The sequence below is a fragment of the Mesorhizobium sp. LNHC252B00 genome (genome assembly GCF_000502955.1).
Lineage (GTDB): Bacteria > Pseudomonadota > Alphaproteobacteria > Rhizobiales > Rhizobiaceae > Mesorhizobium.
In genome coordinates this window covers 1-55,648 of sequence record NZ_AYWO01000024.1, presented here as the reverse complement: position 1 = coordinate 55,648, position 55,648 = coordinate 1, and the positions used below count along the sequence as shown (strand labels likewise).

Below are 55,648 nucleotides of genomic sequence, written 5' to 3'. Positions count from 1 at the left end.
TATGATAGGGCAGGAAGGCCGGGCTGACGGCACCTATGTCTTCAGCAGGCCCGGTGCGATTCGACCAGATGACCAGCGGCGTTTCGTGATGTTCGAGGGCGGCCCCGGGCGACGCCTCCTTGCGCGGCGCGACATTGTCCTTGAGGAATCCGGTTTCGACGTAGACCGGCCCCAGCGGCGGCAGATGGTCGCCGAAGAAGGCGATCACGGTCGGGCGGGAGCGCTTCTTCGCCCATTCGACGAGGCGTTCAAGACCACGATCGGCGTCGGCTGAGCCCTCGGCGTAGCTGAGCAGCGATTCGCGCGCCCATTGGCTGATCGGCGCCTGCACCGTATGCGTCGGATTGTAGTAGCGGTTCGGCTCATAGGGGCCGTGGTTTTGCAGGCTGACGGCAAAGAAGAACACCGGCTCGTCGCTGGCGTCCGCCTCGCTGATGATCTCGTCGGTCATCGCTGCGTCCGATGCCAGCGGCCCGCGCTTTTGCATTGGCGGCAGCGTCTCTTCCGACTTGAAGTCGTTGAAACCGAAATCAGCATAGACCGCGCCACGGTTCCAGAACCAGTTCGTGCCGGGGTGGATGGCGCGCGCCCGGTAACCCTGGCTCTTGAGGAAAGTTGCCAGCGAAGGCGTCGGCGTGCGCACGTACTGCTGATAGGGGATGCTTCCGGCAGGCAGGAACGCATTCGAGAAGCCGGTCAACGCCTCGAACTCGATGTTGGCGGTCATGCCGCCGAATTCCGGCGAGAACATAGAGCCCGAGCGCAGTGCCCGTACGTTGGGGATCGGATCTGGCTTGATGCTGACTCCGGGCAGCTTGGTCGGATCCCAGAAGGATTCGCTCATGACGATGATGATGTCGGGCTTCTCGGCCGGTACCGAGGCGCTTACATCAGGCCTGCCGATCGCGGCAATTGCCTTGTCGGAATAACCCGGTGGCGCCGAGACATGCGCCATCGGCACGTTGAGGGCAAAGGCCAGCGCAAAACCGTTGGAGGCATAGTTCTCCTTCTGGTCCCACATGATCGGTATGATCTGCAGCCGATCCCTGGTCCAGGAGAAGGTGGCGTAATCCATGATCGAAACGAAGAAGGCGAGCAGCGGCACTGCCAGCGTCAGCCGGGCAAGGCGCCCCTTGCGGCTGAGCGCCGGTACCTTGCGGCGCCACAGCCGCCAGCCGTAGACGAGCAGCGACAGGCCGGCGACGATGCCGACGACCATGGCGAGCGCGGTCATCGGCCGGTCGCGCACCAGCAGCGGCAAAAGCGCGAAGATCTGGCGGGCATAGAGGAAATCGGTCGGATAGAGCGGATCGCCGAGATAGTGAGACTTCTGGTGACCGACGAAAGCAAGGGAAAGCGTCAGCGGCGCGACAATCATCAGGCTCTGGTGGCTGCGCCCAAGCACCGCATCGAGGCCAACCAGGATCAGCGCAAACACGACAATGGTAGTCCAGCCCGGCTTGAGCGGCTGCAGGAAGAAGGAGACCGTGCCGGCAAAGTCGCCGCGCACGATCAGTTCGATGGAAAACACCAGGATGGCAGCGATGGCCAGGCTGACCAGACCATAGCGCACGACCGGCCATCTCCTGCCCGGCAGGTAGCCGGTGGAGGGGTCGTCTTCCAGGAACTGTGGCGCGGCCTTACCGGCGCGTTTTGAACTCTTTGCCACTTTTGATTTCCCCACCCAGCGACAACACGTCACTCGATTGTCATGGATTTGTCACGCAATGCTAGCGCCTGTAAGCAAAATAAGAAGAGCCAGCAAACGAATCGTGAGCGGTTTTCATCAGGTGTGATCGCCAAAAAGCTTTTCGGAACAGGCACTCGGCGGGTGACACTGCCGTCAGGAAGGGTTGAAGTGGCTTGACTTGGCAGCCTGCCTTGCGTCACAGGCGAGCAAAACTCGTCTACCAGGCAAGCAAAACCAACCCTTGGGAGCTCTCGCATGGCCGTTGCATTCACCTTTCCTGGACAAGGCAGCCAGGCTGTCGGCATGGGCAAGGATCTCGCCGACGCCTTTCCGGAGGCGCGCAGGATTTTCCAGGAGGTCGATGACGCGCTCGGCGAAAACCTGACGAAACTGATCTGGGAAGGACCGGAAGAGACGTTGACGCTGACCGCCAATGCGCAACCGGCGCTGATGGCGGTGTCGCTGGCCGCGATCCGGGCGCTGGAATCGCGTGGTTTGTCGCTGAAAGGCAAAGTCGCCTATGTCGCCGGCCATTCGCTGGGCGAATATTCGGCGCTCGCGGCGGCAGGCTTCGTTTCGGTTGCCGATGCCGCCCGGCTCTTGCGCATCCGTGGCAACGCCATGCAGGCGGCGGTGCCGGCCGGCGAGGGCGCTATGGCGGCGATCATCGGACTGGAGCAGGCCGATGTCGAAGCTGCCTGCGCCGAGGCCGCCCAAGCGTCCGGGAAGGGCTCTGTCTGCCAGGTGGCGAACGACAATGGCGGTGGCCAGTTGGTCATTTCCGGTGCAAGAGCCGCGGTGGAACTGGCGGCAAAACTGTGCACTGAAAAGGGAGCCAAGCGCGCGCTGATGCTGCAGGTGTCTGCGCCCTTCCACTCCGCGCTGATGACGCCCGCGGCCGAAATCATGCGCGAGGCACTGGCCAGCGTGACGATGGCCGCGCCGGTGGTGCCCATCGTCTCCAACGTCACCGTCACCCCGACCAATGACCCCGACGAGATCGCGCGGCGTCTGGTCGAGCAGGTGGTCGCCCGCGTGCGCTGGCGCGAGACGGTGGAATGGCTTGGGGCAAACGGTGTCACCACGCTTTATGAGATCGGCTCTGGCAAGGTGCTTTCAGGATTGGCGCGGCGCATCAACCGCGACATCGCCACCGCGTCGGTCGGCTCCGCGGCCGAGGTCGAGGCAGTGCTGGCCGCGTTGAGTTGACCAACGCACACCAGGCTTGAAATCCTGACGTCATGACGATACACGAATACATGTATTCACATGGAGAGTGGTATGCCGACCTCGATCCGACTTGCTCCCGAAATCGAAGAACGCTTGGATTTCCTCGCGACCAAGACCGGCCGGAGCAAAGCTTACTATCTACGTGAGCTTATCGAACGCGGTCTTGAGGACATAGAGGACTATTATCTCGCGGCGGAGGTCCTGGAACGGATCAGACGCGGTGACGAGGATGTCATGAAGCCAGAGGACTTCTGGCGTGGCCTGGACGCTTGAATATGCCCGCTCGGCGCGCAAATTCGTCGAAAAGCTGGATCCGCAGACACGAAACCGAATTCGCGACTTCATCGAGAACAGTATCGCCGCTCTCGACAATCCACGGAAGGCTGGCAAACCGCTGAAGGGTCCGCTTGCGACCTTTTGGAGGTATCGGGTTGGGGATTATCGAATTATCTGTGATGTGCAGGACAGCCGGCTCGTAATTCTGGTGGTGACGATAGGCCATCGCGGCGACGTTTACAGATAGCCAATTCGCGGGCTGTCCGATTGAGAAGAGGATTGAGACATGTTCGAATTGACTGATCGCAAGGCGCTCGTAACCGGTGCATCCGGGGGCATCGGCGAGGCCATCGCCAGGGTGCTGCATGCGCAAGGCGCGATCGTCGGCCTGCATGGCACCCGCGTCGAGAAACTCGAAGCGCTGGCTACCGAGCTTGGCGACCGGGTCAAGCTGTTCCCAGCCAATTTGTCGAACCGTGACGAGGTCAAGGCGCTCGGCCAGAAAGCCGAGGCCGATCTGGAAGGCGTCGACATCCTCGTCAACAACGCCGGCATCACCAAGGACGGGCTGTTCGTGCGCATGTCGGACGCCGACTGGGACACTGTGCTCGAGGTCAATCTGACCGCCGTGTTCAGGCTGACCCGCGAACTCACCCATCCAATGATGCGCCGCCGTCATGGGCGCATCATCAACATCACCTCGGTCGTCGGCGTCACCGGCAATCCCGGCCAGACCAACTACTGCGCCTCCAAGGCCGGCATGATCGGCTTTTCCAAATCACTGGCGCAGGAGATCGCCACCCGCAACATCACCGTCAACTGCGTCGCCCCGGGCTTCATCGAATCGGCGATGACCGGCAAGCTCAACGACAAGCAGAAAGAGGCGATCATGGCGGCGATCCCGACGCGCCGCATGGGCACCAGCGCTGAAGTCGCGTTCGCCGTCGCCTATCTCGCCTCCAACGAAGCCGCCTACGTCACGGGCCAGACCATCCATGTAAATGGTGGCATGGCGATGATCTGACCGGACTGTGGCTTCCCCGCGCATCCGCTTTGTTCGGGATGAGTCTTCGAACAATGACTAGGCGGAGAGGCTCAGCTTGAATTTTCCTGCGCTTCTCGTCCTGCCGCGCCGGGCAATCATATGATTTGTCAGCACGGTTTCTTCGATGGGCTTCGACATGAAGAACCCTTGAGCGCGGTGGCATTGTTCGGCGATCAGAAAATCTAGCTGCGCTTCGTTTTCCACCCCCTCGGCAACGACTGTCAGGCTGAGCGAATTGGCCAGCGCTATGATCCCTCGCACGACATTCTGCTTTTTCGGGGACGACGCCAAATCGCTCAAGAAGGACCGGTCGATCTTCAACTGATCCAGGTTGAAATCGGCGAGATAGCCGAAACTCGCATAGCCGGAGCCAAAATCGTCGAGTGCCAAACTGACTCCGATGTTTCGAATTTCGGTCAGGATATGCAAAGCGCTTCGGCTGTTCTGGACAAACACCCCTTCAGTGATTTCCAGCTGCAGACGTGACGCCGGCAGTCCCGTTTGTCGCAACACTTCAACCAGGTGGGTGAAGTAGACGTCGTTCTGAAGACTCTTGCCTGAAACATTTGCCGAGCAGACAAAGTCCTCCGGGCAAATAGGCAGCCACTGTGCTGCCTGCCGGCAAGCCTTGCTCAAGACCAATTTGTCGAGTTCCAGTATCAGGTCACTTCGTTCGGCTGTTGGAATAAACGATATCGGTGGCCGAATCGCCCCTGAGATCGGGTCGCGCCAGCGGACCAGGGCCTCGGCACCGGTCATGCGGCCGGTTGCCAACTCGAATTGCGGTTGCCAGACCAGGAAAAATTCGTCGCAATTAAGCGCTCGCTTGATTGCGGCTTCTTCGCCAAGTTGCACATCGATTTGGCTGAGGATTGCAGGAGAAAATGTCACGAGATCAGCTCGCCCCTGGGCTTTTGCGGCGTAGAGAGCGCTGTCCGCATTGCGCATCAAGGTTGAAATGTCCGCACCATGCTCCGGAAAACTGGCCATGCCGATGCTTGCGCCAACTCGAACTTGATGGCCTTCCAATTCGGCAAACCCATTCAATTGCTCCCGAAGACGATTGCCGAGAGCTTTTTCGGCCGAATGCGCCACTCCAACCTCGATGATGGCGAACTCATCTCCACCCAGTCGAACAGCAAATACATCGCCGGGGTGTTCGATCAACTGCAGGATTTCGGCGACGGCTTTCAGCAGGAGATCGCCAACGTGATGGCCGAACGTATCGTTCACATTCTTGAAATGATCGAGGTCGATCAGGTAAAGATGGAGTTGCTTGCCAGCTAGCTTTGCCTGATCCAGCAAATCGTCTCTATTGGCCGACATCCAGGCACGGTTCTTCAGGCCAGTAGTCGCATCACGCCAAGCCAGAAATTCCAGTTTCTTTATGGTCTCACGGCGGCCGATAAGCAACACGGCCGTTCCGATTGCAAGTAGTGACAAGATCGCCAATGCGAAGGCTATCTGATAATTAAATCTATTCAGGCTGATTTCCGAGCCGTAGAGATCGGCGTTTACCTGTTCGCCAAATTTATAATACTCATCATTCATTCGGGCTACGATCTGATCGAGTTCAAGCCCCATTTCCTTCAATCTGTCTGCATCGAGAGGTAGCCCGGCCGCGATCAGCGCATCAATCCGCGTTACCGAGTCGTTGACGCGCGGCACTATCGCCGCATAGGCAGGAATTTCGCGACTCGTTCCACTGCCGTCGACCCGTTCGAAGCGGACATAGACCAGATCGTTTGCCGCCAATAGCTGGTCGAGGCTTGCTGCGGACGTGGGCGCGGCTTGAGCGAGCGAAACCATATCCCGCAAGTGCGTCACGTCGCGTATGGCGATGTGGAATTCGCGGATGGCGAAAAACCCGAACCGGGGCAGCGAGGACTCTATCTTGCTGATGCTGAGAAACAACACCGTGATCAAGATGCCCGAACAGGCCACTGCCGCAGCGATGGCTGTCCCGTATGTAACCGGAACTCGCCAGCCCGTCTTTCCAAACCTTGCCATCAAGGTCACGCGGGCTCTAGTTGCCGGATTCGATCGCCTTGATCAGCCAGACCCATCGTGGTTTGCGAATCGGCGTATCGAAGCTAGGATAGTCATTGAGGGGGTATACGAGCCGGGTGGGACCCTGGGTGCGTCGGGTCAGTAACTTTCCGTCCTGTCGCGTGGCAAGCAGGAGAGGACCGTCGGTCCAGTCCTCTCTTGGAATTATCTGCACATAATCGTCGACGGCTCGCAGAACAACAGAATCCTTGCCCTCCAATCCAATCAACTTGAGTACATCGCTGAACAGGACGCCTTCAAACGTAAGCTGGCCGCTTTCGAAAGGGCTTGGGGTGGTGATCCTATAGAGGCCGAGCTTCTCCAGCTGCCTCAACGTGATCGGAGTCGATTCACCGTTCTTCTGGATATTGAAAGCAACTGTGTCCGGCGGTTCTGGGAGCTTTATGGATTCCAATGCCCGCGCAGGCAGAATGCCAAGAACGAAAACCGCCAGTATGACTAGGCAGCGCTTGATCGTCAGGCGTCTCTTGTTGAGCAAGGATGACATGCGTCCACTCCTTTTCTTATTATCGCAAGCCGGCGCCACCGTCGCCGAGGCGCCATTTCTTGACGGAATCATTAAGGCTACCATGGCCGAGTAACTTTTTAGTTAGCGGCCTATCTCCAATGTTGATTTTCGTCTGGGTGGTCGGCATGCCCAGGAAGCCCGTTTTGATATGCGACGGATGGGATGGAGCAGGGTCGCGTCGGAACCCGTTCAAAGTCATCGGAGAAGGCCCATTTCGGCTTGGACCTCAGCCGATTTTCGTGTAATGCGGCCCGCAACCCGGCGGTTCGGGCAAAAACCGGTCCGTAGCCGTTGCGTTTCCGGCAGGACCATCTTTCAGCTTGATTAGCGGCATTCTGCCCGCTAACGAAGACAGACAAACAAAAGACGAGGATGCCCAAATGAGTGACACCGCAGAGCGCGTCAAGAAGATCGTCATCGAGCACCTTGGCGTCGATGCCGACAAAGTGACGGATCAGGCGAGCTTCATCGATGATCTGGGCGCCGACAGCCTTGACACGGTCGAACTCGTCATGGCGTTCGAAGAAGAATTCGGCGTCGAGATTCCCGACGACGCAGCCGAGACCATCCTGACCGTCGGCGATGCGGTGAAATACATCGACAAGGCTTCGGCCTGACACTTTCCGCAGTCATCACCGGGGAGGACCTGCGATGAGGCGTGTCGTCGTCACGGGCCTTGGATTGCTGTCGCCGTTCGGCATGGGCTTCGAGCACGGCTGGAAGGAATTGCTGACCGGCCGCAGCGCTGCCAAGCGCATCACCGAGTTCGAGGTGGAAGATCTTGCCTGCAAGATCGCCCACGTCATTCCGCGTGGCGACGGCAGCAATGCCACCTTCAATCCCGAGGCCGTGCTCGAGCCGAAGGAATTGCGCAAGATCGGCGACTTCATCCTGTACGGGATTGCCGCCGCCGACGAAGCGCTGAAGGATTCTGGCTGGAAGCCGAAGACGCACGCCGAGCAATGCGCCACCGGCGTCCTGATCGGCTCCGGCATTGGCGGCATCGAGGGCATCGCAGAGAACGCGATGATCCTCAAGGAACGCGGCCCCCGCCGCATCAGCCCTTTCTTCATCCCGGGCCAGATCATCAATCTTGTCTCCGGGCAGGTTTCGATCCGTCACGGGCTGAAAGGCCCTAACCATGCCGTGGTCACGGCCTGCTCCACCGGCGCCCACGCCATTGGCGATGCCGCACGGTTGATCATGTGGGGCGATGCCGACGTGATGCTCGCAGGCGGCGCCGAAGCGCCGGTGACGCGGCTGTCGATCGCCGGCTTCGCCGCGTGCCGGGCGCTGTCGACGGAACGCAATGATTCGCCGGAAACGGCGTCGCGCCCCTATGATCGCGACCGTGACGGCTTCGTCATGGGCGAGGGGGCTGGCGTTGTCGTGCTCGAGGAGCTCGATCATGCCAAGGCGCGCGGCGCCAAGATCTATGCCGAGGTCACGGGCTATGGTCTCACGGGCGACGCGCATCACATCACCGCGCCCGCCGAGGATGGCGATGGTGCCTTCCGTTGCATGACGGCGGCGTTGAACCGGGCCAAGCTGGCCCCTGCCGATGTCGATTACATCAACGCGCACGGCACCTCGACCATGGCCGACACGATTGAGCTCGGCGCTGTCGAGCGGCTCGTCGGCAATGCTGCGTCGAAGATTTCGATGTCGTCGACCAAGTCTTCGATCGGCCATCTGCTTGGGGCGGCGGGTGCCGCCGAAGCGATCTTTTCGATCCTTGCCATCAGAGACAATGTCGCCCCGCCGACTATCAACCTCGACAATCCGGAACGCGAAACCGCGATCGACCTGGTGCCGAACAAGCCGCGGGCCCGCCAGATCGACGTGGCACTGTCCAATTCCTTCGGCTTTGGCGGAACCAACGCGTCGCTGGTCTTCCAGCGCTACAATGGCTGATCGTCCGGCTGGCGGGCGCCGCTTTGGCGTGCCGTCAATTTTGCCATATTCGCCCCTACTCTACCGCTGGGGATTCGTTGGGCGATCAAACGGTAGGGCGAAATGAACACAAATCCGGCAAGCAACGGAGAATTGGGGCAGCGGCCCGCGACATCCAGTCCGATCGTGCCGAAAACGGCCAGCGAGGCGTTGCGGCCGGAGGCCGGCACGCCGCCGCCGAAGCGCTCGCGAGCATCACGCAGCCAACTCGTCGTGTTCATGAACTTCGTCATTTCCTCGGTGATGCTGATGGTTCTGGCGGCCGGCGTCGCGGTCTATTTCGGCAAGCAGGAATTCACCGAACCCGGCCCCTCGGCCAATGGCGACACCTTCCTCGTCAAGCCGAACACCGGTGTCCAGGACATCGCCGACCAACTCGAACGCCGCGGACTGGTCAGCGACGCTCGAATCTTCCGCCTTGGCGTGCGCGCCTTCGGCAATGATTCCGCGCTGAAGGCCGGCGAGTACGAGATCAAGCCCAGGGCCTCCATGCGCGACATCATGGAGCTTTTGAAGAGCGGCAAGTCGGTGATGTATTCGCTAACCGTTCCAGAGGGGCTGACGGTCGAGCAGGCGCTGCAACGCATCGCGGACGAGACTGCCTTGAGTGGCGATATGCCGGCGACCATTCCTTCGGAGGGCAGCCTCGCCACCGACACGCTGCGATTCACGCGCGGCGCGACACGCCAGCAGATGATCGATAAGCTGCTGGCCGATCAAAAGAAGCTGGTTGATGATGTCTGGCAGCGGCGCGCGCCGGACCTGCCGCTGGCCAACGTCGAAGAGTTTGTCACGCTGGCGTCGATCGTCGAGAAGGAAACGGGCAAGAGTGACGAGCGTTCACGGGTTGCCGCCGTCTTCCTGAACCGGCTTGCCAAGGGCATGCGCCTGCAATCCGATCCAACCATCATCTACGGTCTGTTCGGCGGCAAGGGCAAGCCGGCGGACCGGCCGATCTACCAGTCGGACATCCAGAAGCAGACGCCCTACAACACCTATTTGATCAGCGGCTTGCCGCCGACGCCGATCGCCAATCCAGGTCGCGCGGCGCTGGAGGCGGTAGCCAATCCCTCGAAAACGGACGACCTCTATTTCGTCGCCGATGGTAACGGTGGGCACGTCTTTGCCGCGACGCTGGAAGAGCACAATGAGAATGTCGCCCGCTATCGCGCCTTGCAGAAGAAGCAGGCAGATGAGGCTGCCAAGACCATCAACACCAGTGGCGCCGGGGACGGCAATGTCGACAAGCCCGCTGACGCTGGGGCCGCTGGGCCGGCTGACGGTGGCGACGACAACGGCGGTGACGCGGGCGCTGCCCAGTAGAATAAAGAAGGGCCTTGCCCACCAGGCGATGCCCTGACATTTGCAAAAGCGCCGCGCGTCCTATTTCGACACGCCTGCGGCGCAGTCATTTTCAAGCCGCACTTGCTCCTCGCCGTAAAGCCGGTTTCGGGGTGTGCGCCAGGGACGTGTGGGCGATATGAATTTGCAGAGCATGACCGGTTTTGCACGTGCCGTCGCCGAGCATGAAGGCACCTCGATTGCCTGGGAGGTCAAGTCCGTCAACGGCAAGAGCGTCGAGATACGGCTGCGATTGCCGCCAGGCTTCGAGCGGCTGGAACCAGCCGTCAGGCAGACACTTCAGAAGCGTTTTGCACGCGGCAATTTCCAGGCGACGCTGACCATCGGTCGTGCCGCCGGCGCGCTGGCGCAACCGGTCGTCAATGAAGCCTTCCTGAAGGATCTGGCAGGGCTCGCCAAGCGGCTGCAGGAGCAATTCGGCCTTGCTCCCGCGACATCAGACGGATTGCTTTCGCTGCGCGGCGTCCTCGACATTCCCGAAACCGTCGAAACCGAAGAGGCGAAGGCTGTGCTCGATGCAGCAATCATGGCCGCGCTCGAGGTGGCCCTGAAAGGGCTCGAACAGGCACGACAAAGCGAGGGTGCCGCGCTGGCTTTTCTGTTGTCGGGCCATATCGACATAATCGAGGTGCTGACGCTGCGGGCCGAGGCGGATCCGTCGCGCGAGACGGCGGTGATCCGCGAACGCATTGCCGAGCAGGTCAGGCTGCTGATGGACGCTTCCGCCAATCTGGACGCGACCCGGCTGTACATGGAGGCGGCGTTCCTCGCCACCAAAGCCGATATTCGCGAAGAGATCGACCGGCTGAAGACGCATATCGCATCAGGTCGGGCACTGCTCGAAGGCGGCGGCGCAATCGGCCGCAAGCTCGATTTTCTGGCACAGGAATTTAACCGCGAATCGAATACGCTATGTTCGAAGTCGAATGCCGCTGCCGTTACCGCGATCGGGTTGGAGCTGAAGGCGGTGGTCGACCAGTTTCGTGAACAGATCCAGAATCTGGAGTAGCCGATGGTTGCCAAGGATTTGGGGTCCCGCATTCGCCGCCGGGGCCTGATGCTCGTCCTGTCGTCGCCGTCTGGCGCCGGCAAGTCGACGATCGCGCGCAATCTTCTGGAAAGCGATTCCAGTCTCGAACTGTCGGTCTCCGTCACCACCAGACCGCGCCGCGGCAGCGAGATCGAGGGCGTCCACTATCATTTCCGGACGATGCGCGAGTTCGAGCGGCTGCGCGATTCCGACGCGCTGCTGGAATGGGCCGAGGTTCACGGCAATTGCTACGCGACCCCGCGTGAGCCAGCCGAACTGGCGCTGTCTGAAGGACGCGACATGCTGTTCGACATCGACTGGCAAGGTGCCCAGCAACTCAAGGAGAAGATGCGCGCCGACATTGTCTCGATCTTCATCCTGCCGCCATCGATGAAGGAATTGAAGGCGCGGCTGAAGCGCCGCGCCGAAGACCAGGAGGCGGTGATCGAGACGCGGTTGAAAAACGCCCGCAACGAAATCGAGCACTGGAAGGAATATGATTTCGTCATCGTCAATGACGACCTCGACCGCGCCTTCGCCGAAGTGCGCGGCATCGTCGTCGCCGAGCGGCTAAGGCGCGATCGCCGGCCAGGCCTGTTCGACTTCGTCTCGGGACTGTTGGACGAGAAGACGGGCTGACCGGCTTCAGGGCGCTATGCCATCGACCAGGATCAGGTTGCGGCTGAGCGCTGCATCGCGCACGTCCAGTGCCGACGCGTACTCGGCGGAGGCGTACCAACGCCTGGCCCGTTCCATGTCGGGAAATTCGACGACGATCAGCGGTCCGGGATGCCACATGCCTTCCAGTGTCTCTACCCGTCCGCCACGCACCAGATAGCGCCCGCCATGCTGGGCGATAGAGGTCGCCGCGCGGGATCGGTAGGTCTCGATGGCCTCTTCGTCGCGGATCGTGACATCGGAAATGACATAGGCGGGCATTTTGGTCCTCCGGCGTGTCCGCCAGATTATCTATGCCTCGAGCAAAACGCTTCCAGACCCGCCGGCACTACACCGCGTTGGTCAGCCGCACGAATTCCTCGACGCTGAGCGTCTCGGCACGGCGTGTCGGATCGATGCCGGCACGGGTGAGCAGCGCCTCGCCCCCCAAGCTTTTCACGCTCTGCCGCAGCATCTTGCGGCGTTGGCCGAAGGCGGCTTCGGTGACGCGGCCGAGTTTTTTCACCTCGGCGGCCAGCGGAGCCAGGCGCGGCACCAGATGCACCACCGAGGAGGTGACCTTCGGCGGCGGCGTGAATGCCTGTGGCGGCACGTCGAAGGCGATCCTCGCCTCCGTCCGCCAGCCGGCAAGAACCCCGAGCCGGCCATAGCTGTCGCTGCCGGCGGGCGCGACGATGCGTTCGGCGACCTCACGCTGGAACATCAACGTCATCGAGGTGTAGAAGGGCGGCCAATCGCTGACGGTCAACCAGCGCACCAGCAGCTCGGTGCCGATATTGTAGGGCAGGTTGGCCACAATCTTTACCGGGCCACCGCCCCCGGCCGCGCGACTGGCTAGTGCCGCGAAATCGGTCTTCAGCGCATCGCCGGACACAATCTCAAGCCGGTCGGGATAATGGTCGGCCACTTCGGCAAGCGCTGCCAGGCAGCGTTCGTCACGCTCGATGGCAATGACGTGGCGCGCTCCGTTGGAGAGCAAGGCGCGGGTCAACCCGCCAGGACCGGGACCGACCTCGATCACGGTTGCATCGGACAAGTCGCCGGCGGTGCGTGCGATCTTGCCCGTGAGGTTCAGGTCGAGCAGGAAATTCTGGCCGAGCGCCTTCCTTGCCTGCAGCCCATGACGCTCGATCACCTCGCGCAGCGGCGGCAGCCCGTCGACGCTCATGCCTTCGATCTCATGCGGCAACCGGTCCCGTGTTCGTGTCGGCCAATTGCCGGGCAAGCTTCAATGCCGCCATCAGGCTGTCGGGCCGCGCCACGCCCTTGCCGGCGATGTCGAAGGCGGTGCCGTGGTCGGGCGAGGTGCGGATGAAGGGCAGGCCGAGCGTGACATTGACCGCCTCGTCGAAGGCCAGCGCCTTGGCCGGGATCAGGGCCTGGTCGTGATACATGCAAAGGGCGACGTCGTAGCCGGCCCGTGCCCGGGCATGGAACAACGTATCGGCGGGCAGGGGACCGAAAGCATCGATGCCCTCGGCACGCAGGATTTCGATTGCCGGACGCACGATCTGCTCGTCCTCGAGGCCCATGGCGCCGCCTTCACCGGCATGCGGATTGAGCCCGGCAACGGCCAGCCGTGGCTTTGCGATGCCGAAGCGGCGAGCGAGGTCGGCAGCGGTGATGCGCGCGGTGGCGACGATCAGTTCGGTGGTCAGCGCCTTAGGTACTTCGGCCAGCGCAATGTGGATGGTAACGGGGACGGTGCGCAGGTCAGGGCCTGCCAGCATCATCACCGGCATCGCTTCGACGCCGCTGTGCCGGGCTGCCAGATGCGCCAGATATTCGGTGTGGCCGGGGAAGCGGAAGCCGGCATCGTAGAGCGGCTTCTTGGCGATGGGGCAGGTGACGACAGCCAAAGCTTCGCCGGCAAGGCAGTCGGCGACGGCACGGTCGATGGCCTCGATGGTTGCGGCGGCATTGGCCGGGTCCGGCCGGCCAGGGCTGTCGATACTGTGGGCAGTCAGCGGCACGATCGGCAGGGCGCGGGCAAAGACTTGCGCCGCTTGTGATGGTGTCGTTTCGTCGATCGGCAGCGAAATGCCGAGGAGGCGCGCCCGCGACGCGATCAGCGCCGGATCTGCCAGCAGATAGAAGGGAGGCAGGGCTGCAGCTTCGCGTGCCATGAAAGCAGCGATGGCGATCTCCGGCCCGATGCCGGACGGATCGCCGGCGCTCAACGCGAGCGCAATCATTGGGCTGCCCACGTCAGCGCTTGACGATGCGGGCTTTCGCCTTCAGCTCGTCGACATATTTCTTGCTGAGTTCGTCGGCGTTCTTGTCGCCAGAGCCTTCGTTCTCAAACACCATCTGGGCGACCTTGTCGTCTGACACTTCGCGCGACGAGCAGATACCGATGAATTCGACGCCGCGTTCGGTCGCGCGTGTGACGGTGGCGCCACCGACCTTGGTAGCCTTGATCTGCTCGGCCCAGTCCGGCGGCAGTTGCGGCGCCAGCACCCGGCCCAGATCGCGAACCGTAACGTCGATCAGACCCTTGGCGAATTCGCGCGTCGTGTTGCAGCCGCTGAAGCGGGCACGCATTGCGTCGGCCTCGCGCTTGCGCTTGGCCAGCGTTGCGCTGCGTTCGGCCGCCGGCACCACGAAGATGACCTGCTGCAGCATGTACTCGGTAGCGCTCGGCTTGGCGCCGCCTTTTTCGAGCATCTTCCTGACAAGGTCCTGTTCGCTGACGGCACCGGTACCATCGCCGGAACGGTAGCGCGCGCTCAAGGCCTGGTTCCAGGCCATTTGGGCGCGGATGAATTCCTTGAAGTGGCTCTTGCCGACGCCTGACTTCTCCATGACGCCGTCGAGCTGGCTGAGCTGCATCTTGTTGCTCGAAGCAAAGCGTTGATATGCCGCCTCGACCTGCGCGTCGCTGATGCGGATACCAAGCCGCTTTGCTTCGGCCATGCGCAGCGTCTGGTCGATCATTTCCTGGCCGGCGTCGCCCTTCTTGCGCTGCAGCTTCAGAAAAGCGGCGCGATGGGCGATGTCGCCGGTGGTGACCGGAATGTCGTTGACGACGTATTTGATCTCGCTGGCGAAAGCAGGTAGCGTCATCACGGTGAGCGACAGGGACGTCGCTGCCACCAGCAACGCGAAACCTGCTGAAAAGAGGTATTTCCTCATCGTTGGTATCCCAATTCTATCCCAGCCTCCGCCCAATTTCAGCTTTTCCAGATGCGCGAAATCCGTGCCAGCCCTATGCGGCGAAACGATGTCGCCGCGTGTTACTGGATCGTGTCGACGCCGTTGGTCGACGAGCCGAAATCGCCCAGGGTGCGGAATGACAGATTGAAGCCGATGCTCTGCGAGACTTCCCTGGTGTTCAGGTCTCGCGACTGCGAGTAGGTCATCAGATAGGTGAAGCAGGAATCGTTGTAGGCGAAGCCGACACCATCCCTGACCAACAGGTTTTCCTGCAGATCGTAGGTTCCGGTGCCGAAGACGCGCCAGTTCTCGGCAAGATGCGTCGATGCGCCAAGCGTGACCTCGTGACGATCGGTCGTGAAACCGTACAGGGGCTGGGCCTGGATGAAGGCGTATTTGGCGCTCAGTGACACGGGCAGGCCGGAATAGGCGGCTTTCACCTCGGTGCGGCGGTTCTCGAAGGTCTGTTCGTCGAAACGGCCGCTGATCGAGGCAGCGAATCCGTTGGGACTGCTGATGCCGAACAGACCGACATAGTCGGACTTGGTCGTGTCGAGGCCGGAATTGGCGCCGACATTGACCAGATCCGGCGCGGCGAAGGAGTTCTCGCCGCCGATCTGATAGGATTGGCCGAAAATGGCATTGGTGCCCCAGCCATTATTGTAGGAGCCGGAATAGCGGAAGCCGACATTGGCGCGCGAACCGCCTTCGACGCGGTCATAACCGGAGAACTTGTCGCGTTCGAACAAGGTTGTCGCGTCGAAGACCATGCTTTGGGCGTCTTCGTTGGGAACGGCGAGACCGCCTACATACTGTTCGTTCGGGCGCACGAAGACCTGCGCCATCGGCTCGATCACGTGACTGGACCCGCTGGCCATGGAAAACAGCACCGGCCAGCGCATCTCGAGGCCTGCGGTTGCCATGAAGCGGGCAAACGACGAGCGCATGTCGTCCTGCTGGCCCAAATTTGTTGCCATGTTGTTGATGGCGTCGAGCGATGCCGACGACGCTTTGAGGTAGTCCACGTCGCCCTGCAGCGCCAGCAACGGCGTCAGCACCAGTCCGTCATCGGTGACGAAGCTCCGCTTCCACTCGGCTTCGGCGGTGAGGCGTCCGGATTCGCCTTCAATACCGGGCACGCGCTGCGTGGGGACGAAGAAGGTCTTGTCGAGATCGTCNAGACGTGTGCTCTTCCGATCTGGTGAGGCGTCCGGATTCGCCTTCAATACCGGGCACGCGCTGCGTGGGGACGAAGAAGGTCTTGTCGAGATCGTCGCGGCTGATGACCCGTGTGTTGGCATTGAGCGACAGCTGGCCGCCGGCCATCGACACGTCGGGAATGTAGGCGTAGTCGAGCGACGGCAGCACCCAGGGCTGCTGGCCGCTTCGCGCCGCGGCATTGCTGCTAAGCGTATCCTCCTGCACATCGAAATGCATGGCGCGCACGTCGAAATAGTTGCGGCCGTTGAGACCCGTCAAGTAGACCGACGACTGGTGGACGGAGGCATTGTACTTGTCGATGTTATAGGTATGCGAGAAGTTCTTGTCGGTCTGCAGCAGCACGTCCCAGCCGAAATTCCAGCGCTGATTGATAGCGAACTGGCCCTGCGTGCCCATCATGCCACCGAATTTGTTGGGATCGCCCGCCGCACCCGTATCGACATTGTGCCCGGCGGTGCTGGGGAAGGCAGCCGTGTCGAGGAAGGCGTTGGGATCCTGCTGATGGATTCCGGCGATCTTCAAGCTGTACTGGCCATTGTTGAAGCGCTGGCGCCACTCAGCCTCACCGAGGAAGCCTTGCTTGGTGTAGCCGGTGCCTGTGACGGTCAGGTCATAGGTCGGCGACAATGCAAAGTAATAGGGAATCTTTACGCCGACGCCGAGATCGTTTTTGTAGACGATGCCGGGTATCAGGAAGCCGCTCTTGCGCTTCACCGTCGGGTCGGCAATCTCGAATGCAGGCAGATAGGCGAGCGGAAAGCCGAAGAACTCGAAATTCGCGTTCTCGAAGCGAACCGTCTTCTTCTCGCCGTTCCAGATGATCTTCCGCGCCTTGACCCGCCAGGTCGGCGCTTTGTCGGGCTTGTCCTCGCACGGTTCGCAGGCGGTGTAGACGCCATTGTGGAACGTGGTCAGGACGCCGCCCATGCGCTCGGCACTTTCGGCGGCGAAATACGCCTTGTCGATGGTTTCGACGCGCAACGCGTTGACGAAGCCGTCGGCGAAGTCATCGGTGATGTCGATATGTTCCGAATTGATCTTGGTGCCGTCGCTGTTGACGACCTCGACATTGCCGCTCGCGACCATCCGCTTGGTGTTGCGGTTGTATTCGACCCGCTGGGCGACAAGGCGATTGCCACCGTAGTCGATCTGCACGCCACCGACGGCGGTCACCGTCTGATTGTCGTTGTTGTAGACCAGCGTATCGGCCGCCAGCAACATCTGCGAGCCGGACGGAACCGTTGTCGCCATGTCGCCAACATCCTGCGCGAAGGCCGGCATCGGGACGGCGCAGGTAAGCAGGCACGCCAAGGCGGTCGCCGCATAGAGGCGCGCCAACCGGGCCTGCCTGTTGCTGGGCAAAAACGCCTCTCTCACTAGCCGTCTTCCTTGTATAACAGGAAAGTCACCCCGAAGAACATAGCCACCACGACGGGCACCCAGGCGGCTACGACAGTCGGCACGAATCCCGCCACGCCGAATGCCTTTACCAGCACCGAAACGACATAAAGCAGAAAGCCAGCGATGATGCCACCCAGAATCATCGTCGCCGACTGCCCCATCCTAGCAAATCGCATTGAAACCGTTGCCGCAATCAGCGTCATGGCGACGAGAAGGAACGGCAACGCCACCAGAGAATCAAACTGCATGGCAAAGGCATTTGCCTTGAGCCCGAAGGAACGGGCAATTTCGATCTTTCCCGGCAGATCATAGAACGGGATGGTTTCGGGCCGCGCCAGCCGTTCCTGCACGAATTCGGGCTTCAGATTGGTCGGCACGCGATCGCTTGCCGATGCCTGGATCGTGCCGTTCTGCAATGTCTTGACGTCCTGCAATTCCCAATAGCCGTCGCGCAGGAAGGCGCGGGCGGCGTCCTTGCGCTCGACGATGTTGCCTTGCGGGTCGAGAACGAAAAAGACGACATCCGCCATCTCCAGGCCCTGGTTCAAGATGGCTCGCGCGCCGATGATAGTGTCCCCCGAACCGGTTTTCTGCCGGATCCAGGGTGCGGCATCGGCCGAAACCTTGTTCGATTTTCCGGAACGCAGCTGGGTTTCGATCTGCTCGGACCAGGAGAATGCATGCGCGGCGAGCGGATTGATGACGCCAACCGACAGGACGCCGAACAGCAAGGCTCCGATGCAGCATGGCAAGAGGAATTGCCAGGCGGAAACGCCTGCGGAACGCGCGATGACCAATTCGTAGCGCCGGTTGAGCGACACCAGCGTCGCCATCGCCGAGAAGAGACCGACGAACGGCACGGTCTGCAGCATGATCATCGGCATTCGGAGGCCTGAGATAGCCACTGCCGTCCCGTAGGTGAAGCCGGGCAGGCCGGTGGTGCGGCCGGAGAGCTCGGTGAAATCGATCAGGAACACCAGCGCCAGAAGCCCGATGAAGAACCAGATAGTGATCGTCACATAGCGGAAGAAGAAATAGCGGCCCAGCGTCCAGCCCATCAGCCGACCCCTTGCCCTGAAGTGCCGCGCCCGGACAGCCGCAGTTTGAGAGCGTTCCAGCTGTCACCCATGCGGGAAGCGAAGTTTGTCATCCAGTCCGCCCAGGCCACCGGCAGCTCCATGGTCCGGTTGGAGACGATGAACCAGATCGCCACCGCGGAAGCCACGACCGGTATGCCATAAACCATATAGGCATATTGCGGGATATCGTCGGCCTTGCTGGCGGCAAAAAAGCCCAGCCAGCGCACGAACAGCGATATCCCGATGGCTGTAATCAGCGGATTGACGCGCGCCTCGCGGTGCGAACGCGCATCTCCGGCGACCGCGAGCGCGATGAGCGCGAAGACCATGGAATACATCCATTCCGAAAATCGCTGGTTGACCTCAGCCAAGTATTCATAGGGGTTCTGCTGATAACTTTTGTCGTTGGCGCTTGGGTTGAGCAGATACTGGGTCGTCTGGTCCTTCGGCAAGAGCGTCACCGTCGAAGCTGACGCCATGAACGCCGACATGTCGAAGGCATAGGAGGTGAACCGGATGACTGAGAGATCGCCGGTCAGCGTTTTGCGATGGATGACACCGTCATTCATCATCAGCACCTTTTCGCCGCCGCGTTCGACGATGCTGCCGGTCTTGGCGTAGTAGACGAGGTTCACGCCTTCTTCGCGTGAATCGGCGACGAAGATGCCGCCCAGTCGATTGTCGGGAAGTCGCTCGCCGACCTGGAGGAACAGCCCGTCTTCGATCTTGCGGAAGGTGCCTTCCTGGATGATCAGCGACAACAGATCCGCGCGCGACGATGCCACCAGGGCCCGGTTTTTCTGCCGTGCATAGGGGTCGATGCCGTTGTCGACCGCAAAGGAAAAGACGGCTGCCGCGAGCGCCAAAAGCATGATTGGCCGCACGATCGTCCAGCGCGAGGCGCCTGCGGCGTTGACGACGGCGAGCTCGGAATCCGAATTCATGACGCTGAGCGTCTGTGCGACCGCCACCACCAGCGCGAAAGGCACCACGACCGGGATGATGGACGGAAGAATGAGGGCGGCGACCTCGAAGAAGGTCAGGGCCGACTGGCCGCTGTCGGTGACCAGGTCGATCTTTGCCAGCACTTGCGTCGTCCACACGATGGCCAGCGTCCAGACAAGCGCGGCCATGAAGACCACGAAAGTGCGGCGCATGATGTAGCGTTCAACGACCTTCATGAAGGCTTTTCTCGATCTTTTCGAACGGCATCATGCCACCACACAAAGGTAGCCGTCCGGCAGCGCCTGCACAACTGGCTCCATCAGAGGGTCGATCCGGTTCCCGTCCCAAGTCACCCGCCCCGGCGGGCCGGAGTGTCGGCGGGAATGGATAAGAAAGGGAGAACATCGATGGTTAACAACAGGTTGCGGCGAAAAGCGGTGCCGTGCCGCGAAGAATCACCATCGATTCCGTAGGTCATATGGGATGCGAATTCGGCAAAGTCTTGCCAAATGCCAGAAAACGACCAAATGTCGCGCATCGTCTCGAACCCTTCCCCAAAAGCTGCGCATTCCCTGAAAGCAGGACATTATGAGCCAAAGACCGTCGATCGCCTTCGCCAAATTCTCCTCACCTCAGACCGCGTCGAGCAAAAAAGGCACAGCCTTCGTGCTCTCGGCGGATGAGGGCGGTCTGAGCGATGCAGCGAAGGCTTGCGATCCCGGCAAGACGCTGGAGCGGGCTTTTCCGGTGGCCGAGTTCACAGGCAAGTTCGCCAGCGTGGTGGAAGTTCTGGCGCCGCAGGGGGCCTCGCTCGACAGGCTGGTGGCGATAGGCGCCGGCAAGGTGTCGGGACTGGACGATTATGCGTGGCTGAAGCTTGGCGGCACCATTGCCGCGTCGCTGCGCAAGGCGGCCGAGGTGGCAGTGGTGCTCGATCTCGCCGGCGCGTCGCCAAGTGGCAAGGATGCGGCAAGCCTTGCGGCGGGCATTCTCCTGCGCAGCTATTCCTTCGACAAATACAAGACCAGGAAGGACAAGGACGACGGCAAGGCCGAGCCGAAAAAGCCGGTCAAGGTGATCATCCACACCGCCGATCCGGCTGCGGCAAAAAAAGCCTTCACCGATGCCGAGGCGGTGATCGACGGCGTCCTGCTGGCGCGCGACCTCGTCAACGAACCCGCAAACGTGCTCGGGCCGGTCGAGTTCGCCGCTCGCGCCACGGAACTCGAGGCGCTCGGCGTCAAGGTTGAGATCCTGGCCGAGAAAGAGATGAAGAAGCTCGGCATGGGCGCGCTGCTCGGCGTCGCGCAGGGCTCGCCGCGCGGCGCTCGCATGGCGGTCATGCAGTGGAACGGCGGCAAGCCAAAGGACAATCCGATTGCCTTCATCGGCAAGGGCGTCACCTTCGACACCGGCGGCAATTCGATAAAGCCGGCGTCCGGCATGGAGGACATGAAGGGCGATATGGGCGGTGCCGCCGCTGTTACCGGCCTGATGCATGCGCTGGCCGCGCGCAAGGCGAAGGCCAACGTGGTCTGCGTCATAGGCCTGGTCGAAAACTCCGTCGACGGCCATGCTCAGCGTCCCGGCGACATCGTCACCTCGATGTCGGGCCAGACCATCGAGGTGCTCAACACCGACGCGGAGGGCCGCCTCGTGTTGGCCGATGCGATGTGGTACTGCAACGACCGCTTTCAGCCGAAATTCATGGTCAACCTGGCGACGCTGACCGGCGCCGTCATGGTCGCGCTCGGCCAGCACTATGCCGGGCTGTTTTCCAACAATGACCAACTGTCCGAAAGGCTGACGGCCGCGGGGCACGCTACACAGGAGCGGCTGTGGCGCATGCCGCTCGGCGCCGAATACGACAAGCTGATCGATTCCAAGAACGCCGACATGAAGAACATCGGCGGCCGCTATGGCGGCGCCATCATCGCTGCGCAGTTCCTGCAGCGCTTCGTCAAGGACACCCCATGGGCGCATCTCGACATTGCCGGCACGGCGATGGGCTCGCCGTCGAACGAGATCAACCAGTCTTGGGGGTCTGGCTTCGGCGTCCGGTTGCTGGATCGGTTGGTGCGCGACAATTATGAGCAGTGATCCGATTCAATCACTATAGAACGAAGCGATGGCCGACGTCCTGTTCTACCACCTGACCGAATCGACGCTGGAGGATGCGCTGCCGGGCCTCCTGGAGCGCAGCGTCGATCGTGGCTGGCGCGCCGTGGTGCAGACCGGCACCGAGGAACGCCGTGATGCGCTCGACCAGCATCTTTGGACCTTCCGCGACGATTCGTTCCTCGCCCACGCGACCGATCGTGAGGCATATCCCGGCGAACAGCCGATCCTGCTGACCACCGGAGACGGCAATCCCAACCAGGCCAAGATAAGGTTCCTCGTTGACGGCGCGGTGCCGCCTGACCTTGGTGGCTACGAGCGCGCGGTGTTCTTGTTCGACGGCCACGATGCCGCCCAGGTCGAAGCGGCGCGGGCACACTGGAAGGTGATGAAGGACGCCGGCCATGCCGTCACTTACTGGCAACAGACGCCAGACCGTCGCTGGGAGCGCAAGGCTTGATGCATGTCGCCCAAAGGTTTTGGGAGAGCGGCAGGCATAAAAATAGCGACCTAACCTAAGCAGGTCGCCTGAACCGTTCAGCCGATCTGCTTTAGACCTGTGGCTCGACGCAGAAGACAGTATCTACTGCTTTGCCTTGATCAGGTTCATTTTCTTGGTGACGTAGTCGCCGTATTTCAATTTCATCGATTCGTCCGACCGGTTGCGATGCGAACTCCTGAAAACATACCACTCGCCATCAGGTGATTTACGCTTGTAGATTACCTTGCCTGCCTGGCGATGCTCGAAGCAGGTCATCGAGCCCTTCACACCCCAGGAGCCATGCCATTGCGCACGGTAGCACAACTTGCCGCCGCCGGGGATGAACCACATGCCGTCGCCATAGCCCGGATTGCCTTTGTCGTAGGTCCAGGCGTCGAATTGCCGTTGCTTGACGGCAAAGAACCCGGCCCCCTTCTTGGCCCACAGCCACGAATGGTTCTGGTAGATCCGGTAGACGCCATCGTCAGGAATAACGGTGGCCTTTTGCGCCTGCTCGGCGATTGTCGTCGCCGCGTCGGCTGTCGAAGGGATATGGAAGGCAAGAACCACAACGGAGCAGGCGAATGCCGCTCCGCGACAATTTCCCAGTATTCGTTTCATCAAACTCCCCCACGGACTGATTTATGCCATGCCTCAACCATCTTCCCGAACCGCTGGTTCTGGAAGGAGATGGATCGGCATGATGCGCTTACGGCAGGACGTGCTGCGTCACTCTCCAGTCCGGCAGCCCGTAGCCATCCAACCACGGCCACACTTCCTTCTGGTTGAAGTAGACGACCGAAGTCAGCGCCGGGAACTCCGCATAGGATTTACGGGTATCTTCCTGCCACTTCGAGACATAGTCCTGCTTTCCGACATAGCCGAGTTCCGCCACCACGACCGGTTTGTTGAACCTTGCCACGCGGTCATAGCCGGGCTTCAGCATCTCGGCGAACGTACGGTCATGACCGGCCTCGTTAATGTCCTTCTTCTGCAGACCGAACACCGACAGGCCGATGACATCGACATAATCATCGCCAGGGTAATATTTTTCCAAGCCCTCTTCGCCTTTGGGCGACCACATATACTTGGCGGCGGGGGCAGCCTTGCGGCAAAGATCGACTTCGCGCTTGTAAGCGGAGATCCAATCCTTGGGAGCCCAGTTGGCCCAGGTGAAGCGGCCGTTCGTGTCCTCCATTTCCTGCGCCCAGCGAATGGTCACCGGGCTCTTCATTTGTCCCACAAGGTCGCAGATAGCCTGCATGTTGGCGTCATATTTGCCGCCCAATATGCCGTCGCGCAATTCGGGTGGGGTGATGCGCCAGTCCTTCGACCAGGTCCACGGCTCAATCGTGATAAGCAGCGAACGGCCGCGTTGCAGCGCATACGTATCGGCCAGTGGCAGCGTCGCCAGATCGACGTCCTCCCAGGGCAGGAACAGCTCTTCGATGCTGGCGCTCTTGTCGGCGCTGAAGTCGCCATAGGGATCATAGGATCCGAATGCCGAAGCGGCGCTGCTCGTCTGAACGGGGTCTGTCCCGGCGACGGAGCCGGCGCCTCCTGCAGTGGGGAATGCGGCGCTCCCGCCCAATGCAAGCGCGATTGCAAGTGCATTTGCTGCAGAACGTTTCATGCCTGACCTCCATAGCTTTAACTTCCCGCGGAAGTTAAAGCTTCGCCCATGCGTATCGATGATTGATCGACACGACTGTCCAAAACCAATCGGTCCAATTGGCTGAATCTGCGGGATTTCGGAGCGACCATTGGCGGGCGTGCGAGCCTTCGCACCGAGCCACCCAAAAAATATCTCTCGCTGCACCAACACCGAGGAGCTACAGAGAGAAGTTCGCCGCGATACTCACAAATTCGCGTCAATATCCCGATATATCATCCCTAGCTAATTTAAGAGCCGGTCAGGGCCAAGAGTCAAGCACAATTAATGGTTGCTTAACCATGTCATTGGCACTGCGGGTGACGCCGCCCTCTGGCCGGATCCTTCCGAACGGCCTTGATCCTGTCGGTGGATTTCCAACGCCGAAGAGTTTGCCGGCCCATCCGCTACAAGCCGCTCGATGGCGGCTATTCCTCTCCCAAGGCCTTCCAAGCGTAGCTCACCAGATCTCAGGAAAAATACTTAACGAATATCTAATTTAGTTGACACTAAGAAAGTGTGGGCCGATTCTGTTGCCCGGGTTTTGCGAGCTTCAGCCACTTGTCGGCGGAAGCCCAAAGTGGCGGCGGGTAACTGTATGGGTGCTTCCGTACAAGCTGGCATCATCGGCCGTGCGACCAGACGGGCAGCGCATCGCTCTAAGACGGCTCTGGCCGCCACTGCGCGCAAAGGGCCTTTTTTGGTGCCCGTGCTGTCGGTCACTCAGCAATGGACCCTGAGACTGGCGCTGGCTTTCTGGTTCGTCACGCTCGGATTTTTCTGGATCTGGTGGCTAAAGCCCGAGCATGTCGAGCATGCTGGGCCATACGCATTCGCGACACTCGTTCTGGTGTGGCTCACGCTCATGCCTTTGTACTTTCTCCTGAACGTGCATGCGTCGAAAAAGCCGTCCAAGCTTCACACGATCCCGAAGCGCTCGCGGGTCGCCATGGTCGTGACCAAGGCGCCATCCGAACCCTTTGCCGTGGTTGCCCGCACGTTGGAGGCAATGCTTGCGCAGGACTATCCACATGACACTTGGCTGGCGGATGAGGATCCTTCCGAGGAGACGGAGCGCTGGTGCAAGGCTCGCGGCGTGCTGATTTCGACGCGGCGCGGCAGGGAAGACTATCACCGTACGACATGGCCGCGCCGCACCCGCTGCAAGGAAGGCAACCTGGCGTTCTTCTACGACCATTATGGCTATGAGTATTACGATTTCGTCGCTCAGATGGACGCCGACCATGTGCCGACGCCGACCTATCTCAGGGAAGTCCTCTATCCCTTCGCCGATCCCGCGGTCGGTTATGTGTCGGCGCCGAGCATCTGCGACAACAATGCCGCCGAAAGTTGGGCGGCGCGCGGCAGGCTGTTTCCGGAAGGGATGTTTCACGGACCTCTGCAGTCCGGGCATACGGGCGGGGGAGCTCCGCTCTGCATTGGCTCGCACTATGCCGTGCGGACCAAGGCGCTGAAGCAGGCTGGCGGTCTCGGTCCGGAACTGGCGGAGGATCACTCCACTTCGATGCTGATCAATGCGGCCGGATGGCGCGGGGTGCACGCGCTCGACGCCATCGCCCATGGCGACGGCCCACAGACCTTCGCCGACCTCGTTACCCAGGAGTTCCAGTGGTCGCGCAGCCTGATGACGATCCTGCTCGAATATTCGCCGAGCTATCTCCCTAAGCTGTCACCGCGGATGCGGTTCCAGTTCCTCTTTTGCCAACTCTGGTATCCGCTGTTCGCCGTCTTTGCGTTGCTGATGTACGTCATGCCGATCTATGCGCTGTCGACCGGACGCAACTTTGCCAATGTCATGTATGTCGACTTCCTCTTCTATTATCTGCCGAACGCCGTCGCTCTGGTTGGCTTGGTTATGATGCTGAAGGCGTTCGGCCTCTCGCGCCCGATGACGGCCAAGACGATCAGTTGGGAAGGCACGCTGTTCCTCTTCTTCGCGCGCTGGCCCTGGGTGCTCGCCGGCACGCTGTCGTCGATCCGCGACTATCTGACCAAATCGTTCGTCGATTTTCGGGTCACGCCAAAGGGCAGCGGCCCAAAAAGCCTTCTGCCGGCCCGCGCCCTCGCTCCCTATGTGGCGCTGGCGATCGGCGCGGCGCTGCCCGTGCTGCTCGTGGATCACCCCTTCGACGCCACCGGCTTCTACTGGTTCGCCGCCTTCAACGCCTTCCTCTATGGGCTTCTGGTGGTGGTCATCGTCGCAAGACACGTCATCGAGAACAGGATCCCGTTGCGTGCCAATGCCGCGAAATTCGCCTTGCAGGCGTCGCTTGCCACGCTGGCGCTCGCCGTTCCGGCCGTGGGCTTCTACGATCGCGGTCTGGAAGGCGTCTATGGCCTGCAGCAGGGCGCCGGCGGCCTCCGCATCGTACGCATCGCCTATGTGGTTTCCGGCGCCGGCCAGGGCAACATCGGTGCCCGCAATTTTTACTTCGATCCCGGCTGGGTATCACCGCGCTGACGCCGTGAGGCGTACGCGCGCAAACAGTTCCCTGAACTGCATTTGGCTTGATAGCAGGCCGGCGACCGCAGCAGCGGCGGCGCGCTCAAAAGATCAAATTTTAATAGAATCTTATTGAGCGCCGAAAGACCGCGCTCATCATGTCGTTTGCCCGAATCTTAATAAGCGTCCTCTAATATGTGGCCACGATGTGGGTGGCGCTAGGCTGCTCACGTGGCGCGGAGAGATAATAATAAGAGAGATAAGATCTCCGCGCTCCAACGACTTGTATTTGTGGCAGGGGATGCGATGAAAAATTTTATGGTAAACGGGGCAAGGATCGGCAAGAAATACGCCTGTGCATTTGCCACTGTTGCATTGATCTCGATGGCGTCCGGTTGCCAGAGTATGGATGCGAACAAGACCAGCTCGATCGGCGCCAAGCCCGTGGTTTATACGCTCGGCAAGAAGCAGCACTCCGTCGAGAACAAGCCGCTGCATCTGATCAATCGCAAACCGCTGACACGGATGACGACCGTGACGCGTACGAGGCAGGAGATCTATGCGGCCCTCGTGCGGCCGCAGCGGGTCGGCGGGCCGGCGCCGGTGAAGGTTTCCTATAGTCCAGGCAATGGCGGCCCGTTCCTGGGTCATTCGCCCTGGATTTGCAGCCCGAGCGGCTTCGGCCAACGCGCCAGTTGCCGTTCGCGTTACTGATTTAGTTTAGAACATCAGACGCAAAAGCGGCGGCGCGGTTTGAGTGAAGAGCCGGCCGCTCTGGTCTTCGCCGGGGGGCGAGAGTCAAGGGCAAGAGGTTGGCGCAGGCGTTGCGCCTTACCTCTTGCCCTTCGATCATCATTCTGGCGACACGGTTCGGCAAACCAGTCCTTGCTCGATCCGCACCTTCCTGGCGGCAAGCCGGCTGCGCCTTGCCACCTTCAGTGCCGGATTGCACCAGGCGTTCATGTTGCCGACGACTTCGTCGATCCGCAAGCCGCCGGCAGACATGCCCGCCGCTCCGGTCACCACGATCGGCATGGAACCTCTAGGGTGTTCCAATCGGGTCACGATGACCGGCCAGGGCGGTGCCAACCGTCATTGTTGTCGGAAGCCGGCTGCGGCCGCGCGACATAGGCCGATGCTCCGTTCGCCTCGTGATAGACGCGTGCCAGCATCTCGGCCAGCACGCCCGACGTCACCATCTGCACCCCCGCGATAAGCAGGAAGAAGCCGGTGAACAGCATCGGGCGTGTTCCGATGTCCTGCGCGAAAAACAACTTCAGGCAAAGCAGGTAGGCAAGGATCAACGATCCCAGCGCGCCAAGCACGATGCCGATGCCGCCGAAGAAATGTCCGGGACGTGTGCGATAGCGCATGAAGAAATACATGAACACCAGATCGAGAACGACCCTGAAGGTGCGCGAAATGCCATATTTGGACTCGCCGTGGATGCGGGCATGATGCGTCACCACCTCCTGTGCGATGCGTCTGGGGGTCGTCACCGTGGCCAGCCAAGCCGGGATGAAGCGGTGCATCTCGCCATAGAGCTTGACGCTGCGGATGACATTGCCGCGATAGACCTTGAGGCTGCAGCCATAGTCCTTGAGACGAACGCCGGTGACACGCGCGATCAGTGCGTTGGCGATACGCGAGGGGAGTCTGCGCATGAAAAAGCCTTCCTGGCGGTCCTTGCGCCAGCCGACCACCAGGTCGAGATCCTCGCTCAGCAGGCGGTAAACCATGCGCGGAATGTCGAAGGGATCATTTTGCAGGTCGCCGTCGATCGTGGCGATGACGTCGCCGCGTGCTGCGTCGATGCCGGCCTGCATCGCGGCGGTCTGCTTGTAGTTGCGCACCAGCTCGACCGCGTGAACATGCGGGCCGTAATGCGCTGCCAGGCGCCTGATCTCGCTCACCGTCGCGTCGGTGCTGCCGTCATCGACCAGCACGACCTCCCACGGCCGGCCGTAGCCTTCCATCGCCTGGTGAATTCGTGCCAGCAGTGGCTCGACGTTCTCGGCCTCGTTGTACATGGGTACGACGATGGACAGCGTATGGTCCGGCATCACTGCGCCGTCAGGCAGTCCCGAAGCAGGGATGGGCAATATGTTCATTGTGATGGCTTCCTTGCAGGTCCGACAGCCGGGTTCCCCGGCAGCGTCGATTTCGAGGGAAACAGCCAGGCGATCGCGCCCGTGACGATAGCCGAGCAGAAGATGAATAGGTGCAGCGCCAGCGCCGCCTGCAGGCCGCTCTTCATCGCGATTCCGGAGGTGAGCAGCGCCGCCGCCGCACCCGCCTCATAGGTACCGAAGCCGGCGACGCCTTGCACTGGCAGTATGGCGGCGCCTTCGGCTCCGACGACGCCGGGAAAGGCGGTGGTGAACGATGTCCCCAATATCAGCGCCAGCAGCCATCCCTGCACGGTGAGCTTCAGCGACCAGTTGGCGATTGTCCACCACCAGCCGTAGCGGGAGCGACCGGTCGCCTCGGTGAAGGTGTCGCGAAGTAGGCCGAGCTTGGCAACGATCCTGCTGCGCCCAGCCCAGTCATGCGGAGCGCTCGCCCAGCGCGGCAGGTACCAGGCGGCGGCGATCAGGGCGGTCACGCCGGCGATCCTTATCGCCGGATGCAGACCCGGCCAAACCGCCAGGGCCAGCACGCCGACGACGAAAGCGTCCTGCAGCCTGAACCACAGCAGCGAGGCGCTGGCGCGCATGATCGGTACGCCGAAGACCTGGCGCAGCAGCAGCGGGAAGGCCGTCTCGCCGCCACGGAAGGGGATGACGTTGATCATCGCATTGTGGATCAGGATAATGCGCAGGCAGGCGCCGAAACGGCCATTCACCTCGTCGCGGAACTCGTCGCAGACGCGCAGCGCACGCAAGACATAGGTGACGAAAAACGCGATCGTCGCCACAGCGAACGTGCCGGGCGTAATGCGCTCGAAGGCGTCGCCGACCATGCGCCAGCGCGAGTCGCTGGCCAGCCAGGCCAGCAGGGCCAGCGTCACGACTATCGAGATTGCTCTTTTCAACCAATTCTCCGCCGGTTTTCTCCGCCGAGTTCCAGCGGCAGCGTCGGTGCGCCCGAATATCCCTGGCGTCATCAGGGATCGCTTCGCCTGGTCCGCCGCGTTGCCTTCCGCAGGCGAATGCGGGGCCGCTGAACCGTCGGACCATTTCTTGTCGATGGTCTACAGCCCCGGACCGTCGCAGCTCTCATGGACGGGTGATCCTATAGACCAGCAAATCATCCGAATCCACAAGCTTGGTTCCGGTCTTGTCCAGATAGTCGATGACCCCGTCATGATGCTCGACGAACAACCGATCCTGCTTGTCGGCGGCGTTCTTGGCCGTGCCGAACAGGTCCGCGCCCTGCGCGCGCAACTCCTCGAGCTGCGCGATCGCAGTGGCATCGTCCGCGACGAATTTCGACCATTCGACATCGCCTCCGCCAGGCGGGAACACCCAGCCGCGCGCCCTGCTGTAATAGACTGCGACGGGATCGCCGGCCTCGGGCGCGATAGCGACGACGAGGTCGCCCGGGCGCGCCAACCGCGCCAATTCCTCGCCGAGCAGTTTGCCGTTCATGGCGATCGGCGCCTTCATCGTCCTGACGAGGGGAAAGGTCGACCATACAAGTGTGACGACCGCGATGCAGATCGAGCGCAGCACAACCGCCGGCAACAGGGCGGTTCCCGATGCAAGCGTCGCCAGGAGAAGCGCGCCGCGGCCGCAGAACATCGCGAACGGCACATGGAAGATGTGGTAATTCCAGGGATTGCTGGTGATCTCGCGCGCCGCCGCCAGATAGACGACCATGGCCGCGGCCAGCCAAACATAGGGAATGGCCGAAAGAGCGCGTTGCTTCGGGTCTTTGGTGGGTCTGGGCGGCATCCAGAAGCCGGCCGCGATCAGCACCATGAACGGATAGCCGTAGAACCACCAGACTGAGGTGTTCCACACGGACTTGAAGTAGAAGCTGTTCCTGAAGAATGTCCAGAAGCCGGAATCCCAGATATAGCCGCTACCCGCGACATGAAACGGCGGATAGCTATGGCCGAGATAGATGGCCCAGCTGAAATAGGCGCCGATAATAGCCAGGCTCAAAAGCCCCGACAGCAAGACCCTGGTCGCCGGCTTCCATTTCTTCTCCAGCAACCAGCAAACCATCAGGTAGAAGATGACGGCGCCGGCGGCGAGGCCCGGCGGCTTTGACAGCACGCCGAGCGAGAAGCTGACCGTGGCGAGCGGCAACAGCCGGCCGTTGCCGCCGGCCCAGTATTTCGCGAAAAGCCAGACGCCGAGCGTCACCAGGGCCAGCATCGAGGGATCGGGAAGAAACGAACTGTCGATCATGATCGCCGCCGGCATCAGCGCATAGGCAAGGGCTGCCGCATGGGCGTGCGTCTCGCCCCAGCATAGCGCCGTTAATCTGTGCAGCGAAAACACCGTCACCAGGCCGAAGAAGGCCGCAATCATCCGGCCGAACCAGTCGTGCCAGCCGAAGAGTTGATAGAGCAGGGCGGTGAGATAGCTGACGATCTGGAATTCGCGGCCTTGGTAACTTGGCCCGGGCCCTGTCCAGCTGACCTCCGGGAAGAAGATATTCCAGCTACGCTGCTGGAAATTGTCTGCCATCATTGCTGTGCTCGTCTCGCGCCAGCTGAAGGCATCGACCAGCGGCAAGGTTATGTCGTGGAACCTGAATACGACCGCAATGAACAGGATCCCCAGCAAGATCGCCGTGTTGGGGACCAGATAGTTGCGAGCAGCCGTGTCCCGGCCGGTCGACTGCGGCAGGTATTGCCGAACCTCAGCCTGATTCAATTCCGGGTCGTCTGTCATTTGAAACCGCGTCCCCTCTGACGTCCGCGGGTTTGCTCTTTGCGTGCGATTGTCAAAGATGCGGAAGTATACGACGCAATCCTTAATTTGACGACGGCGGTCTATGCGTGTCTCGAATAAGTGCTGTCCTTTGGCCTCGCGAACGTTGACATCGCGGTTCTCGCGGCTGTTAAATAGTTTGCATGGCTGTCGCGCCGATAGCGCTGCCCTTGGTCAAGCAGTCATGCGAATGTCAACGGTGCAGATAGCTCCGACCAGATCGCCGCCAGGTGTCGACCGTCGGCGGCACAAGGACCGTCGTCGGTTCGCAAGTTGCACGCAACTTCTGTTTTTCCTAGCCGTCTTCGGCCAGGCGGCCCTTTCTGGAACGGCTTACGCAGCCAAGGACAGTGCAGCTGCGCAAGCGAATAGCGCAACTGTTCCAACTCCTTACGAACTGCAGCTTATGTATGCCGGCCGCACATGGGTATGGAAGAACGGAGCGGCCTATTTCGCTCAGGGCGACCGACACCTCAAGGCCTGGACGTCCGGGCAGGACACGGCATCAGTCGCGGAGGGCAGATGGCTGGTGACCAGCGGCGGCAAGATGTGCATGGAACTCGCCTGGCGGTCGAAGAGCTACGCCGGCAAGCAGCATCGCACCTGCTACAGCCACCGAATCCAGGGCGGGAACGTCGAGAAACGCAAGGACCCGGATGGGGAATGGTACAGTTTCAAGCGATCTCCCGAGGATATTTCCGACGAACACCGGAAGTTCGAAACAGGCGACACAAAGGGCGCGCAGTTCGAAGAGGCCCGGAAGCTGGTCGATTCCAAGAATTAGGCCGTGTTCAGCCGCACTGAGGCACAAGCGGACTCGCGCCAGAGGGCGCCCGGTCTTGGTTTCTGGTGGTACCGTTCGGCATGGCCGGCATGAGCCATGACACAGCCGATGATTTTCGCAATCCGCTCCCGACCCATCGTGATGGGTTGAACAATCTCCAAATCCATCCCTGTTCTGAGAGCAGGCTGCACTTTGCCGGGCGCCTGTCCAGGAAGCGGCGAATCGCTTATGGTCAAGCATCAAGCCGTTCGGCACGTGCGGTCGGCGCCCCTACCGCTGCATGATAGCATTCAATTCTATGTGACAGAACGACAAGATGGTGGGCCTACCACACGGGTTTGATGAAATTTAATAATTAGTGATGTCTAATGTTCACGCGTGATGTGCGAATGGTCACTCATCCGGCGTGAAAGCGGCGAAGGCATGGTATGTCGCAACGCGCCCTTGGATTATACTTGGTAGCAAGGGATAAATGATGGACAGCGACGCAAAGGGTGCATTTCGCCCAAGTAATACTTTCGTATCTATTGCCGCGGCGGTGGGAATGAGTCTTCTGGTTGCAGGTTGTCAGGGTATGGACGCGACTGAGACCGATTCGATCCTTATCCAGCCTGTGGTCCACGCAGCCCGCAGCCAGGCTGTACAGCCGGTCCAAGTTGGATTCTTTGTGCGCTCGCTCAGAGTTGAGCCTCCGATCCTGACGACAAGCACAATACGGACGACTGAAAGAACCTACGCTTTTGCATCGCCGCAGCGGCTCGAAGTCCGCACACCGGCGCCGGTGAAGGTCTCCTTCACTCCGGGCGGTGGTGGCACGTTCCTGGGCGGTTCGCCTTATATCTGCAGCCCTAGCGGATTTGGCCAACGCGCGAGCTGCCGCCCCCGCTATCTCTGATCTGTCGAGCAGCGGCTGACGCTGCCGCCTCCTTCATCGGTTTTGTGTCCAGCCCAAAAAATGGGGCAGCCGTTCTGATGATCGTGTCGATGTCGGAGAGCTCCGGCACAAAGCCAAGACGTTCGCGTGCGCTTCCGGGGTCGGCGTAAAGCTCCGCCGGATCTCCCGGCCGCCGATTCCTGAAGACGGCCGGAACAGATCTTGACGTCATCCGGCCGACCGCCTGGACAATCTCCTTGATGGATATGCCCCGCCCAGTGCCGAGGTTGACGGCCAGGCTTGGTCCGCCACCCTCGATATGCATGAGCGCTTTCAGATGGGCACGGGCCAGATCGCTGACGTGGATATAGTCGCGTACGCAGGTGCCGTCCGACGTGTCGTAGTCAGTGCCGAAAACCTCGATCTCGTCGATGAGTCCTGATGCAGCCATTAGCACCCTGGGAACCAGATGCGTTTCCGGCGAGTGCCACTCACCAAGTTCGCCATCGGGATCGGCGCCACAAGCGTTGAAATAGCGCAGGATCGCGAATTTCATTCCGTATGCGGAGGCATAGTCGCCGATGATCTGTTCTCCCATCAGCTTGGTGCGCCCGTATGGGTTGATCGGATTTTGCGCGGACGTCTCGCGAAGGGGCAACGCTTCCGGCACGCCGTAGGTCGCGCAACTGCTGGAGAAGATGATGTTCTCGATTGAGTTCGCACGCGCCGCATCGAGCACCGCGACGGTGCCTGTCACATTGGTCGAATAGTATTCGGCCGGCTGGTGAACGGATTCTCCGATATAGGCCAGCGCCGCAAAGTGGATGACCGCCGTCGGCCGATACGTCTTCATCGCCGCCTGCAGCGCGGTCTGGCTGCGGATGTCGCCGACGACAAGCGGACCCCAGGCAACGGATTTCTCGTTGCCGCGGCTTAGATTGTCGAAAACCACCGGCAGATAGCCGGCGGAGGCCAACAGCTTGCAGGTGTGGCTGCCAATGAACCCGGCTCCGCCAGTCACCAGAATTGCCGGCCGGGTCATGAAGCCGTGGCTCCTTTGGCCAGTTGGCCTCCGTAAAGCAGGGTGTCAAAATACTCGACGGTACGCGCGAGCCCCTGGCGCAGCCCGACTTTCGGCTCCCAGCCGAGATTGGCCCTGGCAAAGGAAATGTCCGGCTTGCGCTGCCTGGGATCGTCGATCGGTAGTGGCCGATGCACGATCTTCGATCGGGAGTTGGTGTAATCGATGACCAGTGTCGCCAGTTCCATGATCGTGAATTCGCTGGGGTTGCCGAGGTTGACTGGATGCGCGGGTGCATTCGGCGCATTCATCAGCCGGACAAAGCCCTCGATCAGATCGTCGGCATAGCAGAACGAACGCGTCTGCAGGCCATGGCCATAGACGGTCAGGTCTTTGCCCTGCAGCGCCTGGACGATGAAGTTCGAAACCACGCGCCCGTCATCGGGCTGCATGCGGCGGCCATAGGTGTTGAAAATGCGGGCGACGCGGATATTGAGGCCATACGTTCTCGAATAGTCGAAGAACAAGGTTTCGGCCGAGCGCTTGCCTTCGTCGTAACAGGACCGCGGTCCGTGCGTATTGACGTTGCCGAAGTAACTCTCGGGCTGTGGATGCACAAAAGGGTCGCCATAGATTTCGGAGGTCGAGGCCTGGAATATCTTGGCATTGTTCTGGAGCGCGAGCTCCAGGAGGTTCAGCGAACCGAGCACGCTTGTCTTGAAGGTATGGATCGGGTCGGCCTGGTAGTGCGGCGGAGAGGCTGGGCAAGCGAGATTGTAGATCTCATCGAACCGAAGACCCGAAGGCAGTGCATTGACGATATCGTGCTCGATGCACATGAATCTCGGATTGCGCAGAAGGGCATTGAGATTGTTTTTTTTGCCGGTATGGAAATTGTCCAGGGCGACAACGTCGTATCCGTCCCGCAGAAGGCGTTCGCACAGATGCGAACCTAAAAATCCAGCACCTCCGGCGACCAGGGCGCGGCTTCGGTTTTGGTTGGCGCCCCTTTGGCAGTCGGATTCCAGTTTAAGGACCTTGATAAGCTTACTCATGGTTTCCTCTTACCCACAGCACACGCTATTGCCTGGCCGGACAAAGCATTGCCCGGCCACGTCCATGAGAACGTGGCAAACCCTCCGCATCTGCGGAGTCGCCATCGCTGATGTGCGTTAACTGTTCTTTGGGGTTCGCGAAGCTGGTTCCGCTACACGATCTATGTGTTGCCGCTCAGCGTTCTCTGTGCCCCGAAATCGCGATCACACGTCTGGTGCCATCATCGTCGATTGCTCGCCCAAATTGCACATCCCAACATATCAAAAATATACCTGTGGAAATCATAGTCAACTAAATTAGCAATTCCTTAATCATATCTGTTTGCGAATGGTTCATACGGCCGGGTGCCGGCTTCTCGAGCCCGAGTCATAGGCGCCCAAGGCCGATCCTCATTATGAATCAGTGTATTGGCTCGCTCGTGGAAAAAATGCGGTCGGACGCGGCATCTCGTTTCAAGGCAGAATGAGAGCTTGGCAGCGAGGAATTCCAACAAAGAAGAGGTGAAGCAATTTGAGGCGGGCGCCCGGGCCAGTGGTCGCCATCTTGCCAGAAAGCGTACACGCGCATTCATTTCGTAGAAGGAATGCCGGTCATTATCGCCATTGCGTTTGAGCGCATAGGTAGAAGCTTGCCTGCCTTGCTGTGCCGCCGCCGATCTGGTTGCTGCCCCGAGTGATCCCGCTCCAGCGGCCCGAAAGCTGCAACACCTGGCCATCGCCTTTTGGCCGTCGGGGCGCTATTGGCAAGGTCACGATAGCCTGTGGTGAAGTGAATGCGCTTTGTGTTTGTCCTGATCCTGCTCGCCGGCACCGGCATCGGTGTCATCTATCCCTGGGCAACGGGCAATTTCTCCGGCCATGAGATCGGCACCTGGCGGGTCTATGAGCAGGGCCGCTTCAAGCCCCTGACGGTGCCGCTCGGCAGTCGCGACACGCCAGTGCGGGTGCTGGTCGACCTGACCGCAAGAGCCGAGCGCATCGTCTCGCAGCAGCGCACCGTGCTGACGCTGACAGCAGCCAGCAGTGGTCGCACGGTGCTCGCCTCGACCCTCCAGTTCAACCATTCCGACAATCCGCGCCAGGCCAGTCCCCAGCTGCCGGACAAGATCTTTCGCGACGAGGCCGGAGTGATCGAGAACGTCAACCCAGGTCCTTATGTCTTCACCGTCGGACAGGGTGATGCCGACGACATACCGATGCGAGCGGTCGATCTGATCCTGCGCTCGGGTGTCAGCGAGATCGACAGCCGTGCGCGGCCGGTCGGCTTCTCGCTGATGGCGGTCGGCTTGATCGGTTTTTTGTTGACTTTGCGTACTCATGGCGGCCGGTCGGAAAATCCGAACTCGCAGCCACCGCCTCGCTGGGGCAGGGGCTGATGCATGTAGCTCACAAGTGTGCAGCGGTTTTGGGACAACGACATGCATAACGGCACCGAACCATGAACTACCGCCACGCCTATCACGCCGGAAATTTCGCCGACGTCGTCAAGCATGTCGTGCTGACGCGATTGCTCGAGTATCTGAAGCAGAAGGACAAGGCGTTTCGGGTCATCGACACCCATGCCGGCATCGGCCGCTACGACCTGTCCTCGGTCGAAGCGCAGAAGACCGGTGAGTGGCAGGGCGGCATCGGCAGGCTGATCGATGCCCAGCTTGCAGCGCCGGTAGCAGCACTGCTTGCGCCTTATCTGGAGACGGTGCGGTCGCTCAACCCGGAGGGTGGCATCCAGAAATATCCGGGCTCGCCGCTGATCGCGCGTCATCTCATGCGCAAGCAGGACCGGCTGACGGCGATCGAGCTGCACCCCAAGGATGTGGCGAAGCTGAGGACGCTTTTTGCCGGCGATTTCCAGGCCCGGATAATCGAGCTCGATGGCTGGCTCGCGCTCGGCGCGCATCTGCCGCCGAAGGAAAAGCGCGGCCTGGTTCTCATCGATCCGCCCTTCGAGGAAACGGGTGAGTTCGAGCGCCTCGTCGACGGGCTCATAAGGGCGCACAAGCGGTGGCCCGGCGGCATCTATGCGCTGTGGTATCCGATCAAGGACCGCAAGGCGATAATTGCCTTCAGGAAGGCGCTCAAGCAATCCGGCATCCCGAAGCTGCTCGACATAGAATTCGAGATCAGGCCGGCCTCTTCGGAGCCCAGCCTAGACGGCAGCGGCCTGCTGGTGGTCAACCCGCCTTTCACGCTGGAGGGCGAACTGCGGATGCTGCTGCCGGCCTTGCACCGGCTGCTTGCGGTAGGGAGGCCGGCGCACTGGTCGCTGGAATGGCTGGCAGGCGAGCAGGGTTGACGGCGAAGGGCTTCGGATATCGCCGTTCGGCGCCAGGCGCAAAAATGCCCTCGTTCCGGAAAGGCAAGGAAAGCGGAGCTCTTTTACGCCCGGGGCTCGCGCTCTCTCGGGCCGGCTATCAACGGGCTGCGTGATTCCGATCCACGCAAGTCCGGCTCTGGCCAGCGCAGTTTCAACCTGGGAAACCATTGTTTGCACAACCGCTTGACCGCTGCCAAGCGAATCCGCACAGTGCGCGCAATCGACCTTGAGAGGCTGTCATGACTCGCTTCGCCAAATCCGCACTCGCCGCCCTGATTTCGCTCTGCGCCCCGCTTGCCGCGCCTCTCGGCGTCACCCAGGCCGTGCAGGCGGCCGATCTCACGGTCTATTCCGATGAGGACAGCGGCGTCTGTGGCGAGGCCTGGGTGCTGAACAAGATCACCAGCCGCTTCTCCTACCAGGTGCACCACGTGCCGCATCTGCCGGTCGTTCAGATCACTGATTTCCAGCGCATCCACCAGCACCGCTATCTGCCAGCCAACGACACGTGGCCTATCGGCCGCCGCTACTGCGGCGCCACCGTCAGTCTCTCCGATGGCCGTGACCGCACGATCTGGTACTTGATCGAGGAAGGCCAGGGCTTCGCCTCGATCGGCGATAACGTCGAATTCTGCGTCTCGGGCTTCGACCGCTGGATGGTCTACAACGGCCGCTGCCGCGTCCTGCGCTAAGCCCGCTTTCCCGTTTCGATCCTTTTTCGCGCCTGTGGCTTGATCGGCTGCGGGCAAGCGCGCCCACGCACCCGCGTCGACGGGATCATCGCCGAGGCCGATGTGGCCAAGATGGCGAGGTATCGCCAGTTACCCAGCGAGGACCTGTTGCGCATGCCGAAGATCGTGCGCCGGGTGAACCGCGCGATCGCCGCGCTATTTCCTGCGCGACGCCGCCTGGGCATGATCGAGGATTTTGCGTAGGAAAGCGGCGTGGCTGCGGAACGCGCGCCGTCCGCTCGTCGTCGCCCTGACGCGCGTCTGCGGCCGGCGTCCGACGAACAGCTTTTCGATATCGACATAGCCGGCCCTGGCCAGCGTATCGAGATGCGCGCCGAGATTGCCGTCGGTGACGTCCAGGATGGCCTTCAATTGGCTGAAGTCCAGCGCTTCCCGCCTTTCGAGCACGTTCAGGGTGGCCATGATCCTGAGCCGAGTGCTCTGGTGGATGATTTCGTCGGCACTCATCAGTCAGCTCCAATGCGGCGACGCCGGAGACCACCAACGGTGCGGCCGCCAGGAGGCGCCGTCGCGCCAATCTCGAACAGCGACACCGCCCCTTGCGCCTGTGTGATCAACATTGAAGCACTCGCATAGCTCGCGCAGAATACTCCGTGACGTAGAGTTATCTGTCAACTGACCTAAGAGCGAACGCCGGTATCATGCTTGACAAGGTGACGCGTCGATTGGCCGTCATGATGCGTGTAGATCGCCAGCTTGCACGAGATGATCGCGCCGTTGAAGCTGCAGGTCATCGTAACCGTGGCCGGAGATCGGCGCGCAAAGCTGGAGGCTGATCTTCACAGCTCCACGGTTGCAGCGTGTGGAGAGTGTCAGCCGTACACTTTGGGCAATGGTTGAAGATCAGCAGCGGATTTCTACGATGATCAGCACGATCATGTGCCAACCGTAACCAAAATTTAAGCTGCGAAAATCAGTCTATTGCTTCGCTGGCTAGCAAGCCGCGAGTCAGATATGCATGAGCGCGCCGGGTCATTACGGCCTTCGGCACAACGGAAGGGGCATCGCATGGCTAAGCAGTCATCCAAAGCACCGGCGTCCAAGGCACCGGCAAAGAAAGCACCCGTAAAAGCAGCGACGGCGAAGGTCGCAACTGCAGTGAAGAAAGCAGCACCTGCTGCCAAGCCGAAGGCAGCCGCGCCCAAGGCAAAGGCAGCGCCGGCCAAGAAGCCGGCGGCAAAGGCAGCGGCAAAACCTGCAGTGAAGAAGGCAGCTCCTGCCAAGGCAGCGGCTAAGCCGGCTGCGAAGGCGGCGCCGGCCAAGAAGCCGGCTGCAAAGGCCGCGGCAAAACCCGCTGTAAAGAAGGCAGCGCCTGCCAAGAAGCCGGCTGCGAAGGCAGCACCTGCCAAGAAACCGGCAGCCAAGGCTGCGCCGGCAAAGAAGGCGGCGGCAGCGAAATCTTCAGCGCCGGTGAAGAAAGCGGCACCCGCGGCCAAGCCGAAGGCAGCACCCGCGAAGTCCGGCAAGAAGTAATCGCGTCTCCCTCGCCGGGGGCAGTATCGAGACAGTCAAGGGTGGGTGCCGACAGGCGCCCCGCTCGTTGCTTCGGCACTCGGAAGGCGAGAACAGAGGCGGACGGAGGATATCTTTTCGCAGCTCCCAGGACTTCGCCGTAGGGCGGAGTCCGGTGGAGCTTTTTCTGTGTCAACGATGCGGATCAAAGGTTGCCGTGAGGCTTTTCGGTCTTGCCGCCGGCCGCCGGGTTTTCCGCTTTGGGTCATTGCTCGATCGCGCCTGATCGGTCAACACTGCCCGCCGCAAAACAGGAAACCGATTCATGCCGAAGCTGCTCTACGCGTCGTCTTCTCCCTACAGTTCCAAGGTGCGAATGGCAGCAGCCTATGCCGGCATCGCCGTCGATCTGGTGCCGATCAAGACTGAGGAGAAGCCAGCCGACTTGATGATCGCCAACCCGCTCGGCAAGATTCCGGTTCTGGTGCTCGATGACGGCCGCTCCATCCATGACAGCCGCGCCATCATCCAGCACCTCAACCGTTTGTCGAAGAGCGCGCTTTTTCCGCGCAATCCCGACAAGCGGCTCGAGGCGGAAGTGCTGGAGGCATTGGCGGACGGCATTTGCGACTGTGCGCTGTCGATGGTCTATGAGCGGCGCACGCGGCCTGACGAGATGGTCTACCAGCCCTGGCTCGACCGCCAATGGGGAAAGATCACGGCAGCACTCGATTTGCTCAACGCCAACCCGCCGAAGCTGCCGAAGAAAATCACTGCCGGCCAAATGGCGCTGCGCGCCTGTCTTGGCTATCTCTCTTTGCGCTTCGCCGGAAAATGGGAAAAGGGCCGCGCCCGGCTGACGCGCTGGGCAGCGCGTTTCGACGAGAAATTTCCAGAACTGAAGCCCTGCATTCCCGGGTGATCGCCTTGATCACCCCGGGTGATCCGCTTGATCACCCCGGGGTGACCGCCTCGATCAGCCGCGTGACCATCCGAACAAAAAAAGCCGGGCGCGAGGCCCGGCTTTTTCGTGTCGTGGCTTGAACGACTTAGAACTTCATACCAACGCCGAAGGTGACGCGGTTGTCGGTGGCCTTGACATTGCCAATGCCGCCGCCGAAGTCCTTGCTTCCGAAGTCGGTGTAACGATATTCGACGCGGCCGAACACATTGTCGGTCAGCTTGATGTCTGTACCGAGGCCGGCGGTCCAGCCGAGCATGGTTGCGGTGTCGCTGGTGCCAAGCACGGTGTCTTCCACCTTCAGGCTTCTGCCGGCGAGGCCGCCGGTGCCATAGAGCAGGATTTCCGGGGTCACAGCGTAGCCGAGACGGGCACGCAGCGAGCCTTCGAAGCCGGCCTTGGAGTCGATGCCGTTATCGTCACCCTTCACGCCGTTGTAGCCGAGTTCGGCTTCAGCACCGTAAACGAAGTTCTCCTGCTGCCACTGGTAGCCGCCGAAGACGCTGCCGACGAAACCCTTGGTATCGGTCTCAACGCCGAAATCCTTTTCCTTCGTACGGCCGCTGAAGCCATAGCCGACGTTGAGACCGGCATAGGGGCCGGCCCACGAAGCGACCGGAAGTTCGGCGACCGGCGCGGGTGCCGGCGGCTCTTCCTGGACGACGTCCGCGGCATAGGCAGTTCCGCTGAGGGCGAAGAGCCCGAGCGCCACGGCCAGCGGCCGTGCGAATTTGAAATTGGCTTGCATTGTTCTTTACTCCTTAAGCCACAGGACACAGGCTTGTTTCTCACGATCGCCATCTACCCGTCCGGGGGGTGAAACGGATCTGGCGTTCGCCGGTTCCAAATGTCGTGTCAAAATGCGGCTGAACCGAACCTGAACTTGGGTCATTCCCCGGCACGAATGAGGCAGAAACTTGACGTTGCATCTTCGCAACAGCGAAATGGCAGGAGCCATCCCGTGCTGCGCTGCACACCGCTTGGTGCAAGGAGTCCAGCGCCCTATATTCCGGTCGGGCGGCTCCGAGTCCGAGCGAGTCGAGACGCCGAAAAGGCCGTTTCGCCACAATGCTGCCCAAGGTGCGAACGCCATTTAACGCATGCCGGGCCATATTTCGCCGGCACCGTTTTTCGGGCCGAAATTGAGGATTGACACGATATGAGCAAAGCCACGGCCACGGCGCTGGTGACGGGTGGGGCAAAACGGATTGGTAGGGCAATCGTCGAGGATCTCGCCGCCCACGGGTTTGCCGTCGCCATCCATTGTAACCGCTCGCGTACCGAGGCCGATGCGTTGGCTGCCGGAATCAATGACGGGGGCGGCCGCGCCGCCGTGATCGCCGCCGACCTGACCGATACGGATGTCGTCGGCGACCTCGTCGGCCGGGCGCAAGCAGCGCTCGGGCCGATCTCGCTGCTGGTCAACAATGCGTCGCTGTTCGTCGACGATTCGGTTCTGGATTTCGACTGGCGGGCCTGGGATCGGCACTTTGCAGTGCATGTGAAGGCACCCGCGCTGCTGGCGCAGAACTTCGCCCGGGCGTTGCCTGAGGGGCAGGAGGGGCTGATCGTCAACATCATCGACCAGCGCGTCTGGCGGCCGACGCCGCGCTATTTCTCCTATGCCCTGTCCAAGTCGACGCTGTGGGCGGCAACGCAGATGATGGCACAGGCGCTCGGTCCCCGCATCCGTGTCAACGCCATCGGTCCGGGGCCGACCTTGAAGAACACACGCCAGGACGACGGCGATTTTGCCGCGCAAGTCGATGGCTTGATCCTCAAGCGCGGCCCGGAATTGCCGGAATTCGGCGCCACGATCCGTTATCTCTGGGCCGCGCGCTCAGTCACCGGCCAGATGATCGCGCTCGATGGCGGCCAGCATCTTGCATGGCAGACGCCCGATGTGACAGGCATGATGGAATGAGTCCTTTGGATCACAAGAACAAGCCGCGCGGCGGCGCCGATGATCTGCCCCCCGATATCGACCTCGAGGACGAGGCGGTCGAGGAGATCGTCGAACCTGCGGGTCCCGATGTCGCCTTCACCGCCATCGACTGGACACCTCATGCGGGCGACGCCGAAGGCATGGTCGGCGCCGAGGTGATCCAGACGCTGGTCAAGCGGCTGCCCAACGCGCCCGGCGTCTACCGCATGATGAATGCCGCCGGCGACGTGCTCTATGTCGGCAAGGCGCGCAGCCTGAAGAAGCGTGTCACCAGCTACGCGCAAGGCCGCTTCCACACCACCCGCATCGGCCGCATGGTGCGCGAGACATCGACGATGGAGTTCGTCGTCACCCGCACCGAAATCGAAGCACTGCTGCTCGAAGCCAATCTTATCAAGCGCTTGCGGCCGCGATTCAACGTGTTGATGCGCGACGACAAGTCGTTTCCTTATATCCTGTTGACCGGTGACCATATCTCGCCCGGCATCTACAAACATCGCGGCGCGCGTTCGCGCAAAGGCGACTATTTCGGCCCCTTCGCCTCCGCCGGCGCCGTCGGTCGCACGATCAACTCTCTGCAGCGCGCCTTTTTGCTGCGCAGCTGCACCAACTCTTTCTATGAGAACCGCACGCGGCCGTGCCTGCTTTATCAGATCAAGCGCTGCGCCGGCCCCTGCACCGGAGAGATCTCGCACCAGGACTATGCGAAGCTTGTCGCCGAAGCGAAGGACTTCCTGTCCGGCCGCAGCCAGAAGGTGAAGACGGAAATCTCGGCCGCCATGCAGCAAGCGTCTGAAGCTCTCGATTTCGAGCGCGCCGCGATCTACCGGGATCGACTGGCCGCCCTGTCGCATGTGCAGAGCCACCAGGGCATCAATCCGGCGACCGTCGATGAGGCCGATGTCTTCGCCATCCATCAGGAAGGCGGCCAGGTCTGCATCCAGGTGTTCTTCTTCCGCACCGGACAGAATTGGGGCAACCGCGCCTATTTCCCCAAGGCCGATCCGGCGCTGGAAGGATCGGAGGTGCTGGGCTCTTTCCTGGCGCAGTTTTATGACGACAAGCCGACGCCGCGGAACATTCTTCTGTCGCATCATGTCCAGGACCTGGAATTGCTGGCCGAAGCGCTATCCACCCGCGCCGGTCGCAAGGTCGCGATCTCTGTGCCGCAGCGCGGCGAGAAGAAGGATCTGACCGACAACGCGCTGCAGAATGCCCGCGAGGCGCTTGGCAGGCGGCTGGCCGAAACCTCCACACAGGGACGCCTGCTTGCCGGTTTCGCCGAAACCTTCGGCCTGGCCAAGCCGCCGGTGCGCATCGAAGTCTACGACAATTCGCACATCATGGGCACCAATGCGGTCGGTGCCATGGTGGTCGCCGGGCCGGAAGGTTTTGTTAAGAACCAATACAGAAAATTCAACATCCGCTCGACCGACATCACTCCCGGCGACGATTTCGGCATGATGCGCGAGGTGATGGAGCGGCGGTTTTCGCGGCTGCTCAAGGAGCATGGCGATGTTGCCGTTGCCGGCGATGCGGGCGGGGCGGGCGACGATATCGAGGATGATATCTCCGGCAGCTTCCCGGCCTGGCCAGATGTCATCCTGATCGACGGCGGCCAGGGCCAGATGACGGCGGTGCGCAAGATCCTTTCGGATCTTGGCATCGAAGATCGCGTGGTGGCGATCGGCATCGCCAAGGGCCAGGATCGCGACGCCGGCCGCGAGCGCTTCTTCGTCAGGGGCAGGGACTCATTTTCGCTGCCGGTCCGCGACCCCGTCCTTTATTTTGTCCAGCGCTTGCGCGACGAGGTCCATCGTTTCGCCATCGGTTCGCACCGCGCGCGCCGCAAGAAGGAGATGGTCAAGAGCCCGCTCGACGAGATCAGCGGCATCGGTCCCGGCCGCAAGCGCGCCCTGCTGCTGGCCTTCGGCACCGCCAAGGCGGTCAGTCGCGCCGCGATCGAGGATCTGCGCAAAGTCGACGGCATTTCCGAGCGGGTGGCGAAACTGGTCTACAATCATTTCCACGAGAGCTGACGGCCAGGGTCCCATTTTTGTCTGGCCAATCGATTGTCGCCTGTTGACCCCCTGCATTGGCATCTGATTTGAGTAGGCAGGCAGAAAGAGTTTTCCCAGATATGGCCCAGCGCGCTTTCAACCTGCCCAATATACTTACCTACGCCCGCATTATCGCGGTGCCGCTGGTGGTGCTGTGCTTTTTTCTTGAAGGGCATCTGAAGTCGAGCGACTTCGCCCGCTGGTCGGCGCTGGTCATCTTTCTGCTCGCCTCTATCACCGATTATCTGGATGGCTACCTGGCGCGCGCCTGGCAGCAGACCTCCAATATCGGCAAGATGCTTGACCCGATCGCGGACAAACTGTTGGTCGCCACCTGCCTGCTGCTGCTGGCCGCCGACACCGATCGCCATGCGGGCATTGCCGGTTGGTCGCTGTGGGCAGCGATCATCATCCTGTGCCGCGAAATCCTCGTCTCGGGCCTGCGCGAGTATCTGGCGGCGCTCAAGGTCTCGGTGCCAGTGACGCAGCTGGCAAAATGGAAGACCGCCATCCAGATGGTCGCTATCGCCTTCCTGCTGGCCGGGCCGGCCGGCGACAAGATCTTCCCGCTGACCACCCAGACCGGGCTGGTGCTGCTGTGGATCGCGGCCTTGGTTACGCTTTACACTGGCTACGACTATTTCCGCGCCGGCCTCAAACACATCATGGACGAGTGAGATGACGACCCGGCTGATTTATTTTGCATGGGTGCGCGAACGCATAGGCCTGCCCGAGGAAGACGTCGACCTGCCTGCTGGCATCGAGACGGTCGCTGACCTCTTGCGCTGGCTGAAATCGCGCGGCGAGGGCTACGAGCAGGCGCTGCAATATCCCGACGTGATCCGCGTCGCCATCAACCAGGAACATGTGGAGCACCGCGAGAAGATATCAGGCGCGCGCGAGATTGCGCTGTTTCCGCCGATGACCGGGGGCTGAGATGACCGGCGCGGTCGTACCTGTCGTGCGCATTCAGTCGCAGGATTTTGACGTCGCCGCCGAGATCGCCAGACTGACGCAAGGCCGCGCCGATATCGGCGCCGTCGTCACTTTCTCCGGTCTTTGCCGCGACGAGCAGGGCACACTCTCGGCGCTCGAGCTCGAGCACTATCCCGGCATGGCGGAAGCCGAGATCAGCCGCATTGCCGCTGAAGCGGTCCAGCGGTGGCCGCTGCAGGGTCTCACCGCGATCCATCGCCATGGCAAGATCGCGCCCGGCGACAACATCGTGCTGGTGGTGGCCGCCTCGGCGCATCGCCAGGCGGCATTCGAGGCGGCGAATTTTCTCATGGACTATTTGAAATCGCGTGCGCCGTTCTGGAAGAAAGAGCATCGCGCCGATGGTTCCGAGGGTGGCTGGGTCGAGGCCAAGGAAGCCGACGCCAGCGCCGCACAACGCTGGAAACCGTCCGAATAAATCCCGCCGCAGCCATGTATTGACCGCAATCCTTTGGCCAATTGACCGCAAGGGGAGATGGTCATGCTGGACAGGATCGCGGAGTTCTTCGTCTTCGGCTTCGTGCCTCTGGTCGTCGGCATGTTGGCCGTGCCGGGACCGTCTGTTGCCGCTGGAAAGACCGTGAGAGGCGAGGTGATCTATCGCGAACGCATCGCCTTGCTGCCCAGTGCCGTACTTTCCGTACAACTTGCCGACGTGTCGCGGGCCGATGCGCCGACGGACGCGCCGCAGACCATCATGCTGAAGATGGTCACGCCGAGCGCCGAGCCAACGGGTTCCGTCTTGGACCAGCTCTGGCTGGTCGACTATGTCGACGGCATGGGCGCCAGCACCGCGCCGCAGGCGACGTTCAGCGTCAGCGAGGCAGGCAAGGCAGGCGGCAAGGGCCCCTGCAACACCTATTTCGCCACCGCCAAGATCGATGGCCGGACGATCGCGATCAGCGATATCGGCTCGACCTACAAGGCCTGTGCGCCCGAGGTGATGGCTGAGGAAAAGGCGCTGTTCGATGCGTTGGCCAAGGCTGCGTCATACAATGTCGCTGCTGGCAAGCTCATCATTGCCGACAAGGATGGCCGCGAGATCCTGCGCTTCAGCGCCGCAAGCTAGCGCAAATCGCATTGCCAAAACTTTTTCGGAATAATTTGCGCAAGAGAAGCGTTTCTCTCCCAGACATGGCGGGCAAGGCAAAGGGGATATTTCGAATATCCCTTGGTTGAAGCCGCCAGACCTGCTGCGGCTCGTTCTGGCTTAACTCAAAGGAGTCCAGAGATGAAAACGCACACGCTTATCCTTGCTGCCGCAGGCGTATCGCTCCTTGCCTTTACCGGCCTTGCGTCGGCGGACGATCATTTGGTCAATGCCCTTGAGCATGGTCTCAGCGCCGATGGCCAGCCGTTCCACACCAACAAGGCCGGCCACAGCGGCGATCTCGCGCCTGGGCAGGGTAGTCCATTTGCGGGTGCCGATACCCAGACACCGGCCACCGATACGGAGGCAGCGAACGCCCATGCGAACGTGAAGGATCGCCAGCCGAAGTGACGAGAACCCGCCGTGGCGGCGGCGGGCCCCTCAAGCCATCGTTTGTTCGAATACGGCGCCATAGGGCGGCACCTCGACCAGGTTGGCAAGCCTGAGTCCACCCTCCTCGGCGGCCGCCACAGTCTGTTCCGGAGACAGCCTCAATTTCGGTCCTCGGTCCGGCTCCATGTCTCATCCAAGTACATGCAGTTCGCACGCAGGGCTGACTGACTGTTCGGCCATGAAAAAAGGCCGGCGAAACGCCAGCCTTTTTACGTGATCACGCTTTGGACTGTCGGCTCAGCCGACGATCTCGGTATCCGAGAACCAGTACTTGATCTCTTCCGCCGCGGTCTCCGGCGCATCGGAGCCGTGCACCGAGTTTTCGCCGATCGACAGCGCATGCACCTTGCGGATCGTGCCTTCGGCGGCATTGGCCGGGTTGGTGGCGCCCATCACTTCGCGGTTCCGGGCAATGGCGTTTTCGCCTTCCAGCACCTGCACGACGGTCGGTGCCGACGACATGAATTCAACCAATTCGCCGAAGAACGGGCGGTCCTTATGCACGGCGTAAAAGCCTTCCGCCTCACGGCGGCTCATCCAGACCCGGCGCGAGGCGATGACGCGTAGGCCGGCCTCTTCCAGCATCTTGGTGATGGCGCCGGTGAGATTGCGCCGGGTTGCGTCCGGCTTGATCATGGAAAATGTGCGTTCGAGCGCCATGGGTCGTCCTTGTCTGAGAATGGAATTGAGGGTGGCGGGCTCTATACAAGCCGTCCGGCCCATTGCCAAGGGGCGAGACCGACAGTGTCGTAAGCAGACGAGTTGTCTGGATTAGGTAGCAGACGAGTTGTCCGGTTTCATCGCGAGCCACTGGAGGTTGGGGGTGAGGCCAAAGCGGGGCGCCGATGGCAGGCCGGAGGCGAGATCGGATGGCTGCACAGCAACGCTTTGCTTGCTATAGTCACCTGTCGGCGCCGCGCTGAAGTCGGCCCGCATGGAGATAACATGACCATGGCAGACGATCGTCAGGAACGCATTCGCAACCGCGCGCATCAGATCTGGCTGCAAGAGGGACAGCCGGCTGGACACCATGACCGCCATTGGCATCAGGCGGCGGCCGATGTCGCCCAGGAGGATGCCGCCGGAGCGGCGACGGCCAAAAAGCCAACCACGAAGGCAGCTGGCGCCGCCAAGGCAAAGGCCGCCCCCAAGGAAGCAAAGGCTGCCACCAAGGCCAGCAAGCCAAAGAAGGCGTCGGCCAAGTAAAGCTCTCCTCGCTACCGAGCTTTTCTGCCGGACATCGGCGGCCTTCGTGCTGTCTTGCAGCAGGCGTTCGGCGTCACGCTGCCGCGGCCACCTTTCGTCCCAGCCCGCCATGCAGGTCTAGGCAGCGGGCGAACCATTGCGCCACCACGTCGCCGTCGTCGAGCAGTTGGTAGGGCGAGGCTATGCGCGCCCATTGCAGCGCGCCGAAGACGATATAGTCTGCAAACAGCGGCGATGCACCGCCGATGAAAGGCTGATAGCCGAGCATTGAACGCAAGGGTTCCAGCGAGGCCCTGAAGTTGCCGAGCCCGGCCTCCCGGGTTGCCATCACATCTTCCAGCCGCTTGCCAAGACGCTGCTCCCGGCTCTGGCGGAAATAGGCGGCGTTCTCCGCGTCCTGCATGGCATGCAGGTCGATGATCGCCGCGGTGGTCACATAGGGGTGAATGGTCAGTTGCGACCAGCGTTCGATGAAGCGCGCCATCGCCTTGCCACCTTCGCCGCCAAACAGCGTCGGCCGGTCCGGATAGGCTTCATCGAGATAGAGAGCGATTGCGAAGGAATCCGAAACGACCGTCTCGCCGTCGCGGATCACCGGAACGGTTTTCGAAACGCCGCCCTCGACAGCGGGCACCTCGAGAAAGCGCGTCGGCGCGGTTGCTGTGTCGAGCCCCTTGTGGGCAAGCGCCATCGCCACCTTCCAGCAATGCGGGCTGAACGGACGTGCGGTGTCGCGTCCGACGAGGTCATAGAGCAGAATGGTCATTGGCGGCGGCCCTCTCGCGGGTTAGGTAGGCCTCCTTATCGACGCGAGCCGAGGGGAAACCATGAGACAGCATTTCATGATGTTTGCGGCCTATAATCAATGGGCCAACAACCGCATCTATGATGCCGCCGCGGAACTCGACGAAGAGGAATTCAACCGCAATGTCGGCGCCTTCTTCGGCTCGATGATGGGCACCCTCAACCACCTGCTGACAGCCGACCGCATCTGGATGAAGCGCTTCACCGGCGAAGGCGACGCGCCGACAACGCTGGACGCCATCCTGCATCGGGGCTTGCCCGGTCTGCGGATGGCGCGTGAAGCCGAGGACAGGAGGATCATCGATTGGGTCGGCGGCCTCAATGACAAGGCTTTGACGGGCCGCTTCACCTACATGACAGTCTCGGACATGCGCACGGTTTCGCAAAGACTGGCGCCGGCGCTGGACCATGTCTTCAATCATCAGACTCACCATCGCGGCCAAGCGCATGCAATTCTGACCATCCTGGGACGGCCAAGCCTGGGGTTGGACCTGATGCTCTTCCAGCGAAGTGAGGAAGGCAGGGCTTTCGCCTGATCCTGGCGATGTTTGGCGGTTGTGAGTCCGAAGCCTGAGGGCCCTCGCTTGCTATCGCTGCATTTTGTGCTGCAGCATCGTCCTTACGTCAGGCCACTAACCAGTGGCTCTCAACGGACTCTTGCTGGTCGGATCTCATCGGCAGACAACGAAATGGTGTCAGACAGCCATCGCGGCCTCGCCGCTGGTTTCGCTGTCGAGCTGGCGCTGCGTCAGAGCCGCTTCCGCCATCACCCATTGCTTGAAAAGCACAACCTTGCGTGTGGCAAGGCGTTGTGGGGGAGAGACAAAATACCAGCCGGCCGTGTTCGGATGATGGACGGCAAACGGAGCCACAAGCCTCTCGGCACGGATATCGCTGGCCATATAGGCACGGTTGGCCACCGCAAAACCCATCCCGGAATTCGCTGCCTCGTAGGACATCATGCACGAGTCGAAATAGATGCTTTTGGCCTTGCTGAGTACGAAGCTGGCGCCGGCGAAACCAAGCCAGGATTGCCAGTTCTGGGTGCAGGTATCGGAATGCAGCAGCGTGAAGTGCCTGAGATCGTCCGGTGTCACCTTCGACAACTGCTTGTCGCCGAGAACTTCGTGGAACAGCTTGCGGCTGCACACCGGTGTCAGGTCTTCCCGAAACAGCAGATCCGATTGCAGCCCGTGAAAATGATCGTCGCCATAGCGGATTTCAAGATCGAACTCGGAGGTCGTGAACTCATGCGTCGCATAGGAGGTCGAGACCCGCATCACGATATCGGGATATTGCTGCTGGAACAGCGGCAGGCGCGGAAACAGCCAGCGTGCCGCAAAGGTCGGCAGCACTGATATCTTCAACACATGTTCCTGGGATTGCCCTGTCGCTTCCATGCTGGCAGCGACGATTCGCTCCAGCGCCTCGCGAACGCGCGAGACATAGGTCTCGCCCTCCGGCGTCAGCGACACAGCATTGCCGCCGCGCTGGAAGATCTTGAATCGCAGCTGATCCTCCAGGCTTTTGACGCGCTGGCTGACCGCTGAAGCGGTGATAAACTGTTCTTCGCCGGCGCGCGTGAAATTTCCGTGCCTCGCAGCACTTTCCACGATTTTCAGCGAATTGAGGTTGACCTGACTGAGCAGACGCACGGTTTCGACCTTAAGCTGAGCTTACACTAGCACCAGCATTCCTAATTTTACAGGGGGTGCTAATTTAATCGACTGCTAACTAAGTGATTACCCTCACTTGGAGAAGTACAATGAACGCCCATACCATACCCGAATTGCGCTATGCGATGAGCCGCGAGGCCATCATCGGTCACGAAACCGCCTGGAAAGTGTCGAATTTCGGCGTCGCGCAATATCTGCATGGTTACGATCCGGCACTGCTTGCCGCGATCGAGGAGGCTGCTCTGAAGCTCAAGGCCAGCCATGCCGTGCACAAGCACCTCGATCTGACCTTCATCACCGGGGCAGACCGTTTCATCCCCGAGATCAAGGAACTGCTGCATGACAAGCTGCGCCTGGAGCGGCTGTCGGACATGATGGGCACCAAGCTGGAGCCCTATCCGCTGTCGATCGTCGGCTCGACGGTTACTTTCATGAATCCAAAGGACGGCGCCGTGGAATGGCATTGCGATGGCGTTCCTGTCACCGAACTCATTCCACTGTCGATCAGCAATCCGCTGGTCGGCGGCCATCTCGAAATCTACTGCGACGACTCCGAAACCGGCCGCGCTATCCTCGAATCCGGCCGCGAGATTCCCCGCAACCGCGTCATGCGCATCGATCACAAGATGAACTACGCGACGCTGGGGCAGTTCCTGGGCGTCCTGCATCGCACCGCCCCGATCCGGTTCGGCGAACGCGTCACGCTGGTGCTCAACCAGCGCTCGGTGGCCAAACCCTATGTCGACGACAACCGCATGTTCTATCTCGCCGCCGACAACGACCACGACCGTGAGTGGGTCGGCGAACTGGCCGAAGATGTCTGGACCAACCAGCTGCCGGCCTATCGCCGGTTCGAGGCAGAGCATCCAGTGCCTGCCGCCGTCGACGCGCCGGTTCCGGGTGGAGCCAGGGAATCATGGTGATTAGCCATGATTCTGAAAAATGGGAACCGGTTTTCGGGCAGGACCATGGTTGAGCATAGTGCTCGATGCCGATTGTTCAGGCATGGATCGGGCTCGATATCCGCGCTGGTTTTCGCCGCCGGCGCGGTGGCGTTATGGTCGACCAACGCGCTGGTCGGCAAATCCCTGCTGGCCAGCCACCCAGTGTCGCAGGTGCAGTTCCTGCAGTTTGCAGGCGCCGCAATCGTCTTTGCTGCCATCCGGTTGATGAGCCGGGAAAACGCCGCGCCGGTCGCGGCCGGAGCCGCACCCATGGCTCTCGCGGTCGGCTTCATCGGCCTGGTCGGCACCATGGTGCTGCAATACATAGCCTTCTCGTCGATGCCGGTGATCGAGGCCAATCTGCTGGCCTACACCTGGCCGTTGATGGTCGCGGCGGCGGTCATCATTTTGGAAAATCCGCGGCGCCCGGCTCTGCTTGGCGTTGCCGCGGTGGTGGGTTTTATTGGCGTTGCTTTGGTGATTTCGGGAGGGCTCAACCAATCCTGGCTCCAGGGCGATCTCGTCGGCTATCTCACCGCATTCGGATCCGCACTGTGCATGGCATTCTATTCGATCATGGTGGGCCGGGTTGCCACCTCACCGGATCGTCTGTTGCTGCCATCGGCGCTGATCGGCGTCGCCATGACGTTTCTGTGGTGTGTTCGAGACGGTTTCACCTGGCCCTTCGGTACGGACCTGGCCCTCGGCCTCTATCTGGGCGCCGGCCCGATGGGGTTGGGCTACTATTTCTGGTCTCGCGCCCTGAAGCTCGAAGGTAGCGGCAAGGTCGCGGTCGTCGCTTATCTCACGCCGGTCGCTTCGACCCTGCTGCTAACGCTGTCCGGTGAACGGCTGACGATGACGGCCATTGTCGGAGCCGTCCTGGTCATCGGCAGCTGCGTCACGGTCGGCGTGGAACGATCGGAGGCCGAAAACCATGTTTGACGAAAATGAACGCCTGGCCGTTCGGGAAGCGCTTTGGCTGATCAAGGAATTCGGCGCGGAGGCGCCGCTCTATGCCGCGATGAAGGCCGAAAAGGCGATAGAACAGAAGGATTTCAGGCGTTGCGCACTCTGGAGGCGTATTTTAGAGATATTGGCCGATGGCCCCGCCGTGAAATCTGCTGGTTCGAAGTATTAGATTTTCTAAGTTGCGTGACGTCGATTTCGGATGAAAGCTACTTTTGCCGATTCTTTGCTCCTTGTTGAGATTGGCGGTCCGTTGGGGGACGCGGTTAAAGAGATACATCGACGTAAGTCTTCGCTGGGGTGGAGGATTTTGTCGCAAATAGGATGAAAGAATTGTCAAATATCGATGATAAGACCGTTATCGAGCTAACGGCCGATATTGTCTCGGCCTATGTAGGCAACAATCCACTTCCGGCTTCTGGCTTGCCTGAGTTGATTGCTAGCGTCAGTGCTTCGGTTCGCAAGCTCGCCGGTGCAGTTGTCACGGAAACGCCAAATCTTGTTCCGGCAGTGAATCCGAAGAAGTCGGTGTTTCCTGACTACATCATCTGTCTTGAGGACGGGAAGAAGTTCAAGTCTCTCAAGCGGCATCTACGGACCGACCACGGCCTGAGCCCGGACGACTACCGCGCCAAATGGGGTCTGCCGCCGGACTATCCGATGGTTGCGCCAAACTACTCGGCGACGCGGTCGGCGCTGGCAAAGTCGACGGGACTTGGCCGCAAGCCGGCAGCAGCGCCGGCCGCAGCGGCCAAGGCGACGAAGCGCAAGGCGACTGTCTGAATCCTGCCTGGCCGGTAGGCGAGTCGTGATCGACTGCTTCGACGACGCCCTTGCGGGCGTCGTTTCCAGGCCGTGTGCGGCCAACTGGCCCGCAAGGCCTTGCGAAGCGTTGGTGTCCGGTGCAAAAGCGCGGCCATGCTGATCATCAACGACCTTTCGCTCCGGATGGCCGGACGCCTGCTTCTTGACCATGCCTCGCTGACCTTGCCGGCCGGCACCAAGGCCGGCCTTGTCGGCCGCAACGGCACCGGCAAGACGACGCTGTTCAAAGCTATCACCGGGGATTTTCCCTCGGAGACAGGCTCGATCGGTCTGCCGAAGAGCACCCGCATCGGCCAGGTGGCGCAGGAAGCTCCGGGTACCGAGGACGCGCTGATCGAGATCGTGCTCAAGGCCGATCTCGAACGTTCGGCGCTGCTCGAAGAGGAAAAGACGGCAACCGATCCCCACCGTATCGCCGACATCCACATGCGGCTGGCTGACATCGACGCGCATTCCGCCGAATCACGCGCCGCCACCATTCTTGCCGGCCTTGGCTTCGATGACGCCGCGCAGCGGCGACCGGCCTCGTCCTTTTCCGGCGGCTGGCGCATGCGCGTGGCACTCGCCGCCGTGCTGTTTGCCGAGCCCGACCTTCTGCTGCTCGACGAGCCGACCAACTATCTCGACCTCGAAGGCACGCTGTGGCTGGAAAACTATGTGTCGAAATATCCGCACACAGTGCTCTTGATCTCGCACGATCGCGACCTGCTCAACCGCGCCGTCAACTCGATCGTTCACCTCGACCAGAAGAAGCTGACCTTCTGGCGCGGTGGCTACGACCAGTTCGAGCGCCAGTACACCGAGCAGAAGGAGTTGCAGGAGAAGGGCCGCGTCAAGCAGGAGGCCGCCCGCAAGCACATGGAATCCTTCGTTGAACGCTTCCGCGCCAAGGCCTCCAAGGCGAGGCAGGCACAGTCGCGCATCAAGGCACTGGAGAAGATGAAGCCGATCGCGGCAATCGTGAACGATTCGGTGCGGCCATTCTCATTCCCCGAACCGGTGAAGACGGTGGCCTCACCGATCGTGGCGCTCAACAACGTCAATGTCGGCTACACCGAGGGGCAGCCGATCCTGAAAAAGATGACGTTGCGCATCGACGCCGACGATCGCATCGCGCTGCTCGGCGCCAATGGCAACGGCAAGTCGACGTTCGCCAAATTGCTGTCCGGCCGGCTGAAGCAAGAGAGCGGCACCATGACGGTGGCGCCCGGGCTGAAGGTGGCGATCTTTGCCCAGCATCAACTCGACGATCTCAGGCCGGAAGAGAACGCCTATGAGCATGTCCGCCGGCTGATGCCGGAGGCCCCGGAATCGAAGGTGCGCGGTCGTGTCGCGCAGTTCGGCCTCACCACCGAGAAGATGAACACCGCCGCCAAGGATCTATCCGGCGGCGAGAAGGCGCGGCTGTTGATGGGGCTGTCGGCCTTCGAGGGTCCGAACCTGTTCATCCTCGACGAACCGACCAACCATCTCGACATCGACAGCCGCGAATCGCTGATCCATGCGCTGAACGAGTTTCCCGGCGCCGTCATCCTGATCTCGCACGACCGGCATCTGCTGGAAGCGACCGCAGACCGGCTGTGGCTGGTCAAGGACGGCGCGGTCAACCCGTATGATGGCGACCTGGAAGACTACAAGACGCTGGTCACCGGCGTATCAGGCGACCGCCGCGGCAAGCGCGAGGCCGACAAGGCGTCAAAAGCCGATCGCCGCCGCGATGCGGCAGCGCGCCGCGCCGCTTTTGAGCCGCTGGCGAAGGAGATCCGCGCCACCGAAGCGCTGATGGACCGCATCCGAAAGCGCATCGACGGCATCGAGGACGAGCTGTCGAATCCGGCTGTCTACGAGAAGGATCCGTCGACAGCGACCCGACTGGCCAAGGAGCGCTCGCAACTCGCCCAGACGCTGGCCGGCCATGAGGAGAAATGGCTGACCATGTCGGCCGACTATGAGGAAGGTACGGCGGAGTAGGGGGCGTAATCTCCCCACCTGTGGGGGAGATGCCCGGCAGGGCAGAGGGGGGCGCTGGCCCGCCAACCTATCGGCCTTTTGCCCCAGCACCGCGCCGGTGTTGATCAGAGCAGGATCGTACCAAAAGTTGGCGATCCTTCGCGCCCCCCTCTGTCCTGCCGGACATCTCCCCCTCGTGGGCAGGGGAATCGCACATGAGTACAAAGGGACTCTTGTGTGGTGTGCGGAAATCGATTCTGAAAGGACCTCTGG

57 protein-coding genes and 1 pseudogene (1 of these 58 cut by a window edge) are annotated in these 55,648 nt (G+C 61.2%); 33 read left to right on the top strand and 25 right to left on the bottom strand.

The genetic code is table 11. The features are described from left to right. On the bottom strand, positions 1-1,669 hold the 5' portion of the coding sequence (locus X744_RS146175) for an LTA synthase family protein (protein ID WP_023761607.1). 260 nt of this gene lie to the left of the window's left edge; only the first 1,669 of its 1,929 coding nucleotides appear in the window; its start codon is at positions 1,667-1,669; its stop codon lies beyond the left edge, outside the window. 276 nt (positions 1,670-1,945) lie between these two features. Here X744_RS146175 and fabD point away from each other — a divergent pair, with 276 nt between their 5' ends. From fabD to fabG, 4 genes are all read left to right on the top strand, one after another. Beyond that, positions 1,946-2,899: an ACP S-malonyltransferase gene (fabD, locus tag X744_RS146180; protein ID WP_023761606.1), complete on the top strand. Its 954-nt coding sequence runs from the start codon at positions 1,946-1,948 to the stop codon at positions 2,897-2,899. Positions 2,900-2,971: 72 nt separating this feature from the next. Next, positions 2,972-3,193: a ribbon-helix-helix protein, CopG family gene (locus X744_RS146185; RefSeq protein ID WP_031260840.1), complete on the top strand. Its 222-nt coding sequence runs from the start codon at positions 2,972-2,974 to the stop codon at positions 3,191-3,193. Continuing rightward, positions 3,177-3,443, top strand: coding sequence for a type II toxin-antitoxin system RelE/ParE family toxin (locus tag X744_RS146190; protein ID WP_023761604.1), 267 nt, complete (start codon positions 3,177-3,179; stop codon positions 3,441-3,443). The genes X744_RS146185 and X744_RS146190 overlap by 17 nt, the downstream gene beginning before the upstream one ends. Positions 3,444-3,482: 39 nt before the next feature. Then, entirely contained in the window at positions 3,483-4,220 is a 738-nt protein-coding gene (fabG, locus tag X744_RS146195) for a 3-oxoacyl-[acyl-carrier-protein] reductase (protein WP_023761603.1), read from the top strand. Between the two features lie 57 nt (positions 4,221-4,277). Here fabG and X744_RS0137910 read toward each other — a convergent pair whose 3' ends face one another. Next, positions 4,278-6,251: a bifunctional diguanylate cyclase/phosphodiesterase gene (locus X744_RS0137910; RefSeq protein ID WP_084025614.1), complete on the bottom strand. Its 1,974-nt coding sequence runs from the start codon at positions 6,249-6,251 to the stop codon at positions 4,278-4,280. A 16-nt stretch (positions 6,252-6,267) separates the two neighbouring features. Continuing rightward, positions 6,268-6,798, bottom strand: coding sequence for a molybdopterin-dependent oxidoreductase (locus X744_RS0137905; protein ID WP_198032267.1), 531 nt, complete (start codon positions 6,796-6,798; stop codon positions 6,268-6,270). Between the two features lie 401 nt (positions 6,799-7,199). On the opposite strand from X744_RS0137905, the gene X744_RS146200 reads away from it, so the two are divergent. The 5 genes from X744_RS146200 to gmk all read left to right on the top strand — a co-directional run bounded on the left by X744_RS146200 (position 7,200) and on the right by gmk (position 11,803). Continuing rightward, on the top strand, positions 7,200-7,436 hold the full coding sequence (locus tag X744_RS146200; RefSeq protein WP_023761599.1) for an acyl carrier protein: 237 nt from the start codon (positions 7,200-7,202) through the stop codon (positions 7,434-7,436). Positions 7,437-7,470: 34 nt separating this feature from the next. Beyond that, a complete protein-coding gene (fabF, locus tag X744_RS146205) occupies positions 7,471-8,733 on the top strand; it encodes a beta-ketoacyl-ACP synthase II (RefSeq protein ID WP_023761598.1) in 1,263 nt (420 codons plus the stop codon). Between the two features lie 102 nt (positions 8,734-8,835). Then, positions 8,836-10,095: an endolytic transglycosylase MltG gene (gene mltG / locus X744_RS146210; RefSeq protein WP_023761597.1), complete on the top strand. Its 1,260-nt coding sequence runs from the start codon at positions 8,836-8,838 to the stop codon at positions 10,093-10,095. 157 nt (positions 10,096-10,252) lie between these two features. Further along, complete coding sequence (locus tag X744_RS146215; RefSeq protein WP_023761596.1) at positions 10,253-11,143, top strand: YicC/YloC family endoribonuclease; 891 nt, start codon at positions 10,253-10,255, stop codon at positions 11,141-11,143. 3 nt (positions 11,144-11,146) lie between these two features. Then, complete coding sequence (gene gmk, locus X744_RS146220) at positions 11,147-11,803, top strand: guanylate kinase (protein ID WP_013532512.1); 657 nt, start codon at positions 11,147-11,149, stop codon at positions 11,801-11,803. A 6-nt stretch (positions 11,804-11,809) separates the two neighbouring features. Here the strand turns inward: gmk and X744_RS146225 are convergent, their stop codons facing one another. The 8 genes and pseudogenes from X744_RS146225 to X744_RS1000000173980 all read right to left on the bottom strand — a co-directional run bounded on the left by X744_RS146225 (position 11,810) and on the right by X744_RS1000000173980 (position 20,182). After that, positions 11,810-12,103 (bottom strand): DUF1330 domain-containing protein, encoded by a 294-nt coding sequence (locus X744_RS146225; RefSeq protein WP_023761594.1) that lies wholly within the window; start codon positions 12,101-12,103, stop codon positions 11,810-11,812. Positions 12,104-12,170: 67 nt separating this feature from the next. Further along, on the bottom strand, positions 12,171-13,010 hold the full coding sequence (rsmA, locus tag X744_RS146230) for a 16S rRNA (adenine(1518)-N(6)/adenine(1519)-N(6))-dimethyltransferase RsmA (protein ID WP_031260837.1): 840 nt from the start codon (positions 13,008-13,010) through the stop codon (positions 12,171-12,173). A gap of 10 nt (positions 13,011-13,020) precedes the next feature. Next, complete coding sequence (pdxA, locus tag X744_RS146235) at positions 13,021-14,037, bottom strand: 4-hydroxythreonine-4-phosphate dehydrogenase PdxA (RefSeq protein ID WP_023761592.1); 1,017 nt, start codon at positions 14,035-14,037, stop codon at positions 13,021-13,023. A gap of 13 nt (positions 14,038-14,050) precedes the next feature. Then, positions 14,051-14,977, bottom strand: coding sequence for a peptidylprolyl isomerase (locus X744_RS146240; RefSeq protein ID WP_023761591.1), 927 nt, complete (start codon positions 14,975-14,977; stop codon positions 14,051-14,053). A 101-nt stretch (positions 14,978-15,078) separates the two neighbouring features. Continuing rightward, a pseudogene (locus tag X744_RS1000000175410) lies at positions 15,079-17,596 on the bottom strand (LPS-assembly protein LptD). Next, positions 17,596-18,681: an LPS export ABC transporter permease LptG gene (gene lptG, locus X744_RS146245; protein WP_031260836.1), complete on the bottom strand. Its 1,086-nt coding sequence runs from the start codon at positions 18,679-18,681 to the stop codon at positions 17,596-17,598. Before lptG ends, X744_RS1000000175410 begins: the two are co-directional and overlap by 1 nt. After that, positions 18,678-19,880 carry an LPS export ABC transporter permease LptF gene (gene lptF, locus X744_RS146250; RefSeq protein ID WP_023761587.1) on the bottom strand — a complete coding sequence of 401 codons (1,203 nt, stop codon included), beginning with the start codon at positions 19,878-19,880 and terminating at the stop codon, positions 18,678-18,680. The genes lptG and lptF overlap by 4 nt, the downstream gene beginning before the upstream one ends. Before the next feature lie 113 nt (positions 19,881-19,993). Then, positions 19,994-20,182 carry a hypothetical protein gene (locus tag X744_RS1000000173980; RefSeq protein WP_156938602.1) on the bottom strand — a complete coding sequence of 63 codons (189 nt, stop codon included), beginning with the start codon at positions 20,180-20,182 and terminating at the stop codon, positions 19,994-19,996. A 50-nt stretch (positions 20,183-20,232) separates the two neighbouring features. Between X744_RS1000000173980 and X744_RS146255 the strand changes: the two genes are divergently transcribed. Both X744_RS146255 and X744_RS146260 read left to right on the top strand, forming a co-directional pair. Further along, positions 20,233-21,744 (top strand): leucyl aminopeptidase, encoded by a 1,512-nt coding sequence (locus X744_RS146255; RefSeq protein WP_023761586.1) that lies wholly within the window; start codon positions 20,233-20,235, stop codon positions 21,742-21,744. Between the two features lie 28 nt (positions 21,745-21,772). After that, on the top strand, positions 21,773-22,222 hold the full coding sequence (locus X744_RS146260; protein WP_023761585.1) for a DNA polymerase III subunit chi: 450 nt from the start codon (positions 21,773-21,775) through the stop codon (positions 22,220-22,222). Positions 22,223-22,345: 123 nt separating this feature from the next. Here the strand turns inward: X744_RS146260 and X744_RS146265 are convergent, their stop codons facing one another. Together X744_RS146265 and X744_RS146270 are read right to left on the bottom strand one after the other, a co-directional pair. After that, a complete protein-coding gene (locus X744_RS146265; RefSeq protein ID WP_031260835.1) occupies positions 22,346-22,864 on the bottom strand; it encodes a DUF995 domain-containing protein in 519 nt (172 codons plus the stop codon). Between the two features lie 88 nt (positions 22,865-22,952). Continuing rightward, positions 22,953-23,876 carry a glycoside hydrolase family 26 protein gene (locus X744_RS146270; protein ID WP_023761583.1) on the bottom strand — a complete coding sequence of 308 codons (924 nt, stop codon included), beginning with the start codon at positions 23,874-23,876 and terminating at the stop codon, positions 22,953-22,955. Positions 23,877-24,492: 616 nt separating this feature from the next. Between X744_RS146270 and X744_RS146275 the strand changes: the two genes are divergently transcribed. Together X744_RS146275 and X744_RS0137895 are read left to right on the top strand one after the other, a co-directional pair. Then, positions 24,493-26,376, top strand: a complete 1,884-nt coding sequence (locus X744_RS146275; RefSeq protein WP_023761582.1) for a cellulose synthase catalytic subunit — start codon at positions 24,493-24,495, stop codon at positions 26,374-26,376. 273 nt (positions 26,377-26,649) lie between these two features. After that, positions 26,650-27,072 carry a hypothetical protein gene (locus X744_RS0137895; RefSeq protein ID WP_245266811.1) on the top strand — a complete coding sequence of 141 codons (423 nt, stop codon included), beginning with the start codon at positions 26,650-26,652 and terminating at the stop codon, positions 27,070-27,072. Positions 27,073-27,210: 138 nt separating this feature from the next. Here X744_RS0137895 and X744_RS146280 read toward each other — a convergent pair whose 3' ends face one another. The 4 genes from X744_RS146280 to X744_RS146295 all read right to left on the bottom strand — a co-directional run bounded on the left by X744_RS146280 (position 27,211) and on the right by X744_RS146295 (position 31,205). Then, complete coding sequence (locus X744_RS146280) at positions 27,211-27,393, bottom strand: hypothetical protein (protein WP_023761580.1); 183 nt, start codon at positions 27,391-27,393, stop codon at positions 27,211-27,213. 26 nt (positions 27,394-27,419) lie between these two features. Next, positions 27,420-28,421 carry a glycosyltransferase family 2 protein gene (locus tag X744_RS146285; RefSeq protein WP_023761579.1) on the bottom strand — a complete coding sequence of 334 codons (1,002 nt, stop codon included), beginning with the start codon at positions 28,419-28,421 and terminating at the stop codon, positions 27,420-27,422. Positions 28,422-28,465: 44 nt separating this feature from the next. Then, positions 28,466-29,392 carry a lysylphosphatidylglycerol synthase transmembrane domain-containing protein gene (locus X744_RS146290; protein WP_031260818.1) on the bottom strand — a complete coding sequence of 309 codons (927 nt, stop codon included), beginning with the start codon at positions 29,390-29,392 and terminating at the stop codon, positions 28,466-28,468. A gap of 184 nt (positions 29,393-29,576) precedes the next feature. Further along, positions 29,577-31,205 (bottom strand): glycosyltransferase family 39 protein, encoded by a 1,629-nt coding sequence (locus X744_RS146295; RefSeq protein ID WP_023761577.1) that lies wholly within the window; start codon positions 31,203-31,205, stop codon positions 29,577-29,579. Positions 31,206-31,530: 325 nt separating this feature from the next. On the opposite strand from X744_RS146295, the gene X744_RS0137890 reads away from it, so the two are divergent. Beyond that, the gene (locus X744_RS0137890; protein WP_031260806.1) at positions 31,531-32,028 is read left to right on the top strand and encodes a DUF995 domain-containing protein; all 498 of its coding nucleotides are present in this window, start codon (positions 31,531-31,533) and stop codon (positions 32,026-32,028) included. An 848-nt stretch (positions 32,029-32,876) separates the two neighbouring features. On the opposite strand, the gene galE is transcribed toward X744_RS0137890, so the two are convergent. Further along, on the bottom strand, positions 32,877-33,944 hold the full coding sequence (galE, locus tag X744_RS146300; RefSeq protein WP_023761575.1) for a UDP-glucose 4-epimerase GalE: 1,068 nt from the start codon (positions 33,942-33,944) through the stop codon (positions 32,877-32,879). Continuing rightward, positions 33,941-34,978 (bottom strand): UDP-glucuronic acid decarboxylase family protein, encoded by a 1,038-nt coding sequence (locus tag X744_RS146305; RefSeq protein ID WP_023761574.1) that lies wholly within the window; start codon positions 34,976-34,978, stop codon positions 33,941-33,943. The genes galE and X744_RS146305 overlap by 4 nt, the downstream gene beginning before the upstream one ends. Positions 34,979-35,751: 773 nt before the next feature. On the opposite strand from X744_RS146305, the gene X744_RS146310 reads away from it, so the two are divergent. The 3 genes from X744_RS146310 to X744_RS146320 all read left to right on the top strand — a co-directional run bounded on the left by X744_RS146310 (position 35,752) and on the right by X744_RS146320 (position 37,984). Continuing rightward, the gene (locus X744_RS146310) at positions 35,752-36,354 is read left to right on the top strand and encodes a hypothetical protein (protein WP_023761573.1); all 603 of its coding nucleotides are present in this window, start codon (positions 35,752-35,754) and stop codon (positions 36,352-36,354) included. A gap of 62 nt (positions 36,355-36,416) precedes the next feature. Then, positions 36,417-37,271, top strand: a complete 855-nt coding sequence (locus tag X744_RS146315; RefSeq protein WP_023761572.1) for a 23S rRNA (adenine(2030)-N(6))-methyltransferase RlmJ — start codon at positions 36,417-36,419, stop codon at positions 37,269-37,271. Positions 37,272-37,531: 260 nt separating this feature from the next. Then, complete coding sequence (locus X744_RS146320; protein ID WP_023761571.1) at positions 37,532-37,984, top strand: hypothetical protein; 453 nt, start codon at positions 37,532-37,534, stop codon at positions 37,982-37,984. Between the two features lie 195 nt (positions 37,985-38,179). Here the strand turns inward: X744_RS146320 and X744_RS146325 are convergent, their stop codons facing one another. Then, on the bottom strand, positions 38,180-38,491 hold the full coding sequence (locus tag X744_RS146325) for a transcriptional regulator (RefSeq protein ID WP_023761570.1): 312 nt from the start codon (positions 38,489-38,491) through the stop codon (positions 38,180-38,182). A gap of 561 nt (positions 38,492-39,052) precedes the next feature. Here X744_RS146325 and X744_RS146330 point away from each other — a divergent pair. Both X744_RS146330 and X744_RS146335 read left to right on the top strand, forming a co-directional pair. Beyond that, entirely contained in the window at positions 39,053-39,517 is a 465-nt protein-coding gene (locus X744_RS146330) for a hypothetical protein (protein WP_023761568.1), read from the top strand. Between the two features lie 304 nt (positions 39,518-39,821). Beyond that, on the top strand, positions 39,822-40,418 hold the full coding sequence (locus tag X744_RS146335; protein WP_023761567.1) for a glutathione S-transferase family protein: 597 nt from the start codon (positions 39,822-39,824) through the stop codon (positions 40,416-40,418). Between the two features lie 127 nt (positions 40,419-40,545). On the opposite strand, the gene X744_RS146340 is transcribed toward X744_RS146335, so the two are convergent. After that, the gene (locus X744_RS146340; RefSeq protein ID WP_023761565.1) at positions 40,546-41,205 is read right to left on the bottom strand and encodes an outer membrane protein; all 660 of its coding nucleotides are present in this window, start codon (positions 41,203-41,205) and stop codon (positions 40,546-40,548) included. A gap of 411 nt (positions 41,206-41,616) precedes the next feature. On the opposite strand from X744_RS146340, the gene X744_RS146345 reads away from it, so the two are divergent. The 7 genes from X744_RS146345 to X744_RS146375 all read left to right on the top strand — a co-directional run bounded on the left by X744_RS146345 (position 41,617) and on the right by X744_RS146375 (position 46,959). Further along, a complete protein-coding gene (locus tag X744_RS146345) occupies positions 41,617-42,381 on the top strand; it encodes an SDR family oxidoreductase (RefSeq protein WP_023761564.1) in 765 nt (254 codons plus the stop codon). Then, positions 42,378-44,441 carry an excinuclease ABC subunit UvrC gene (uvrC, locus tag X744_RS146350; protein ID WP_023761563.1) on the top strand — a complete coding sequence of 688 codons (2,064 nt, stop codon included), beginning with the start codon at positions 42,378-42,380 and terminating at the stop codon, positions 44,439-44,441. Before X744_RS146345 ends, uvrC begins: the two co-directional genes overlap by 4 nt. A gap of 101 nt (positions 44,442-44,542) precedes the next feature. Then, positions 44,543-45,139, top strand: a complete 597-nt coding sequence (gene pgsA / locus X744_RS146355) for a CDP-diacylglycerol--glycerol-3-phosphate 3-phosphatidyltransferase (protein ID WP_023761562.1) — start codon at positions 44,543-44,545, stop codon at positions 45,137-45,139. Position 45,140: 1 nt separating this feature from the next. Then, a complete protein-coding gene (gene moaD, locus X744_RS146360; RefSeq protein ID WP_023761561.1) occupies positions 45,141-45,398 on the top strand; it encodes a molybdopterin converting factor subunit 1 in 258 nt (85 codons plus the stop codon). A 1-nt stretch (position 45,399) separates the two neighbouring features. After that, on the top strand, positions 45,400-45,876 hold the full coding sequence (locus X744_RS146365; RefSeq protein ID WP_023761560.1) for a molybdenum cofactor biosynthesis protein MoaE: 477 nt from the start codon (positions 45,400-45,402) through the stop codon (positions 45,874-45,876). 63 nt (positions 45,877-45,939) lie between these two features. Continuing rightward, positions 45,940-46,527, top strand: coding sequence for an META domain-containing protein (locus tag X744_RS146370; protein ID WP_031260805.1), 588 nt, complete (start codon positions 45,940-45,942; stop codon positions 46,525-46,527). 162 nt (positions 46,528-46,689) lie between these two features. Next, a complete protein-coding gene (locus X744_RS146375) occupies positions 46,690-46,959 on the top strand; it encodes a hypothetical protein (protein ID WP_023761558.1) in 270 nt (89 codons plus the stop codon). A gap of 30 nt (positions 46,960-46,989) precedes the next feature. On the opposite strand, the gene X744_RS1000000172515 is transcribed toward X744_RS146375, so the two are convergent. Beyond that, positions 46,990-47,127 carry a hypothetical protein gene (locus tag X744_RS1000000172515; RefSeq protein WP_245266810.1) on the bottom strand — a complete coding sequence of 46 codons (138 nt, stop codon included), beginning with the start codon at positions 47,125-47,127 and terminating at the stop codon, positions 46,990-46,992. A gap of 111 nt (positions 47,128-47,238) precedes the next feature. After that, positions 47,239-47,661: a nucleoside-diphosphate kinase gene (gene ndk, locus X744_RS146380; RefSeq protein ID WP_023761556.1), complete on the bottom strand. Its 423-nt coding sequence runs from the start codon at positions 47,659-47,661 to the stop codon at positions 47,239-47,241. Positions 47,662-47,946: 285 nt separating this feature from the next. Here ndk and X744_RS146385 point away from each other — a divergent pair, with 285 nt between their 5' ends. Then, the gene (locus X744_RS146385; RefSeq protein ID WP_023761554.1) at positions 47,947-48,207 is read left to right on the top strand and encodes a DUF2934 domain-containing protein; all 261 of its coding nucleotides are present in this window, start codon (positions 47,947-47,949) and stop codon (positions 48,205-48,207) included. Positions 48,208-48,280: 73 nt separating this feature from the next. Here X744_RS146385 and X744_RS146390 read toward each other — a convergent pair whose 3' ends face one another. Continuing rightward, positions 48,281-48,973: a glutathione S-transferase family protein gene (locus tag X744_RS146390; protein WP_023761553.1), complete on the bottom strand. Its 693-nt coding sequence runs from the start codon at positions 48,971-48,973 to the stop codon at positions 48,281-48,283. 61 nt (positions 48,974-49,034) lie between these two features. Here X744_RS146390 and X744_RS146395 point away from each other — a divergent pair, with 61 nt between their 5' ends. Next, complete coding sequence (locus X744_RS146395; RefSeq protein WP_023761552.1) at positions 49,035-49,547, top strand: DinB family protein; 513 nt, start codon at positions 49,035-49,037, stop codon at positions 49,545-49,547. Positions 49,548-49,706: 159 nt separating this feature from the next. Here X744_RS146395 and X744_RS146400 read toward each other — a convergent pair whose 3' ends face one another. Beyond that, positions 49,707-50,666 carry a LysR substrate-binding domain-containing protein gene (locus tag X744_RS146400; RefSeq protein WP_023761551.1) on the bottom strand — a complete coding sequence of 320 codons (960 nt, stop codon included), beginning with the start codon at positions 50,664-50,666 and terminating at the stop codon, positions 49,707-49,709. Between the two features lie 110 nt (positions 50,667-50,776). Here X744_RS146400 and X744_RS1000000174585 point away from each other — a divergent pair, with 110 nt between their 5' ends. The 5 genes from X744_RS1000000174585 (at position 50,777) to X744_RS146425 (ending at position 55,396) form a co-directional block, all read left to right on the top strand. After that, positions 50,777-51,610 carry a hypothetical protein gene (locus X744_RS1000000174585; protein WP_023761550.1) on the top strand — a complete coding sequence of 278 codons (834 nt, stop codon included), beginning with the start codon at positions 50,777-50,779 and terminating at the stop codon, positions 51,608-51,610. A gap of 45 nt (positions 51,611-51,655) precedes the next feature. Beyond that, the gene (locus tag X744_RS146410; protein ID WP_031260803.1) at positions 51,656-52,576 is read left to right on the top strand and encodes a DMT family transporter; all 921 of its coding nucleotides are present in this window, start codon (positions 51,656-51,658) and stop codon (positions 52,574-52,576) included. Next, entirely contained in the window at positions 52,569-52,772 is a 204-nt protein-coding gene (locus X744_RS146415; protein ID WP_023761548.1) for a hypothetical protein, read from the top strand. Before X744_RS146410 ends, X744_RS146415 begins: the two co-directional genes overlap by 8 nt. 152 nt (positions 52,773-52,924) lie before the next feature. Further along, positions 52,925-53,383, top strand: coding sequence for a MucR family transcriptional regulator (locus X744_RS146420; RefSeq protein WP_023761547.1), 459 nt, complete (start codon positions 52,925-52,927; stop codon positions 53,381-53,383). Positions 53,384-53,518: 135 nt separating this feature from the next. Then, complete coding sequence (locus X744_RS146425; protein WP_023761546.1) at positions 53,519-55,396, top strand: ABC-F family ATP-binding cassette domain-containing protein; 1,878 nt, start codon at positions 53,519-53,521, stop codon at positions 55,394-55,396. Positions 55,397-55,648: the final 252 nt, after the last annotated feature.

Bases quoted from the DNA above. Each gene is read 5' to 3' on its own strand.
- fabD (WP_023761606.1), top strand. From the start codon at position 1,946: ATGGCCGTTGCATTCACCTTTCCTGGACAAGGCAGCCAGGCTGTCGGC.
- X744_RS146185 (WP_031260840.1), top strand. From the start codon at position 2,972: ATGCCGACCTCGATCCGACTTGCTCCCGAAATCGAAGAACGCTTGGAT.
- fabG (WP_023761603.1), top strand. From the start codon at position 3,483: ATGTTCGAATTGACTGATCGCAAGGCGCTCGTAACCGGTGCATCCGGG.
- X744_RS0137910 (WP_084025614.1), bottom strand. From the start codon at position 6,251: ATGGCAAGGTTTGGAAAGACGGGCTGGCGAGTTCCGGTTACATACGGG.
- X744_RS0137905 (WP_198032267.1), bottom strand. From the start codon at position 6,798: ATGTCATCCTTGCTCAACAAGAGACGCCTGACGATCAAGCGCTGCCTA.
- X744_RS146200 (WP_023761599.1), top strand. From the start codon at position 7,200: ATGAGTGACACCGCAGAGCGCGTCAAGAAGATCGTCATCGAGCACCTT.
- fabF (WP_023761598.1), top strand. From the start codon at position 7,471: ATGAGGCGTGTCGTCGTCACGGGCCTTGGATTGCTGTCGCCGTTCGGC.
- mltG (WP_023761597.1), top strand. From the start codon at position 8,836: ATGAACACAAATCCGGCAAGCAACGGAGAATTGGGGCAGCGGCCCGCG.
- X744_RS146215 (WP_023761596.1), top strand. From the start codon at position 10,253: ATGAATTTGCAGAGCATGACCGGTTTTGCACGTGCCGTCGCCGAGCAT.
- gmk (WP_013532512.1), top strand. From the start codon at position 11,147: ATGGTTGCCAAGGATTTGGGGTCCCGCATTCGCCGCCGGGGCCTGATG.
- X744_RS146225 (WP_023761594.1), bottom strand. From the start codon at position 12,103: ATGCCCGCCTATGTCATTTCCGATGTCACGATCCGCGACGAAGAGGCC.
- rsmA (WP_031260837.1), bottom strand. From the start codon at position 13,010: ATGAGCGTCGACGGGCTGCCGCCGCTGCGCGAGGTGATCGAGCGTCAT.
- pdxA (WP_023761592.1), bottom strand. From the start codon at position 14,037: ATGATTGCGCTCGCGTTGAGCGCCGGCGATCCGTCCGGCATCGGGCCG.
- X744_RS146240 (WP_023761591.1), bottom strand. From the start codon at position 14,977: ATGAGGAAATACCTCTTTTCAGCAGGTTTCGCGTTGCTGGTGGCAGCG.
- lptF (WP_023761587.1), bottom strand. From the start codon at position 19,880: ATGAAGGTCGTTGAACGCTACATCATGCGCCGCACTTTCGTGGTCTTC.
- X744_RS1000000173980 (WP_156938602.1), bottom strand. From the start codon at position 20,182: ATGCGCGACATTTGGTCGTTTTCTGGCATTTGGCAAGACTTTGCCGAA.
- X744_RS146255 (WP_023761586.1), top strand. From the start codon at position 20,233: ATGAGCCAAAGACCGTCGATCGCCTTCGCCAAATTCTCCTCACCTCAG.
- X744_RS146260 (WP_023761585.1), top strand. From the start codon at position 21,773: ATGGCCGACGTCCTGTTCTACCACCTGACCGAATCGACGCTGGAGGAT.
- X744_RS146265 (WP_031260835.1), bottom strand. From the start codon at position 22,864: ATGAAACGAATACTGGGAAATTGTCGCGGAGCGGCATTCGCCTGCTCC.
- X744_RS146270 (WP_023761583.1), bottom strand. From the start codon at position 23,876: ATGAAACGTTCTGCAGCAAATGCACTTGCAATCGCGCTTGCATTGGGC.
- X744_RS146275 (WP_023761582.1), top strand. From the start codon at position 24,493: ATGGGTGCTTCCGTACAAGCTGGCATCATCGGCCGTGCGACCAGACGG.
- X744_RS146280 (WP_023761580.1), bottom strand. From the start codon at position 27,393: ATGCCGATCGTGGTGACCGGAGCGGCGGGCATGTCTGCCGGCGGCTTG.
- X744_RS146285 (WP_023761579.1), bottom strand. From the start codon at position 28,421: ATGCCGGACCATACGCTGTCCATCGTCGTACCCATGTACAACGAGGCC.
- X744_RS146295 (WP_023761577.1), bottom strand. From the start codon at position 31,205: ATGACAGACGACCCGGAATTGAATCAGGCTGAGGTTCGGCAATACCTG.
- galE (WP_023761575.1), bottom strand. From the start codon at position 33,944: ATGACCCGGCCGGCAATTCTGGTGACTGGCGGAGCCGGGTTCATTGGC.
- X744_RS146305 (WP_023761574.1), bottom strand. From the start codon at position 34,978: ATGAGTAAGCTTATCAAGGTCCTTAAACTGGAATCCGACTGCCAAAGG.
- X744_RS146310 (WP_023761573.1), top strand. From the start codon at position 35,752: ATGCGCTTTGTGTTTGTCCTGATCCTGCTCGCCGGCACCGGCATCGGT.
- X744_RS146315 (WP_023761572.1), top strand. From the start codon at position 36,417: ATGAACTACCGCCACGCCTATCACGCCGGAAATTTCGCCGACGTCGTC.
- X744_RS146320 (WP_023761571.1), top strand. From the start codon at position 37,532: ATGACTCGCTTCGCCAAATCCGCACTCGCCGCCCTGATTTCGCTCTGC.
- X744_RS146325 (WP_023761570.1), bottom strand. From the start codon at position 38,491: ATGAGTGCCGACGAAATCATCCACCAGAGCACTCGGCTCAGGATCATG.
- X744_RS146330 (WP_023761568.1), top strand. From the start codon at position 39,053: ATGGCTAAGCAGTCATCCAAAGCACCGGCGTCCAAGGCACCGGCAAAG.
- X744_RS146335 (WP_023761567.1), top strand. From the start codon at position 39,822: ATGCCGAAGCTGCTCTACGCGTCGTCTTCTCCCTACAGTTCCAAGGTG.
- X744_RS146340 (WP_023761565.1), bottom strand. From the start codon at position 41,205: ATGCAAGCCAATTTCAAATTCGCACGGCCGCTGGCCGTGGCGCTCGGG.
- X744_RS146345 (WP_023761564.1), top strand. From the start codon at position 41,617: ATGAGCAAAGCCACGGCCACGGCGCTGGTGACGGGTGGGGCAAAACGG.
- uvrC (WP_023761563.1), top strand. From the start codon at position 42,378: ATGAGTCCTTTGGATCACAAGAACAAGCCGCGCGGCGGCGCCGATGAT.
- pgsA (WP_023761562.1), top strand. From the start codon at position 44,543: ATGGCCCAGCGCGCTTTCAACCTGCCCAATATACTTACCTACGCCCGC.
- moaD (WP_023761561.1), top strand. From the start codon at position 45,141: ATGACGACCCGGCTGATTTATTTTGCATGGGTGCGCGAACGCATAGGC.
- X744_RS146365 (WP_023761560.1), top strand. From the start codon at position 45,400: ATGACCGGCGCGGTCGTACCTGTCGTGCGCATTCAGTCGCAGGATTTT.
- X744_RS146370 (WP_031260805.1), top strand. From the start codon at position 45,940: ATGCTGGACAGGATCGCGGAGTTCTTCGTCTTCGGCTTCGTGCCTCTG.
- X744_RS146375 (WP_023761558.1), top strand. From the start codon at position 46,690: ATGAAAACGCACACGCTTATCCTTGCTGCCGCAGGCGTATCGCTCCTT.
- X744_RS1000000172515 (WP_245266810.1), bottom strand. From the start codon at position 47,127: ATGGAGCCGGACCGAGGACCGAAATTGAGGCTGTCTCCGGAACAGACT.
- ndk (WP_023761556.1), bottom strand. From the start codon at position 47,661: ATGGCGCTCGAACGCACATTTTCCATGATCAAGCCGGACGCAACCCGG.
- X744_RS146385 (WP_023761554.1), top strand. From the start codon at position 47,947: ATGACCATGGCAGACGATCGTCAGGAACGCATTCGCAACCGCGCGCAT.
- X744_RS146390 (WP_023761553.1), bottom strand. From the start codon at position 48,973: ATGACCATTCTGCTCTATGACCTCGTCGGACGCGACACCGCACGTCCG.
- X744_RS146395 (WP_023761552.1), top strand. From the start codon at position 49,035: ATGAGACAGCATTTCATGATGTTTGCGGCCTATAATCAATGGGCCAAC.
- X744_RS1000000174585 (WP_023761550.1), top strand. From the start codon at position 50,777: ATGAACGCCCATACCATACCCGAATTGCGCTATGCGATGAGCCGCGAG.
- X744_RS146410 (WP_031260803.1), top strand. From the start codon at position 51,656: ATGGTTGAGCATAGTGCTCGATGCCGATTGTTCAGGCATGGATCGGGC.
- X744_RS146415 (WP_023761548.1), top strand. From the start codon at position 52,569: ATGTTTGACGAAAATGAACGCCTGGCCGTTCGGGAAGCGCTTTGGCTG.
- X744_RS146420 (WP_023761547.1), top strand. From the start codon at position 52,925: ATGAAAGAATTGTCAAATATCGATGATAAGACCGTTATCGAGCTAACG.
- X744_RS146425 (WP_023761546.1), top strand. From the start codon at position 53,519: ATGCTGATCATCAACGACCTTTCGCTCCGGATGGCCGGACGCCTGCTT.